The sequence below is a fragment of the Amaricoccus sp. genome (assembly GCF_017993425.1).
Taxonomy (GTDB): Bacteria; Pseudomonadota; Alphaproteobacteria; order Rhodobacterales; family Rhodobacteraceae; genus Amaricoccus.
This window is the reverse complement of record NZ_JAGOMQ010000014.1, coordinates 1-54,041: the sequence shown is the minus strand read 5'-3', so window position 1 is coordinate 54,041 and position 54,041 is coordinate 1. Positions and strand designations below refer to the sequence as shown.

Genomic DNA, 54,041 nt, shown 5'->3' with positions numbered 1-54,041 from the left:
AACGCCGTCGCCGACAACCTCGGCAAGATCGGCGTGCTGGTGGCGCTGAAGGGCGCGGACAACGGCATCGGCAAGCAGATCGCCATGCACATCGCCGCGACCTCGCCGGCCTCGCTGTCCGAGGGCGACCTCGACCCGGCGCTGGTCGAGCGCGAGCGCAACGTGCTGACCGAGCAGGCCCGCGAGAGCGGCAAGCCCGAGGCGGTGATCGAGAAGATGATCGTCGGCCGGATGCAGAAATTCTACGAGGAGGTCACGCTCCTCAACCAGAAGTTCGTCATCAATCCCGACGTCACCGTCGGCCAGGCCGCGAAGGAGGCCGGCGTCGAGGTGGTCGCCTTCGCCCGGCTCGCGGTCGGCGAGGGCGTCGAGAAGGAGGTCGAGGACTTCGCGGCCGAGGTCGCGAAGACCGCCGGCCGCTGACGCCTCCCGCGGGCGGCCCTGCAACCCCCGGTTGCTCGGCCGCCCGCGCCTTCCCCCCGGATTCGGCGTTGAAACTCCCGGGCGCTTGCGCCATTTTGCGCGCGATCGCAGCAGGACGAGGCAGGACATGACGGACGGCGTGGCGAGCATGACGGCCCCGCGCGCGCTGCCAGCCTACCGCAGGATCCTCCTCAAGATCTCCGGCGAGGCCCTGATGGGGCCGCAGCAGTTCGGCCTGCATCCCCCGACGGTCGAGCGCATCGCGACCGAGGTGCGCGGCCTGCACGGGCTCGGGGTCGAGGTCTGCATGGTGATCGGCGGCGGCAACATCTTCCGCGGGTTGCAGGGCAGCGCGCAGGGGATGGAGCGCACGACCGCGGACTACATGGGGATGCTCGCGACGGTGATGAACGCGCTCGCCATGCAGTCGGCGCTGGAGGCGCAGGGCGTCTACACCCGCGTCGTCTCGGCGATCCCGATGGACCAGGTCTGCGAGCCCTACATCCGCCGCCGCGCCGTGCGGCACCTGGAGAAGGGCAGGGTGGTGATCTTCGCCGCCGGCACCGGCAACCCCTATTTCACCACCGACACCGCCGCGACGCTGCGCGCCTCCGAGATGGCCTGCGAGGCGATCTTCAAGGGCACCCAGGTCGACGGCGTCTACGACAGCGATCCGAAGAAGAACCCGGACGCCCGACGCTTCGACCGGGTGAGCTACGACACCGTCCTGCAGAAGCACCTGAAGGTGATGGACGCCTCGGCGATCGCGCTGGCGCGCGACAACCGGCTGCCGATCATCGTCTTCTCGCTCGACGAGCCGAACGGCCTCGCGGGGGTGGTCGAGGGACGGGGACGGTTCACCGTCGTCGAGCCCGGCTGAGCGGGGAGGAAAGCCGATGAGCGACGCCGACATCGATCTCGACGGGATCGAGAAACGCATGGAAGGGGCGCTGGGGGCGCTGCGCACCGAGTTCGCCTCGCTGCGCACCGGCCGGGCCTCGGCCTCGATGCTCGACCCGGTGACGGTCGAGGCCTACGGCTCGCCGACGCCGGTTAACCAGCTCGGCACGATCACCGTCCCCGAGCCCCGCATGGTGCTGATAAACGTCTGGGACAAGAGCCTCGTGAACGCCGTCGACAAGGCGATCCGCAACTCCGGCCTCGGGATCAACCCGCAGATGGACGGCACGATCCTGCGCCTGCCGATCCCGGAGCTCAACGAGGAGCGCCGCCGCGAGCTGACCAAGGTCGCCGGCCAGTACGCCGAGCATGCCCGCGTCGCGGTGCGGAACGTCCGCCGCGACGGGATGGACCAGCTCAAGAAGGCCAAGGCGGCCGGCATGGCCGAGGACGACCAAAAGATGTGGCACGACGAGATTCAGGAGCTGACCGACGCGGCGATCAGGAAGGTCGATGCGGCGCTGTCGGCCAAGCAAGACGAGATCATGCAGATCTGAGCGGACGGGCGCCCCCCGAGGTTGGAGTTCGAGATGTACGAGTTGAAGGCCTCGCCCGAGCCGGCGGGGGAGGGTCCGCGCCCGGCCCATGTGGCGATCATCATGGACGGCAACGGCCGCTGGGCCGAGAGCCGCGGCCTGCCGCGGCTGGCCGGCCACAAGCGCGGCGCCGACCGGGTGCGCGAGATCGTCGAGAGCTGTCCCGAGCTCGGGATCACCCACCTGACGCTGTTCGCCTTCTCGACGGAGAACTGGAAGCGCCCGGCCGCCGAGGTGCAGGGGCTGTTCCGGCTGTTCCGGCGCTACATCAAGAAGGAGGGCGCGCGGCTGGTCGCCGAGGGGGCCAAGGTGCGCTTCATCGGCGGGCGCGAGCGGCTGGAGGCGGATCTGCAGGCGCTGATGGGGGGCCTCGAGGCGCAGACGGTGGGGAACGACCGGCTGCACCTGACGGTGGCGATCAACTACGGCGGCCGGGACGAGATCCTGCGCGCCACGAGGCGCATCGCCGAGGCGGTGCGCGCCGGGCGGATGGCGGCCGAGGACGTGACGCCGGAGACGATCGAGGCGCATCTCGACACCGCGGGGCTGCCCGATCCGGACCTGATCCTGCGCACCTCGGGCGAGTTCCGGGTCTCGGGGTTCCTGCCGTGGCAGTCGGCCTATTCGGAGTTCGCCTTCGTCGACGCGCGTTGGCCCGACTTCACCGCCGAGATGTTCGCCGCGCAGGTCCGCGGCTTCGGCCGGCGCGAGCGCCGGTTCGGCGCCGTGGCCGGATGAGCGAGGCCCCGAGGGCGGCGCGTTTCGGCGACCTCGGGGTGCGCGTCGCCTCGGGCGTCGCGCTGGCGGCGGCGGGACTGGCGGCGATCTGGCTGGGGGGCCTGTGGCTCACCGGGCCGGTGGCGCTCGCCGCGGCGCTGATGCTGTGGGAGCTCCATCGCGTCGTCACCGGCGACGGCGGCATCGACGCCGCGCCGATGTTCGTCGCCGCGGTCGCCGCCGCGGGCGCGGTCGTCGCGACCGACCTTCGCGGCCTCGCCGAGGGGGCGGCGGTCGTCGCCATCGGGCTTTTCGTGGTCGCGCTGATGGCGCCGAAGGGCGTGCGCGGGTGGCTCGCCGCGGGGCTGATCTATGTCGCGCTCGCCATGTGCTTCGCCGTCGTGCTGCGCGGGACGCCGGGGATCGGGCGGGCCTTGGCGATCTGGCTGGCGCTGGTGGTGGTCGCGGCGGACGTGGGGGCCTATTTCGTCGGCCGCGCCGTGGGCGGGCCGAAGCTCTGGCCGGCGGTCAGTCCGGGCAAGACCTGGTCGGGGGCGGTCGGCGGGCTCGCGGCGGCGGTGCTGGTCGGGGTCGCCGTGGCGATGGCGCATGGCTGGGCGCCGGCGCGGCTCGGCCTCGTCAGCGCGGCGACGGCGGTGGCGAGCCAGGCGGGCGACCTGCTGGAGAGCGCGCTGAAGCGGCGCTTCGGCGTCAAGGATTCGAGCCGGCTGATCCCCGGGCATGGCGGGGTGATGGACCGGCTCGACGCGATCATGGGCGCGCTCTGGTTCGTGGCGCTGTGGCGGCTGTTCGGCGGGGCGGTCGGGCCATGACGTCGCCGGCGACGCGGCGGCGGGTCTCCGTCCTCGGGGCCACCGGCTCGATCGGCCGCAACACCGTCGCGCTCCTCGAGGCGCAGGGCGGGGCGGAGGCCTACGACGTGGTCGCCGTCACCGGCGCCTCGGACGTCGCGGGCCTCGCCGGGATCGCCCGCCGGCTGCGCGCCCGGCTCGCCGTCACCGCCGAGCCCGCGCGCTACGCCGAGCTGAAGGCCGCGCTCGCCGGCTCCGGCGTCGCCGCGGCCGCGGGTCCCGAGGCGCTGGCCGCCGCCGCCGCCGAGCCCGCCGACTGGACCATGTCGGCGATCGTCGGCGCCGCCGGGCTCGCGCCCGGCCTTGCCGCCGCGCGGCGGGGGGGCGTGCTGGCGCTCGCCAACAAGGAGAGCCTCGTCTGCGCCGGCGACCTCCTGAAGCGCGCCTGCGCCGCGGGGGGCGCGACGCTGATCCCGGTCGACAGCGAGCACAGCGCCATCTTCCAGTGCCTGCGCGGCGAGCGCGCCTCCGAGCTCGAGCGCGTGGTGCTGACCGCCTCCGGCGGCCCGTTCCGCGACTGGCCGATCGAGCGCATGGCGCGGGCCACCCTCGCCGAGGCGATGGCGCACCCGAACTGGAGCATGGGCCAGCGCATCTCGATCGACAGCGCGACGATGTTCAATAAGGCGCTGGAAGTCATCGAGACGACGCATCTTTTCGCCGTCGGCCCGGACGAGGTGGAGGTCGTCGTCCATCCGCAGTCGGTCGTGCATTCCATGGTCGGCTTCGCCGACGGCGCGGTGATGGCGCAGCTCGGCCCCTCCGACATGAAGGGCGCGATCGGCTTCGCGCTCAACTGGCCGGCGCGCGCGCCGCTGCCGGTCCGCCGGCTCGACCTCGCCGCCATCGGCCGGCTCGACTTCGCCCCGGCCGATCCGGTGCGCTTCCCCGCCCTGCGCCTCGCCCGCGAGGCGCTGGCGCTCGGCGGCCTCGCCGGCGCGGCGCTGAACGCGGCCAAGGAGGCGGCTCTCGACGGCTTTATCCAAGGTCGGATCGGCTTTCTTGACATGGCCGGGGTGGTCGAACATGTGATGGACCGGCTGGGGTCCGAGGCCGCCCGCGTGGGCGAAGGCTACGGGCTCGACGAGGTGACGGCGCTCGACGCCGCGGCGCGGCGCGAGGCTCGTGCGCTGATCGCAACCGGGGCGAGGATGGGCGCATGGAGCTGATCGCAGGCATTCCGTTCTTCGGCGGCTTCCTCGCCAGCGTCCTGCCCTTCGTCGTCGTCCTCGGCATCGTCGTCTTCGTCCACGAATACGGCCACTACATCGTGGCGCGCTGGTGCGGCATCCGCTCGGACGTGTTCTCGATCGGCTTCGGCCCGGTGCTCTGGGCGCGGCGCGACCGGCGCGGCACCGTCTGGCAGGTGGCGGCGCTGCCGCTCGGCGGCTACGTGCGCTTCCACGGCGACAGCGACGGGTCGAGCCGCGCCGATCCGGCGGCTTTGCGCGGCATGTCCGCGGCCGAGCGGGCGCAGACCTTCCACGGCGCGAGCGTCGGCCGGCGGATGCTGACCGTGCTCGCCGGACCCTTCGCCAACTTCGTCCTCTCCGTCGCCGTCTTCGCCGGCCTCGCGCTGACCCAGGGCGTGCCGACCGGGCGTCCGATCCTCGGCGAGATCGACCCGCTGCCGCATGTCGAGCAGCCGCTGCGCGCCGGCGACGTCGTCGTCGCGGTCAACGGCAAGCCCGTCTCGGAGATCCGCGACATCTACGTCATCGCCGACGAGATGCCGGCGCCCGGCCCGATGACCTTCACCATCGAGCGCGCCGGCGAGCGCCTGGACGTCGAGGCGCCCTACGCCATGCCGCCCCTCGTCACCGGGATCGAGCCGCTGTCGCCGGCGAGCCGTGCGGGGCTCCGGCCCGGAGACGTCGTGCTAAGCATCGACGGCAAGCCCTTGGCGGCGTTCGAGGAGCTGCGCCAGGCGGTGCTCGCCTCGGGCGGCGCGACGGTCGCGCTGGAGGTCTGGCGCGACGGCGCGACGATCCCGATGACCATCACGCCGACGGAGCGCGACGCCGACGACGGCCAGGGCGGCTTCGAGCGGCGGGTGATGATCGGCGTCGCCGGCGCCTCGCTCTACCTGCCGATGACCGAGACCCCGGCGCCCTGGACGGCGGCCTGGCTCGGCGTCGAGCGGGTGGGGGCCGTCATCTCGCAGTCGCTGAACGGCCTCGCCCACATCATCGCCGGCACGCTGGGCGCCGAGAACCTGCAGGGCCCGCTCGGCATCGCCCAGATCTCCGGCGAGACCGCGAGCCAGGGCCTCGTCAGCTTCATCGCGCTGATCGGAGTGATCTCGACGGCGATCGGGCTCCTCAACCTCTTCCCGATCCCGGTGCTCGACGGCGGCCACTTCGTGGCCTTCCTGATCGAGGCCGTCCGCGGCCGTCCGCCCAGCGAGCGGGCGATGCAGGTGGCCATGTCGATTGGTCTTGGCTTGATCCTGCTACTAATGGTATTCGCTACCTACAACGACATCATGCGAATGGTGAGTTGAAGAGCAGGGCGGTCGAACCGCCCGCCGGGGCAGAAGGGCGACAGGCGATGGGGCAGCACGGGGGCGTGCGACGTGTCGGCCATGCGGCGATCCGCGCGGCGGCGCTGCTGGCGCTGATGATCCTTCTGGTCCTGCCGCCGCCCGCGTCCGCGCAGGGCGTCGCAACCTTCAGCCGCGTCGACGTCGCCGGCAACCAGCGCATCGAGGCCGACACCATCCGGGTCTTCGCCGGCATCCAGCCCGGCCAGGCGGTCACCCCCGAGGACATGAACCTCGCGGTGCGCCGGCTCTTCGACACCGGCCTCTTCGAGGACGTCACCGTGATGCCGGAGGCGGGCCGCCTCGTCATCACCGTGGTCGAGAACCCGTCGATCAACCAGATCGCCTTCGAGGGCAACCGCTCGCTCGAGGACGAGAAGCTCGCCGAGGTGATCGAGCTGCGCTCGCGCCGGGCCTTCTCCGCCGCCGCCGCCGAGGCCGACGCCCAGCGCATCATCGACGCCTACCGCGCCGCCGGCCGCTACGGCGCCGAGGTGACGCCGGTGATCATCCGCCTGCCGGAGAACCGGGTGAACCTGGTCTTCCAGGTCGTCGAGGGCCGCCCGACCCGGGTGCAGCGGGTGAACTTCATCGGCAACGAGGTGTTCTCCGACAACCGCCTGCGCCGCGTGGTCAGCACCAGCCAGGCCAACATCCTCAGCTCGGTCTTCGGCTCCGGCCAGTACGACCAGGACAAGCTCGAGGTCGACCGCGAGCAGCTGCGCCAGTTCTACCTCGAGCGCGGCTTCATCGACTTCACCGTCCGCTCGGCCACCGCCGAGCTGCTGCCGGAGCGGAACGGCTTCTTCGTCACCTTCGTGGTCTCCGAGGGCCCGCGCTACGACTTCGGCGAGATGAGCGTCGCCTCCTCGGTGCCGGGGCTCGACCCGGCGGCCTTCGAGCCGCTGCTGGCGCCGCTGCTGGGTGGCGGGACCTACAACGCCAAGCTCGTCGACCGCGTCGTCGAGCGCATGGCCTTCCAGGCCGGGCAGGCGGGCTACGCCTTCCTCGACGTCCGCCCGCGGGTCACCCGCAACGAGGGCGACCGCACGGTCGACATCGCGTTCGAGCTGGTCGAGGGCCAGCGCGTCTTCATCGAGCGCATCGACATCACCGGCAACACCCGCACGCTCGACCGGGTGATCCGGCGGCAGTTCGACGTCGTCGAGGGCGACGCCTTCAACGCCCGCAAGATCCGCGACGCCGAGAACCGCATCAAGGCGCTGCAGTTCTTCAAGACCGTCACCGTCGGCGTCCACGAGGGCACCTCGCCCAGCCGCGCGCTCGTCTCGGTCGAGGTCGAGGAGCAGCCGACCGGCAGCCTCAACCTCGGCGGGTCGTTCTCGTCCTCGGAGGGCGTCGCGGCGCAGATCTCGATCACCGAGAGCAACTTCCTCGGGCGCGGCCAGACCGTGTCGGCGGCGGTCACCGCCAGCTCGCAGTTCACCAACGTCGACCTGACCTTCGTCGAGCCGGCGCTCTTCGACCGCGACCTCCTCGGCGGGTTCAACGTCTTCTACCGCGACCGCAACTACAACGAGACCGCCTACAAGACCCGCGACATCGGCTTCGTGCCGCGCGTCGGCTTCCCGCTCAGCGAGAACGGCCGGCTGCAGCTGCGCTACTTCATCCAGCAGAACGACATCTTCGACGTGAAGAACGACACGTCGCGGATCATCCAGGAGGAAGAGGGCAAGCAGATCGCCTCCGGCGTCGGGCTCACCTACACCTACGACCGGCGCAACTCGCCGATCGATCCGACCGCGGGCTTCATCCTGACCGTGAACCAGGAATTCGCCGGGCTCGGCGGCGACGCGACCTATTCCAAGACCAGCGGCACGGCGCGCGCCTATACGAGCTTCTTCGACGAGGACCTCGTGCTCTCGGCCACGCTCGAGGCGGGCGCGCTCTTCGCGCAGGACGGCTCGCGGGTGACCGAGCGGTTCATCACCGGCGGCGACAGCTTCCGCGGCTTCGCCCGGAACGGCGTCGGCCCGCGCGACGTCTGCGGCTTCAACCGGCACCCGGACTGCACCTCGCCGCAGGAGACCCGCGAGGTCGACGATCCGCTCGGCGGCAACTATCTCTCGGTGCTGCGGCTCGACGCCAGCTTCCCGCTCGGGCCGCTCTCGCAGTACGGCATCTACGGCGGCCTCTTCTCCGACGTCGGCTCGCTCTGGGGCCTCGACGAGGACGCGGGCTCCATGGGCCATGTCGACAGCGACTTCTACCTGCGCGCCACCGCCGGCGTCAGCGTCTTCGTCGAGACGCCGTTCGCGCCGCTCCGCTTCGACGTCTCGCAACCGCTGCGCGACAAGAGCTATGACGAGACCGAGAGCTTCCGGTTCACCGTCGCCACGCGCTTCTGAGGCGATGGCGCGGACCCGGCGCGCCGTCGCGGCCTCCATCGTCGCCCTCGCCGCGGCGGCCGGCGCGGCGGGCGCGCAGGAGGCGGGGACGGCGCCAGCGCCCGGCCCCGCGCCGATCCCGCTGCTGCCCGCGCAGTCGCGGCCGGCGGGGCCATCCGGCGGCCCGACCTTCCTCTACATCAACCAGGACCGCATCCTGACCGGCTCGAAGCGCGGGCAGGCGCTCCTCGCCGAGGAGGAGGCGGCCCGCGACGCGCTGCGCGCCGAGGCGCGGCGCATCGAGGCGGCCTTCGAGGAGGAGGAGCGCGGCCTGAACGACAAGCGCCGCGAGATGAGCCCGCCGGACTTCCGCAAGCTCGCCGACGACTTCGACGCCCGCGTCGTCGAGGCGCGCCGCCAGCAGGACGAGCGCGCCAACGCCCTGGCCACGGAGTTTGACCAGAAGCGCCGCCAGTTCTACGCTGGCGTCGGCCCGGTGCTGGTCGGGCTGATGGAGCGGCGGGGGGGCCTCGCGATCTTCGACGAGTCGAGCGTGCTCCTCGCCGATCCGTCGATCAACGTCACCGACGAGGTGATCGCCGAAATGGACCGGCTGCCGCCGCAGCAGCCCGCGCCGTCGCCGCAGCAGCCTGCGCCGCAGGCCGAGCCGGCGCCGGCGGGGACGCCGCCGGCGCGGTCGGAATGAAGGGGGAAAGGGCATGAGCCTGTCCATCGACGCCGCGCTCGGCCAGGCCGACATCCTCGCCATCAAGCGGATGATCCCGCACCGCTATCCTTTCCTGCTGATCGACCGCGTCGTGAACATCGACAAGGGCAAGTCCGCGGTCGGGCTGAAGATGGTCACCGTCAACGAGCCGCATTTCGAGGGCCACTTCCCGGTGCGCCCCGTCATGCCCGGCGTGATGATCGTCGAGGCGATGGCGCAGACCGCCGCGGTCCTCGTCGTCGAGACGCTCGACCTCGTCGGCAGCGACGCGCTCGTCTACTTCATGTCGATCGAGGGCGCGAAGTTCCGCCAGACCGTCACCCCCGGCGACCGGCTGGAGCTGCACATCGCCATCCTGCGCGGCCGCGGCAAGGTGTGGAAGTTCACCGGCGAGGCGCGGGTCGACGAGGCCCTCGTCGCCGAGGCCGAGTTCACCGCGATGATCATCCCGCCCGACGACAAGAGGCTCAAGGACTGACCATGCCGATCGACCCGAGCGCCGAGATCCACCCGACCGCGGTCGTCGAGGAGGGCGCGCGCATCGGCGCGGGCTGCCGCATCGGTCCCTATTGCGTGATCGGCCCCGAGGCGACGCTCGGCGCGGGCCTGCGCCTGCACAGCCACGTCGTGATCTCCGGCGTGACCACCATCGGCGACGGCACCGAGATCTGGCCCTTCGCCAGCATCGGCTCGGCCCCGCAGGACCTGAAGTTCCGCGGCGAGCGCACCGAGCTCGTCATCGGCGCCCGCAACCGCATCCGCGAGTACGCGACCCTCAACCCCGGCACCGAGGGCGGCGGGGGGATCACCCGCGTCGGCGACGACAACCTGCTGATGATGTCGATCCATGTCGGCCACGACTGCCAGATCGGCAACCACGTCATCCTGGTGAACAACGCCACCCTCTCGGGCCACGTGATCCTCGAGGACAACGTCATCCTCGGCGGCCTCTCGGCCGTCCACCAGTTCTGCCGCATCGGCCGCGGCGCGATGATCGGCGGCATGTCCGGCGTCACCGCCGACGTGATCCCCTACGGCATGGTCATCGGCAACCGCGGGCGCCTCGCCGGCCTCAACCTCGTCGGCCTGAAGCGCCGCGGCGCCGAGCGCGCCGCCATCCATGGCCTGCGCGCCGCCTACGCCGAGATCTTCGAGGCGAAGGACGGCGGAACCCTGCAGGAGCGCGCCGCCGCGGTGGCGGCCGCCCGGGCCGACAACGACCTCGTCCGCGAGGTCGCCGATTTCATCGCCGCCGACTCGTCGCGCTCCTTCACGATCCCCGAAGGCTGACGCGGGGCGCGCGCGACCATGCCGGACGGGACGCGCGCCGCGACGAGGAGCGTCAACCTTTGGGACCAAAGGATTGACGATCTGAGATTATTCTTTGATTTCAAGGATTTGACCCCGCTAACACACGTGTTAGCGCGCCCCCGTGCCCCGGGAGCGCCGCCGCGACGGCCGGACGCGCGCGGTCCGGCCATGAGGGACGGGCTCTGAGCGCCGGGGCCGAGGGCGGGCTCGCGATCGTCGCGGGCCGCGGGGTTCTGCCCCGGCTGATCGCCGAGGACTGCGCCCGCCGCGGCCGGTCCTACCGCGTCGTCGCCTTCGAGGGCGTGCCGCTCGACTGGACCGCGGGCCACCCCGTGGTGACGGCCGCCTTCGAGAAGCCCGGCCGGCTCTTCGCCGAGCTCCGCGCCGCCGGCTGCCGCGCCGTGACCTTCGCCGGCGGCATCGCCCGCCCCACGCTCAACCCGCTGCGCTTCGACCTGACCATGCTGCGCCTCGCGCCCAAGGTGCTGGCCGCGGTGCGGGGCGGCGACGACCGGACGCTGCGCGCCGTCGCCGAGGCGATCGAGGGCGAGGGCTTCCTGCTCGTTCCCGCCCAGGCGATCGTCGACGGGCTCGTCGCCCTGCCGGGCGCGCCCACCCGGGCCCAGCCGGGCGAGGACGACCGCGCCGACGCCGCCCGCGCCGCCGCCATCGTCGCGGCCATCGGCGCGGCGGATGTCGGGCAGGCGGCCGTCGTGGCGCAGGGCGTCTGCCTCGGGGTCGAATCGGTGCAGGGCACCGACGCGCTCCTCGCCTTCGTCGCCCGCACCGCCGGCCCGTTCCGCCACGACCCCAAGGGGGCCCGCGGCGTGCTCCTCAAGGCCCCGAAGCCCGGGCAGGACTGGCGGATGGACCTGCCGGCGATCGGCCCCGACACCATCGCCGCCGCCGCCGCCGCCGGCCTCGCCGGCGTCGTCGTGCAGGCGGGCGGCGTCCTCGTCCTCGGCCGCGAGGAGACGATCGCCGCCGCCGACCGCGCCGGCCTGTTCCTCTGGGGCCGCGCGCCCTGATCCTTCCCCTGCCGTTGCCCACCCCGCCGGGCGCGTGCTAGCTCGGCGGAAAGCCTCGGGAGGGACACATGCACATCCTCGTCACCGGCGCCGCCGGCATGATCGGCGTCAAGCTCGCCCGCTCGCTGGTCAGCGACCCGCCCCCCGGGCTGACCCGCCTCACCCTCGTCGACGTCGTCGAGCCGAAGGTCCCCGCCGGCGCCTCGGTCGCAACCGTCTCCACCACCCTCGACATCGCCGACCCGGCCGCCGTCGCCGCCCGCATCGCCAAGCGGCCCGACGTGATCTTCCACCTCGCCGCCGTGGTCTCCGGCGAGGCCGAGGCCGACCTCGAGAAGGGCTACGCCGTCAACTTCGACGGCACGCGCGCCCTGCTCGACGCCATCCGCACCCTGCCGGACTACTGCCCGAAGGTGATCTTCGCCTCCTCGATCGCCGTCTTCGGCGCGCCCTTCCCGGACACCATCCCCGACGACTTCCACCTGACGCCGCTGACCAGCTACGGCGCGCAGAAGGCCATGGGCGAGCTGATGCTCGCCGACTACACCCGCAAGGGCTTCCTCGACGGCGTCGGCATCCGCCTCCCCACCATCTGCGTGCGCCCGGGCAAGCCCAACAAGGCCGCCTCCGGCTTCTTCTCCAACATCCTGCGCGAGCCGCTCGCCGGCCAGGAGGCGGTGCTGCCGGTCGAGGAGGACGTCCGCCACTGGTTCGCGAGCCCCCGCGCCGCGGTCGGCTTCTTCCGCCATGCCCTCGCCATGGACCTCTCCGCCATCGGCCCGCGCCGCAACCTCACCATGCCCGGCCTCTCCGCCACCGTCGGCGAGGAGATCGAGGCGCTGCGCCGCGCCGCCGGCGACGACGCGGTCGCCCTGATCCGCCGCGAGCCCGACGAGACCATCCGCCGCATCGTCGCCGGCTGGCCGACGCAGTTCGACGCGAGCCGCGCCGCGGGCCTCGGCTTCCGCGCCGACGCCTCCTTCGACGCCATCGTCGCCGCCCATGTCGAGGACGAGCTCGGCGGCCGCGTCGGCTGAGGACGCGACTCGCTGGCGGATGGCGCCGGGCGTGCTATCATCGCGCGAGCGAGGCGGAGATCTCGGGTGCAGGGAGGAAATGTCGATGCGGAAAGCCATCGCCCTCGCGGCGGCGACCCTGGCCGCGGCGGCCGGGGCAGGGGCGCAGGAGCCGGCCCCCGAGCCGCGTCCCGCCGCCCTCGCGCAGCCGGAGGCGCCTCCCGCTCCGCCTGACGCCGCGGCGCCGGCGGAGGCGCTGCTGACCGACGACGAGCTCGACCTGCTGCTCGCGCCCTACGCGCTCTACCCCGACGCGCTCTTCAACCAGATTCTCGTCGCCGCCACCTTCCCGCTCGACGTCGCCAAGGCCGATCGCTGGGTCGACGCGAACCGCGAGATGCCGGCCGCCGACCGCGACGCTGCCGCCGGGGCCGAGGGCTGGGACCCGAGCGTCGCCGTGCTGGCGAGCGGCTTCCCCGTGGTGATCGAGCGCATGGCCGACGATCTCGACGGCACCGAGACGCTCGGGAACGCCGTCCTCGCCCAGACCGACGACGTGCTCGATTCGGCGCAGCGGCTGCGCGCCCAGGCCCAGGCGGTCGGCCAGCTCACCTCCAACGAGGCGCAGACCGTCTCCGTGGACGACGGGGGCGCCATAAGCATCGCCCCGACCGACCCCGAGACGGTCTACGTGCCGAGCTACGACCCGAGCGTCGTCTACGCCGCCGCGCCCACCGGCTCGACCTATGTCACCACCGACCCGGTCGGCTACGGCCCGAACTACTGGCTGACGACCGGCGCGATCGCCTTCGGCAGCGCGCTCCTCGTCGACGAGATCTTCGACGACGACGACGACTGGAACGACTACTGGCACGACCACGACCACCACGTCGACTGGGACGACGGCGAGTTCTACCCGCGCCCCGACCGCGACATCGACATCGACGGCGACGTCAACATCGACCGCGACCGCAACCGGGTGATCGTCGACGGCGACGGCCAGCTCGATCCCGACCGCGCCGCGGCGGCGCGCGAGCGCATCGACGCCGGCGACACGCCGCGGCTCGACGAGGCGCGCGGCCGGCTCGGAGGCGTCGACCCCGAGCATCCCCGCCGCGAGGGCGCCTTCACGCCCGACGCCGCCCGCCGCGACGAGGCGCGCGCCAAGCTGGAGGCGCGCCACGAGGAGGGCGGGGGCGGCGCGGCCGCCGCGGCGCTGGCCGGCGCCGGGGCAGGGGCCGGCCTTGCGGCCGCGCGCGCCGGCGACGGCGCGGCGCGCAGCCGGCTCGAGGCCGCGCAGGGATCGGGCGGCGCCGCCGCGGCGCGCAGCAAGATCCAGGCGGCGCATCCCGAGGCCGGCGGCGGCGAGGCGCGCGCGAAGCTCGAGGCCGCGCAGGCGAAGCGCGGCGACGTCCCCGCGCGCAAGCCCGGGGCCGATCGCGCCTTCACCCCGCGTGCCGAGGGCGCCCCCAAGGTCGACGCCGCCCGCGCCCGGGCGCAGTCGAGCGCGTCGCCCGCCGCGAAGGCCGCCGCCGCCAAGCGCAAGCCGGTGGCCAAGCCGTCCGCGTCGCGCCCGCCGGTCAAGAAGCCGGCGGCGAAGTCCTCCGCCTTCAAGAAGCCCGCCCATGCCGGCCGCGCCGGCCATGCCGGGGCGCGGGGACGGGGCAGCGCCGGCGGGCGGCGCAGGTGAGAACAGCCGTGGAGATCAGGCCATGACCGCATTCCGTCTCGCGCTCGGGCTCGCCGCGCTCGCCGCAGCGCCCGCGGCGCTCGCCGCCCCGCAGACCTTCCCGAGCCCCGAGGCCGCCGCCGAGGCGGTGATCGCGGCGCTGGAGGCGAAGGACCGCGACGCCCTCGTCGCGGTGTTCGGGCCGGAGAACGAGGACGTGATCCTCTCCGGCGACGACGTCGCCGACCGCAACGCCTGGGCCGAGTTCCTCGCCGACTGGCGCGCCATGCACCGGATCGAGACGGTGGGCGACAAGGCGACGCTCTATGTCGGCCGCGACCAGTGGCCCTTCCCCGGCCCGATCGTCGAGGGCGCCGACGGCTGGAGCTTCGACGCCGCCGAGGCGCGCGACGAGGTGCTGATGCGCCGCATCGGCCAGAACGAGCTCGACGTGATCGAGGTGATGCGGCTCTACGTCGCCGCCCAGCGCGCCTACCGCGCCGCCGATCCCGACGGCGACGGCGCGCCCTCCTTCGCCGCCAGCCTGATCAGCGACCCGGGCACGCATGACGGCCTCTACTGGCCGCCCGAGCCCGGCCAGCCGGAGAGCCCGGTCGGCGACTTCATGGCCCGCGCCGCCGCCGAGGGCTACGCCATCGACGGCCAGGACCAGGACCCCGAGCCGTTCCACGGTTACTACTTCCGCATCCTGACCAGCCAAGGCCCCGCCGCGCCGGGGGGCGCCGCCGACTACGTGATCGGCGGCCGGCTCCTCGGCGGTCATGCGCTGCTCGCCTTCCCCTCGGCCTATCGCGACACCGGGGTGATGAGCTTCATGGTCAGCGAGGCCGGCGTCGTCTACGAGGCCGACCTCGACGAGGACACCCTCGCCGCCGCCTCCGCCATCACCGCCTTCGACCCCGGCCCGGAGTGGTCTCCGGTCACCGACGATTGAGGCCGTCGCCGCAAGGCAGGAGAATTCTCCCGACCGGAGAACGCCTTGATCGCAGTCGGAAGCCCCTGCCGGACCGTCGGCGCGGGCCGGGGGCCGCTCCCTGCGCCCGCGGACCCATGATCCGCGGGCGCAGCAGGCGAGGCCTTTGATTTCCGTGACGCTGCCTTTGACGGACTATTCCACCCAGTCCGAGCCGATCAAGGCGCGCTCCTCGTCCGGCGTCAGCGACATGCCGATGCCGAGCCGGTCGAGCGCCGCGTCGAGCGTGTCGGAGGCCGCGCCCTGCGCCGGGACGAACCCCTCGCCGCCGCCCGCCGCGGGGGAGGGCAGCCGGCTCGCCACCGCGACCTCGGTCTCCCAGTCCTCGCCGGAGTTGCGGCAGGCGAGCCCGCGGGTCAGCGCCCGCTCGGCGTCGTGCAGGATCTCGTATTCCCGGCACGGCCGCCCGGCGGCGTCGCGATAGGTCGCGATCAGGGTGATCCGCTCCTCGCCCTCCGACGGCGCCTCGCCGCTCGGCGCCGCCTCGAGCGCCGCCCGCAGCGCGCCGTCCGCGCCCGGGGCCCCGGCGATCTGCACGGTGTCGCCGCCGGTCCTGAGGTCGATCCCCACGCCGACGACCAGCGCCGCCGCCGCGGCGACCGCCGCCCAGGCCGCGATCCGCCGTCCGCCCGGCCGCGCCATTCGCCAGCCGCTCCGCCCCGAGGCCCGCGCCCGACCGACGCTGGCGGGAGCGGGGAAGATCGCCGCCCGGATCCGCTCCGGGATCGCCTGGTTGACCGGCGCGGCAAAGGCGGCGCCGAGCAGCGCGTTCAGCTCCATCAGCGCGTCGACATAGGCCGCGTCGTCGGCGCAATCGGCGAGATGCAGCACCACGCGGGCCGATTCCTCGGGCGACAGCGCACCGTCGACGAAGGCCGCGAGCGTCTCCTGCTCCATCACTGTGTCCATGACCGGCTCCTCTGGTCGGGCGCCTGGACGAGCGGCAGCAGCAACGCTCGGGCGCGGGACAATCGGCTCATCACGGTGCCGATGGGAATCTCGAGGGCCTCGGCCGCCTCGCGGTAGCTCCGGCCCTCGATGGCGACGAGGGCGACGACGAGCCGGAGCTCGTCGGGCAGTCTGTCGACCGAGGCGCGCACCTTCTCGAGCGTCACCCGGTCCTCGGCCTGGCGCGCGCCGAAGCCGTCGTCGGAGATCGCCAGCGTGTCCGGATCGACCTGGGCCCCGCGCACCTTCCGCTTGCGGCGGTCGTCGAGCCACAGGTTCTGGATGATCCGGAACATCCAGCTGTCCATCCGCGTGCCCGGCTGGAAGGCCGCGGCGTTCTTGAGCGCCCGCTCGCAGGCCGCCTGGACCAGATCGTCGCCGACGTCCGCCGAGCCGGCCAGCGCATAGGCGAACCGGCGCAGGCGGGGCACGAGGGCGACGAGGTCGCGCTGAAAGCTGCTGTCCAAGGCAGGCACCCGAAAGAGGACGTTCTGGGAGCTACAACGCGCGGCTCGCGAAAATATTCGCCCGGCATCTTGATCGGAGGCAAGCCGGGCCGTATTCAGGCAGTGTCGGACAGGGGTGCGGCATGGGGTGGATTCGTCGCCTTACGATCGGTGTTGCCGCTTTCGCGCTGGCCCTCTCGCCAGGCGCGGTCGCACGGCTTGCGCCCGGCACAGCGGTCTACGCGCAGGACGGCGACTATTACGGCGCCTCGCTCGAGCTCGCCGCCGACCGCGGCGGCAAGTCGAGCCGCGCCGAGAAGTCCAGCCGCGCCGAGAAATCCAGCCGGTCGGAGAAGTCGTCCAGCCGGTCGGAGAAGTCCTCCAAATCCTCCAGCCGCTCCGAGAAATCGTCGAAATCGTCGAGCCGCGGGGAGAAGTCGTCGAAATCCGGCAAGTCGTCCAGCCGCGACAAGTCCGGCAAGGCGCAGCGGGGCGAGACCGCGCGCAGCCGCACGGAGCGCGCCCCGAAATCCGAGCGCGCCTCCCGCCGCGCCGCCGAGGCAACCGCGGGCGCGGGCGCCGCGACCGCCTTCTCGGAGGACGTGACGACCACCGACGAGACCGCCGCCACGACGGACGAGGTCGCGACCACCGTCGACGACGTCCCCGCGACGGTCGACGACACGCCGGGAACCTCCGCCGGCGACGGCACGGGCGGGACCGCCGTCGACGACACGCCGACCGTGGTCGACGGCCCGGTGCCGACGCCCCGCGACGAGGGGACGGTCGACGACGACACGACCACGACCGACGGCGGCACGACGACGGCGGATGGCGGCACGACGGGGGATGGCGGCTCCGGCGCGGTCGACGAGACGCCGACCGTGGTCGACGGTCCGGTGCCCACGCCGCGCGACGACAACGGCAACGGCAACGGCAACGGCAACGGCTCGACAGCGGTCGATACGCCGGGCGCCGAGACGCCGACCCCCGGCGGCGGCGAGGTCGCGGAGACGCCGGACCCCGGGACCGGTTCGGGCACGGACGTCGCGGGCGGCTCCGACACCGGGACCGGCGGCACGGACACCCAGACGGGCGGCTCCGGCACGAACGTGGCGGGGGGGTCTGGCGCCCAGACCGGCGGCTCCGGCACAGACGTGGCGGGGGGGACGGGCGCCCAGACCGGCGGCTCCGGCACGCAGACCCAGACGGGCGGCGGCTCGGGGACCGACGTTGCCGGCGGTACGGGCACGCAGACGGGCGGCGGCTCCGGCACGGACGTCGCCGGCGGCTCGGGGACCCATACGGGCGGCGGCACGGGCGCCGGCGTGGCCAGCGGCTCGGGGACCCAGGGAGGCGGCTCGGGGACGCAAGGCGGCACGGACGGCGGCGCCGGCGCCGTCGACCCCGGCGCGCCGGCGGTCGTCGATGGATCGACGCCGGGCACGGAAGTGGCGAGCGGGCACGAGTCGAACGGGGGCACGGCCTCCACGGGCAACGGTTCCGCAACCGGGTCCGGCTCGGGCACGACCGACACCGGCGGCGCGGGCAAGCCGAGCATCGTGGACATCGTGAAGGCGATCTTCGGCGGCGGCTCGCGCTCCGACAGCGACAAGACGACGACCACCAAGACCGCAACGACCACCACGACCACCACGACCGCCCCCGCGACCACCACGACGGTGAAGGTCGTCGCGCCGGCGGCCGTCCAGGCGCCGGTCGTCGAGGAGGTGATCGAGGAGGCGGTCGCCACCAAGGCCGCCAAGACGGTGGTCGAGGTGGAGCCGAAGGCGGCCGCGACGGCGCCGCGCATCCGCTACTCCTCGGGCGGCAGCCGCGAGACGTATCGCCGCTACGAGCTGACGGCCCTCGGCCTGACGCCGCACGCCCGCCAGGTGCTCGGCGCGCTCGGCTTCCGCACCCTCTCCGAGCACCGCAGCCCGCTCCTCGGCAACCGAATCGTGGCGCGGCTGCGCACCCCGGCGAACCAGACCGCCGAGGCGGCGCTGGCGCGGGCGCGCTCGGTGCTGCCCGAGGTGACCTTCGACCTCGCCCATCTCTACCGGCCGAGCGGCGAGCAGGCGCCGGTGCGCTACGCCGCGCACATGATCGGCGCCCCGCTCGGCGCGACCTGCGCCGTCCCGGCGCGCGTCGGCCTGATCGACTCCGGCGTCGGCGCCCATGCGACGCTGGCGGGGGCGAGCATCACGCGGAAGAACTTCGTCGAGAAGGGCGCCTCGACCAACGTCGCCCACGGCACCGCCATCGCCAGCATCCTGGTCGGCGACCTGCCGGGCACCGGGCCGCTGATGCCGGGCGCGCAGCTCTACAGCGCCAACGTCTTCGCCCAGGACCCGAGCGGCCTGCGCGCCGACGCCACCGCGATCATCGCGGCGCTCGACTGGATGGCCACCCAGCACGTGCCGGTGGTGAACCTGTCGCTGATGGGCCCGCCGAACGCGCTGCTCGAGGAGGCGGTGCGCGCCGCCGCGTCGCGCGGGCTGGTGATGGTCGCCGCCGCCGGCAACGACGGTCCCGACGCCGAGCCGGCCTATCCGGCGGCCTATCCCGCCGTGATCGCCGTCTCCGCGGTCGATTCGCGCGGCCGTCCCTACGGCAACAACAACCGCGGCTCGTACATCTACGTCGCGGCGCCGGGCGTCGACATCTGGGGCGCGGACGCCCGCGGCGGCCTCGCGTTCTGGACGGGCACGTCCTTCGCGGCGCCCTTCGTGACGGCGAGCCTCGCGCGGGACGTGGCGCTCGGTCGGGTCCACGACACCAACGACGGCCGCACCAGAATCGCCTCGCGGGCCCGCGACATGGGCGCGCCCGGCCGCGATCCGATCTACGGCTTCGGCCTCTTGCAGGCCGGCAGCTGCGGCGGCGGCTCCGGCGCCGGGGCCGTGCTCTCCTCGAAGAACTGAGCCCGGGCGGGTTCAGGTCCGCCCGCGACGATTGACCACCGGTTCCGGCCGCGGCCGGGCGACCGGGTCAAGGCGGGTTCAGGCCGTCCCCGGGCGAGCGTCCGGATATTGCCCGACAACGCCGCGCTTGTGCTGGCGCCCGGAGGGGCGCTGCCCGACGGGCGTCGCGGGGAATGGGGCCGCTGCCGCCCGGGTTCTACCGTCGCAGGACCGGGGGACGGTCCGGGTCGCTGCCGGGGGCGCGCGGCGCTTCGGGAACCTGCGGCGGCGGCGGGTCGAAGCGCAGGCCGTTGCGCTCGAAGGCCTGCCGGACCCCGGGGTCGTCGCGGAGGAAGGCGACGTCGATCTCTGCGCCGCCGCCGGAGAAGCGGGCGGCCTCGGCGACGGCGGCGGCGATCGCGGGCTCGGCGGACGGCACGGCGCCGCCGACGGCGAGGACGAGGCGGGCGGCGCCGTCGGCCATGTCGAGGGCGGCGAGCCAGGCGGCGTCGATCTGGCCGGTCATCGTGGCGATCTTGGCGTCGAGCGCGGCGATCAGGGCCGGGGAGGCGTCCGTGGGCGGGCGGACGGCGCGGGGGCGGGCGGAGGTGCGCTCGGGGCGTGCGTCGCCCATGGCGGCCAGCCAGTCGATCGCGGCCGCCGGCAGCAGCGTCGCCGAGGGGGCGACGCCGAGGTTCAGGCCGAGGCCGACGCCGCGGCCGGCGAGGGCGGCGGCGAGGCGGCGGCCGGCGAGGGCGGCGTAGGGGGCGGGCGCGTCGAGGAAGGCGGCGAGGCGGGCGTCCCGGTCGAAGGCGAGCGCGAAGCGGCCCTCGTCGAGATCGAAGATCGCCGGGCGGAGCGCGTCGCCCTCGGGCTCGGTCTCGAGCAGGACGAAGAGCTCGGCGTCCATCAGCCGCTCGTGGAAGCGCAGGCGCGCCGCCTCGTCCTCGGGGGAGGCCTCCATCGCCAGGAAGGCGGCGTCGAGCGGGGTCGCTTCGTTCATGCCAGCAGGGCGGCGACGCGGCGGCGGAGCTCGGGGACGAGCTCGGCCTCGAACCACGGATGCCGCCTCAGCCAGGCGGTGTTGCGCCAGGATGGATGGGGCAGGGGCAGGACGCCGGCGGGCGCCTCGCGCCAGCGGGCGACGGCGGCGCCGACCGGGCCGGGGCCGAGGACCCAGCGCTGCGCGTGGCCGCCGATGAGGAGCGTCAGGCGCACCTGCGGCATGGCGGCGAGGGCGCGGACCCGCCAGGTGGCGGCGCAGAGCGGCGGCGGCGGCAGGTCGGAGCCGTGGGCGTCGTAGCCGGGAAAGCAGAAGGCCATCGGCAGCACCGCGAAGCGGCTGCGGTCGTAGAAGGCGTCGCGGTCGACGCCGAGCCAGTCGCGCAGGCGGTCGCCGGAGGGGTCGTCGAAGGGCCGGCCCTTGGCGTGGACCTGCGCGCCGGGGGCCTGGCCGCAGAGCAGGATCGGCGCGCGGTCGGAGAGCCAGGGGACGGGGCGCGGCGCATGGGCGGTGGCGGTGGCGGCGAAGCGGTCGGCGCAGAGGCGGCAGGCGGAGACCTCCGCCGCCAGGCCCGCCACGTCCTCGATGCGCCCGCCGTCCATGGCTCCGGGCCTAGGCCGGCGCGGGCCCGGGGTCAACTCGGGTCGACGGGCGGCCTTTCCCTCGGGCGGCGCCCGGTCTAGGGTCCGCCGCGAATCCACCGGAGGAGGAACCGATGGCCGAGATCAAGGATCCGGAGAACACGCTGGTGATCCAGCTCAAGGACGGCGACGTGGTGGTGGAGATGCTGCCCGCGGTCGCCCCGAAGCATGTCGAGCAGATCAAGGCGCTCGCGCGGGGCGGGGAGTACGACAACGTCGCCTTCCACCGGGTGATCGACGGCTTCATGGCGCAGACCGGCGACGTCGCCAACGGCGACATGGAGGATGGCTTCAACATCCGCCGCGCCGGCACCGGCGGGTCGAGCCGGCCGGACCTGCCGGCGGAGTTCTCGAAGCTGCCCTTCGACCGCGGCGCGGTCGGCATGGCGCGCAGCCAGAACCCGAACTCGGGCAACAGCCAGTTCTTCATTATGTTCAAGGACGGGCACTTCCTGAACGGGCAATACACCGTCTGGGGCCGGGTGGTGTCCGGGATGGAGCACGTCGACCGGATCGTGCGGGGCGGGCCGCCGGCGCAGCCGGACCGGATGATCTCGGTCCGCGTGGCGGCGGACGCGTGATGCGGCGCCTGCTGGCCGCGGCCGGGCTGGCGCTCGGGCTGGCGGGGGCGGCTTTCGCCGCCGCGCCGGAGGATACGCTGGTGATCGAGGTGGCGGGGAAGGGAAACGTGGAGATCGCGCTGCGGCCCGACCTCGCGCCCGGGAACGTCGCGCGGATCAAGGAGCTGGCGCGGGAGGGGGCCTATGACGGGATCGCCTTCCACCGGGTGATCGACGGCTTCATGGCGCAGACCGGCGACGTGGAGTTCGGGACCCGGGAGGCGTTCGGCCAGGGCCGGGCCGGGATCGGCGGCTCGGCGCTGCCGGACCTGCCGGCGGAGTTCACCGACAAGGCCTCGTTCCAGCGCGGCGTGGTGGGCATGGCGCGGAGCCAGAACCCGAACTCCGCCAACAGCCAGTTCTTCATCATGTTCGCCCCGGCGAGCCATCTCGACGGCCAGTACACGATCGTCGGCGAGGTGACGTCGGGGATGGAGGTGGTGGACGCCATCGAGAAGGGCGACGTCGGCGCCGGCGGGGCGGTGGCGAAGCCCGACTTCATGGAGAACGTCTACATCCAGGCCGACGGGCCGTAGGCCCGGGCGGGGCCGCCGCCCCGGAGGCGGCGGCCCGAAATGTCGCATAGTGCGACACGGATCATCCCCCGAGGCAATAGCCGCGGGGCTGGCGTCACTTGGTGGCGGGGAGCTCGATCGCGGAGACCTGCTCGCCGATGGCGACGCGGTCGCCGCCGCCGCGGCCGATGCGGGTGAGGTCGGCCACGCCGAGCTCGGTCCAGCGGCCGTCGACGAAGATCTCGAGCGGCCGGTAGCGCTGCTTGTAGTCCATCTTGGGGCTGCCGGGCACCCAGTAGCCGAGATAGACGTAAGGCAGGCCCGCCTCGCGGGCGATGGCGATGTGGTCGAGGATGATGAAGGCGCCGAGGCTGTCGGCGGCGCGGTCGGGGTCGAAGAAGGAATAGACCATCGACACGCCGTCGGAGAGCACGTCGGTCAGGCACACGGCGACCAGATCGCGGCCGCGGGCGCCCCGCGCGTGATACTCGACCACCCGGCTGCGCACGGGCGTCTCCTCGATCATGGCGCTGAACTCGTGGCTGTCCATGTCGGCCATGCCGCCGGTGGCGTGGCGGGCGTCGAGGTAGCGGCGGAAGAGCGCGAACTGCGCCTCGGTCGCCCAAGGGCTGGAGCTCGACCGCTCCAGCGGGGCGTTGCGGGCGATGATGCGCCGCTGGTTGCGGCTCGGGCGGAAGTCGCCCACCACGATGCGGGCGGAGAGGCAGGAGGAGCACCCGGCGCAGGAGGGGCGGTAGAGCACGTTCTGCGACCGGCGGAAGCCCTGGTGCGACAGCACGTCGTTCAGCCGCGCCGCGCCGTCGCCCTGCAGCGCCGTGAACAGCTTCCGCTCGATCTTGCCGGCAAGATACGGGCAGGGCTGCGGCGCCGTGACGTAGAACTGATGCGACTGCGGCAGGCTGTGGCGCATGGCGGCCCCGGTTACGCTCCCCCTTCGGCCGAAGGGTAACAACAGGTCTTCGGGGCGGGCAACAGGATTCTCCCGGGCCGCTCCGGTGGCCGGCTCAGTCGGCCGGGCGGTTGATCATCGCGGTGCGCAGCAGCAGGTCCGGCAGGCCCTGGCCGTAGCGGGTGAGGGCCATCATCAGGGCGCTGACGAGCATCAGCGGCGCGACGGCGACGCAGAACGCATAGACGAGCGTCTGCATCAGCGCGACGCCCCCGTCGAGGCGCGCGCCGTCGTGGCGGCGGAACTCGACGCCCATCAGCCGCATCCCCCAGGTCGCCGAGGCCGAGGCGAGGGTGGCGGCGCGGTAGAGGATGCCGACGCCGAAGAGGATCATCGGGAAGAGCGCGAGGCCGAAGCCGAGGGTGAGGAGGCCGAAGGCCAGCGCCAGCGGCACGCCGATCGCGAGAATCACCACGACGTCGACGATCCAGGCGACGAAGCGCCGTCCGAGGACGCCGTCGTAGAACTGCCGGTCGCGGTCCGGGTCCGGCAGGCCGTGCATCACCGCGTCGTGGTAGGCGTCGAAGACCTGGCTCATGGTTAGGCTATCCCCCTGTCCCCGCAGAAGATGGGGGCCGCCGCGGCGACCGCAAGGGCCGACGGCGCTCCCCCGCCGCGGTCAGGCCCCGCGCCGTCACGACAGCCGCGCGGTGATCGCGGCCAGCGCGACCGGGTCGATGGCGATCTTCGGGTCGGGCTCGCCGTCCTTCTTGCCGGCGTAGTCGAAGGCGGCGAGGACGGTGCGCATCACCGCGAGGCGGGCGCGGCGCTTGTCCTCGGCGAGGATGATCGTCCAGGGCGAGCCGGGACTGTGGCTGCGCTCGAACATCTCGGTGATCGCCGCCGTGTATTCGTCCCATTTCGCCAGGCCCTTCACGTCGATGTCGGAGAGCTTCCACTGCTTCAGCGGGTCGCGCTCGCGCTCGAGGAACCGGCGGAGCTGCTCGGCGCGCCCGACGGCGAGCCAGAACTTGATCAGGACGATGCCGTCGTGGCGGAGCATGGCCTCGAAATAGGGGAGCTGCTCGAAGAAGGCGGCGCGCTCGGCGTCGGTGCAGAAGCCGAACACCTTCTCGACGACGGCGCGGTTGTACCAGGAGCGGTCGAAGATGACGATCTCGCCGGCGGAGGGCAGGTTGGCGACGTAGCGCTGGAAGTACCACTCGGTGCGCTCGGTGTCGGAGGGCGCGGGCAGCGCGACGACCGGGGCCTGACGCGGGTTGAGGTTCTCGGTCAGGCGGCGGATCGCGCCGCCCTTGCCGGCGGCGTCGCGGCCCTCGAAGACCAGCGCGACGCGCCGCCCGGTGTCGCGCACCCAGCGCTGGAGCTTGGCGAGCTCGAGCTGGCAGGCGTCGAACTCGGTCCAGTAATCGGCCTTGGACATCGTGTCGGGGTAGGGATAGCCCTTGGTGAGGATCTCGTTGCCGCCGGATCCCTCGATCGCCTGGCGCACCGCCTTGGGGGCGCCCTTCTTGAGGTAGCGGGTCACCGCGCCGTCGAAGGGCTTGGCGAAGCCCTTTCCGGCGTCCTTCTTTCCGTCCTTGGCCATGATGTCCCTCCCGCGGCGCGCGGCCACGACTATGTGGCGCCGGCCGCGCCCCCGCAACGGGGGTCGCCCGGCCCGGAGTCCGACGACGCTGCCGGTTGGCTAGCTACGGGACACGAGGGGCGCGCACCCCATCGCCACTCGCCCGCGATGCTGTCGGACGAGCCCGAGCAGATGCGGACGGGCAGCATCTCGACCATGCTTGTTTGCGCGCAAATATAATTCGAAATATATTTCGAAATATTTTGAATATAGATAGTGAAAATCATTGCATCGTTATCAGCGCCGCATTTCGCGGCGCCGTGTGACTCACTTCGATGTTCCGCCGTCCCCGCCGCTGCCGCTCCGCGTCAAGCCGGGTGACATGCGCATGTCACCCGGCGGGCGCCGTCGCGGGACGGACCTCGCCGCCCGGGAGGGGCGGCGACGCGGGAGGGAAGGCCAGGAACTGAACAGCCGAAGCTAATATGAGTCGAACGGCCGAGAAACGCGGCGCTGATGACGGCGCAATGATTTTCACCATCTATATTCAAAATATTTCAAAGTATATTTGCGCGCAAGTTCCGGGCACAGGCAGGCACGCCCGCAATTTTCTTTACTCCGTCATTCTCCACCCGATGGACGTCGACATGCCCGGACCTGTCGATCCCGCCGGCCAAACGGAACAGATCAAGCGAGTCCGGTATCACTTCGAGCTTGCGCCCTCCCTGTCCGAACCGCTCCGCGTCGAGCAGGCTGACATGCGCATGTCAACCTGCGGGAGCCGTCGCGAGGCGGGAGGGCGCCGCTGGTCGATGGCGCGGCCGTCATGTGGCGAGCTGGCGCGGCGCTGACTCGCGCTCACGTGAAATCAATGGCTTAGCTAATTTTCACGCGTGAACACGCGGCCGGGCCGGGCTCCAGCCTAGCCGATGCGGGCGAGGTCGTAGGGCGTGGTCTGGTAGATCTCGTTGATCCAGTTGCCGTAGAGGAGCGCGCCGTGGCTGCGCCAGCGGTTCTCCGGGGGGCGGCCCGGGTCGTCGTCGGGGAAGTAGTCGACGGGCAGCTCGATCGGCCCGGCCGCGAGGTCGCGCTCGTACTCCTCCTTGAGCGTGGTCGAGTCGTATTCGAGGTGGTTGAACATGTAGAGGGCGCGATGTCCCGGGTCGGCGACGAGGCAGGGGCCGAGCTCGTCGCTGTCGATCAGCACGCGCAGGTCGGGGTGGAGGCCGAGGTCCTCGCGGCGGATCTCGGTCCAGCGGCTGACCGGGACGGTCAGGCTGTCGGAGAAGCCCTGGAGCCAGGGCGAGCCCGGCTCGACGGCGCGGTGGCGGAAGCAGCCGAAGGCCTTGGCGGGCAGCGGGTGCTTCGGCACGCCGTGGAAGTGGTTGAGCATCGCCATGCCGCCCCAGCAGACGCCGAGGGTGCGGTGGACGTTGGTCTGGGTCCAGTCGAAGAGCGCGCGCAGCTCGTCCCAGTAGCGGACCGCCTCGTAGTCGAGGTGCTCGACGGGGGCGCCGGTGACGATGAGGCCGTCGAACTTGCGGGCGCGGGCCTCGGCGAAGGTGGTGTAGAAGGCCTCGAGATGGGCGAGCGCGGTGTTGCGGGAGACGTGCTCGGTCATGCGGATGAGCGTGAGCTCGATCTGCAGGGGCGTCGCGGCGATCATGCGGGCGAACTGCGTCTCGGTCTGCACCTTCTTCGGCATCAGGTTGACGAGGCCGATCTGCAGGGGGCGGATGTCCTGGCGGAGCGCGGTCTCCTCGGACATCACCATCACGCCCTCGCGGCTCAGCACGTCGTAGGCGGGAAGGCTGGCGGGGATCTTGATCGGCATCGTCGGCGGGCTCCTGCGGAAGCCGCTAGATAGGCCGCGGGCGCGGCGGGCGCAATCGGGGGGATCGGGCGGGCGTCAGCCGACGGTCCAGAGGGCGAGGTAGAGGGCGGCCATGCCGCCGAGGATCGCGCCGAGGACGCTGCGGGTCCAGGCGCCGAGGGCCAGCGCGACGGCGGCGGCGATCAGCCGGGCGGGGTCGGGCTCGCCGCCGGTGGCGGCCGGCCAGGCGACGAGGGGCGCGACGAGGCCGGGCATGACCGCGACGGGGACGTAGCGCAGCAGCCGCAGCGCCCAGGGCGGCAGCTCGCGGTCGCCGATCAGGCCGAGGAAGGAGAAGCGCAGGAGGAAGGTGGTCGCCCCGAGGCCGAGGATGACGGTCCAGATGCGGATCATGCCGCGCCCCCCGGGCGGCCGCGGCCGCAGGAGGGGCGGGCGAGGACGAGCACGGTGGAGACGGGGGCGGCCGCGCGTTGGAGCGCGCGAAGGGCCGGGGCAAAGAGGCGGATCACGGGGCGCCTCCGAGGCGGAGCTCGACGAGGGCGCCGGCGAGCATGGCCAGCGTGGCGGCGACGAGGAGGCCGATTCCGTAGGGGAGGCCGGCGAGGAGAAGGGCGACGACGACGGAGACAAGCGCGGCGGCGAGGTGGGGGAGCGAGCGCAGCGCCGGGGCGAAGAGGGCGATGAAGGCGATCGGCACGGCGAAGTCGAGGGCGAGCGCCGCGGGCAGGCCCGAGCCGATCAGCGCGCCGGCGACGGTGGCGGCGTACCAGACGAGGCAGGTCTGCGCCGCGCAGCCGGCGAAGACGGCGGCCTTCTCGGAGGGGGCGAGGCCGGGCTCGCGGATGTAGCGGTTCATCGCCGTGCCGTAGGTCTGGTCGACGAGGGCGTAGGCGACGAGGGCGCGCTTCCAGAGCGGCAGGGGTCCGAGATGCGGGGCGAGGCTCGCGGAATACATGGCGTGGCGCAGGTTCACCGCCGTCGCGGTCAGGATGACGACGAGGACGGGGGCGTTCTCCTGGAGGAGCTGCAGCGCGGTGAACTGCGAGGCGCCGGCGATGACGAGGATGCTCATGCCGAGGATCTGCGCCATGTCCCAGCCGGCCTCGCGGGCGACGACGCCGAAGAGCAGGCCGAAGGGCAGGATGACGATCAGGAAGGGCGCCCCGTCGCGCATCCCCTGCAAGAACGCCCGGCGTTCGGCGGCGCGCGGCATCGGCTGGTCCTGTCCTCTGTTGCGGGGCTCGTCTATCGTGCGGGCGCCATGGCCCGCAACCCCGCTTCCCCTGCGCCGCCTGTCCCCGGAGCGATCGTGGCGGCGATCCTAGCGGGCGGGCTGTCGCGGCGGATGGGCGGGGGGGACAAGACGCTGCTGCCGCTCGGCGGGCGCCCGGTGATCGCGCACGTGATCGCGCGGCTCGCGCCGCAGGCGGCGGCGCTGGCGATCAACGCCAACGGCGATCCGGCGCGGTTCGCGGGCTTCGGGCTGCCGGTCGTGGCGGACGGGTTCCCGGGCTTCGCCGGGCCGCTGGCCGGGGTGCTCGCGGCGATGGACTGGGCGGAAGGGCAGGGGGCGGCGTGGGTCGCCACAGGGGCGGGGGACACGCCGTTCCTGCCGCGCGACCTGGTGGCGCGGCTGGCGGCCGGCGTCGGCGACGCGCCGGCGGCGCTCGCCGCGACGGAGGCGGGGACGCATCCGACCTGCGCGCTGTGGCGCGTGGCGCTGCGCGACGAGCTGCGGGCGGCGCTGGCGGCGGGGACGCGGCGGGTGAGCGAGTGGGCGGCGCGGCAGGGCGCCGTGCGGGTCGGCTTCGACGGCGAGGAGGCGGCGTTCTTCAACGTCAATGCGCCGGCCGACCTCGCCGAGGCGGAGGCGCGGCTCGCGGGGGGCGGCTGAGGCGCTGGCCGCGGGGAGGCGGCAAGGCGCGGCCCGGCCCGGTCCGGGTCGGCTTCGATGGCGACGGGCAGCCGGCGTGCTTCAACGTGCCGGCGTCGCCGGGGCGGAGGCTTGGCTGGCGGGGGCGGCCGAGACCGGAGAGCGCCGGGAGATCGCGGCTCCCGTGTCTGCGGGGCTTGCCTGTAGCCGGGCGGGATGGCAGTGGTTCCGGCGCGCGCCCGCGACGTTCGGTCCGGCGATCAGGGACGCGCTCCGCCCTCGCCGGGCCCGGACCTGACCCCGTGATCCCCGCCGTCCTGTCCCGCCCGGGGCTGCATACGACCGCGTTCTACATCGCCTTCTTCATGGCGATGGGGGTCCATGCGCCGTTCTGGCCGCTCTGGCTCGCGCATTGGGGGCTGACGCCGGCCGAGGTCGGGGTCTATGTCGCGATCGGCACCGGGGTGCGGGTGGTGGCCGGGCTGGCGCTGCCGGCCTGGGCGGACCGGCTCGACGGGCGGCGGGCGGTGGTGGCGGGCTGCGCGGCGGTCGCCGGGGTGACGACGCTCCTGCATCTCTGGATCAGTGACAGGGCGGAGCTGCTCGCGGCGACCGTGGTGCTCGGCGCCGCCTTCGCGGCGATCGGGCCGATCGCCGAGGCGCTCGGCGTCGCCGCCTCGCGCGCCTTCGGGTTTCCCTATGCGCAGACCCGCGGGCTCGGCTCGCTGGGGTTTCTCGCGGCGAACCTCGCCGTCGGGGCGCTGATCGCGCCCTATGGCGTCAATCTCGCGCTCTGGTGGATCGTCGTCTGCATGGTGCTGGTGGTGGCGCTGGTCGCCGGGCATCCGGGGGGGCGGCGGGCGCCGGGGGCGACGCCGCCGCGTTTTGCGGACATCGGGCGGCTGCTGGTCGACCGGACGTTCTTCCTCTTCGTCGCGACGGTCGCCTTCACCCAGGCGAGCCATTCGGTGTTCTTCGCGCTCGCCTCGGTGCATTGGGCGCGGATCGGGATCAGCCCGGCGACGATCGGCGGGCTGTGGGCCGCGTCGGTCGCCGGCGAGATCGTGTTCATGGTGGCGATCGGCGGCTGGACGGTGGCGCGGCTGGGCGCGATCGGGGCGATCGCCGTCTCGGGGCTGGCCGGGGTGGCGCGCTGGGGGATCATGGCGCTCGATCCGCCGGTCTGGGCGCTGTGGCCGTTGCAATTGTGCCATACGCTGACCTTCGCGCTCGGCCATCTCGGGGCGATCGCTTTCATCGCCCGGGCGGTGCCGCCGCGGCTCGGGGCCTCGGCGCAGGGGGCGATGACCTCGCTCGCCACCGGCTCCTTGATGCTCGCGGGGATGCTGGCGGCGGCGGCGGCCTATCCGGCCTTCGGCGGCGGGGTCTTCGCCATCGCGGCGGCGTTCTCGGCGGTCGGGGTGGGGTTGGCGGCGCTGCTGGCGCGGCGCTGGCGGGGGGAGACGCTGCCGGTGTGAGGCCGGCGGGCGTGGGGGCCGCTTTTGCGGCCACAAGGAGCGCGCAGGTGCGCGCAGAGTCTTCTTTGCTTGTTTTCCGCCTGTGGGCGGAAAACCGACTGCTCTCCAGGTTAGCAAACCTGAATGAAAGCCTTGGGTGCGCGAGCCGGTCCGGCGTAGCGCGGCGGCGGGCGGAGAGGGTCGGGGCCGCGGGCCGGCGCGCCGGTCAGTCGAAGGCGCCGGTGGCGCGGGCCATCAGCTGGAAGGCGCGGCCGGAGCGGGTGTCGGCGAGCTGGGCGATGGCGTCGTCGTCGGCGTCGGCGACGATCTCGCCGAGCACGGCGTCGAAGCGGCGCAGGAAGAACAGGGCGGCGTCGCGGAACACCGCGTCCTGCTTCATCAGGCCGCGCGCCGCCTCGAGCGCGCTCTCGTCGCGGATGCCGCCGAGCGGATCGAGCGGCGCGCCGCGGCCGCCGGCGGCGAAGCGGCGCCAGGCGGCGGGGTCGGCGGGGTCCATGGCGAGGTCGTCCATGTAGACGCCCTCCTGGGAGAGGTAGGTGAGCAGGTCCTCGGCGGCCTGGAGCATCTGCGCGAGGCTGCGGCGCTGCAGGGCGCGGCGGAGCGCCCGGAAGCCCTCCTCGTCGCTCGGGTCGCGCGGGAAGTCGAAGGCCTGCATCATCTCGCCCCAGCCGAGCGCCTCCTCCGGCTCGGCCGGCGCGGCGAGCGGCAGGGCGGGCTGGCGCGTGGCGGCGGGGGGCGTCTCGCGCGGTGCGGCGGCCTTGCCGCGCCGGCCGGGCGGCGGCGCGGCGGCGGGGGCGGCCGGCTCCGGCCCGGCGGCGGGCTCGGGGGCAGGGGAGGCGGCGGCGGCGGGGGGCGCGGCGCGCAGCGTGGCGAGGCCGGCGTCGAGGCGGGCGAGGCCGGTTTCGACGCGGGTCTCGACGCGGGCGAGGCCGGCCTCCAGCCGCTCGATGGCGGGGCCGGGGTCGGGGCGGCCGGCGGCGCGGAGCGCGGCGTCGACGGCGGCGCGCAGCTCGGAGGGCGAGGCGGGGGCGTGGCGGTCGAGGCCGGCGCGGGTCGCCTCCAGCGCGCCGAAGAGGGGCGTGGCCAGCTCGGCGAGGCCGGCGATCATCTCGCGCTGGCGGGCGAGCTCCTCCGCGAGGTAGGCGGCGAGCCAGATCAGGATGAGGGGCAGCGCCAGCGTGACGAGGAAGAAGGCGCCGTCGAGGAAGGAGGTGCCGCGGGCCTGCGAGGCGCCGAAGAAGCCGATGGCGTAGGCGACGACGAGGACGGCCCAGGCGAGGCTGGCGATCGCGGCGCGGCGGCGGACCGGGCCGAGCGCCTCGAGGCGCGAGAGCCCGCGGCCGAGGGCGTCGCGGCCGGCGCGCGGGACGTCTCGGGCCATCGCGCCGGCCTCCCGGTCAGACGAAGGAGACGGTGCGGATCTCGTAGGAGCGCACCCCCCCGGGCGTGCGCACCTCGACGCTGTCGCCGGGCTCCTTGCCGATGAGCGCGCGGGCGAGCGGCGACTTCATGTTGAGGAGCCCGTCCTCGACGCTGGCCTCGGCCTCGCCGACGATCTGGTAGGTCTTCTCCTCGTCGTTGTCCTCGTCGAGGAGCACGACGGTCGCGCCGAACTTGACCGGGCCGGAGAGGCGGCTGACGTCGATGATCTCGGAGCGGCCGATCATCGCCTCGAGCTCCTTGATGCGGCCCTCGATGAAGCTCTGGCGCTCGCGGGCGGCGTGGTACTCGGCGTTCTCGGAGAGATCGCCGTGCTCGCGCGCCTCGGCGATGGCGCGGATGATCTGCGGCCGGTCGGTCGACTTCAGCCGCTTCAGCTCCGCGTCGAGCTTGGCGAATCCCTTTGCGGTGAGGGGGAACTTCTCCATCCTGTGCCTCCCTGCGCCGGCGCCTCCGCGCCTGTCGCACAACATATCGACGAGGCCGCCGCCGGGCGCCGACCTCTGCTGGCTGGCGCCCGCCGTCGCGGTCACCTTATGTGGCGCCTCGCGGCGCTGCAAGCGGGCGCGCGTGCGGTTTCGCGGGGATTGAAGGGGGCTGCCGCAGGGGCGAAGTTGACCGGAGGGGCGGCCGTCGGTAGGGCTCGTCCCGGGCGGCAGGGGCCGCCGACGAGGAGGGGAGCGCGCCAGTGTCCGAGCCAGCCGCCGCGATCGAGCGCGAGTTCATGGACTACGACGTGGTGATCGTCGGCGCGGGGCCGGCGGGCCTCTCCGCGGCGATCCGGCTGAAGCAGCTCGACCCGGACCTGTCGGTGGTGGTGCTGGAGAAGGGCTCGGAGGTCGGGGCGCATATCCTCTCCGGCGCGGTGCTCGACCCGGTGGGGCTCGACGCGCTGATCCCGGACTGGAAGGCGAAGGGCGCGCCGCTCGACACGCCGGTGACGGACGACCGGTTCTACCTGCTCGGGCGGAGCGGCGAGATCCGCATCCCGAACTGGCCCATGCCGAAGCTGATGTCGAACCATGGCAACTACGTCGTCTCGATGGGCAACGTCTGCCGGTGGCTGGCCGGGCAGGCGGAGGAGCTGGGCGTCGAGGTGTTCCCCGGCATGGCGGCCTCGGCGCTCGTCTATGACGGCGACCGGGTGGCCGGGGTGGTGGCGGGCGAGTTCGGGCTGGAGCCCGACCGCACGCCGGGGCCGTCCTACGAGCCGGGGATGGAGCTCCGCGGCAAGTACGTGATGATCGCCGAGGGCGTGCGCGGCTCGCTGGCGCGGCAGCTGATCACGAAATACGAGCTTTCGAAGGGGCATGAGCCGCAGAAGTTCGGGCTCGGGATGAAGGAGCTGTGGGAGGTCCGGCCCGAGGTCCACAAGGCCGGGCTCGTCATGCACACGATGGGCTGGCCGCTCGGCAAGAACGCGGGCGGCGGGTCGTTCATTTATCACCTGGAGGGGAACCAGGTCTATGTGGGCTTCGTGGTTCACCTGAACTACGAGAACCCGCACCTGTTCCCTTATATGGAGTTCCAGCGGTTCAAGCATCATCCGCTGATCGCGCCGCTGCTCGAGGGCGGGCGGCGGGTGGCCTACGGGGCGCGGGCGATCACCGAGGGCGGCTGGCAGTCGCTGCCGAGGCTGACCTTCCCGGGGGGCATGCTGCTCGGCTGCTCGGCCGGGATGGTCAACGTGCCGCGGATCAAGGGCAACCACAACGCCATGCTGTCGGGTATCGCCGCTGCGGAGGCGGCCCATGCGGCGATCGCGGCGGGGCGGAGCGGGGACGAGCTGACGGATTACGAGGCCGCGGTGCGCGAGGGGCCGATCGGGCGCGACCTGAAGCCGGTCAGGAACGTCAAGCCGCTCTGGTCGCGGTTCGGGCTGTCCGCGTCGCTGGCGCTCGGCGGGCTCGACATGTGGATCGGCTCGCTGACCGGGGGCTGGTCGCCGTTCGGCTCGATCGGCCATGGCAAGACCGACGCGGAGGCGACGGGGCGGGCGGCGCGCTTCGAGCCGATCGACTACCCGAGGCCCGACGGCAAGCTCTCGTTCGACCGGCTGACCAACGTGGCGTTCAGCTTCACCAACCACGCCGAGGAGCAGCCCTGCCACCTGACGCTGAAGGACCCGGACGTTCCGATCGCCATCAACCTGCCGCGCTGGGACGAGCCGGCGCAGCGGTATTGCCCAGCGGGGGTCTACGAGGTGGTGCGGGACGAGGACGGCGGAAATCCGCGCTTCGTCATCAACTTCCAGAACTGCGTTCACTGCAAGACCTGCGACATCAAGGACCCGCTGCAGAACATCGTCTGGACGACGCCGCAGGGCGGGGACGGGCCGAACTATCCCAACATGTGAGGCGGGCGGCGTCGGCGGATCGGCGACATTACGCGAACATGTGACTTGCTGCGGCGCCGCGCGGATTGTATGCCGCGCCGCGGCGTCCTAGGGTTCGCCGCCGAAGGGCCCCGGTCCCCCAGTCGTTGTGGAGTCTTCGTGGAGCGCCTCCCCTTGCCCCTCCGTCGCGCCAGGATCCTCGCCGCCGTCGCGACCGTGACCGCGCTTCTCGCAGCGCCGCCGCAGGCCTTCGCCGCCGCGGGGCTGTCGGGCTCGTACCTGGCCGCGACGCAGGCGGACATGAGCAACGACTACGTCAGCGCGGCCGACTACTACGGCAGGGCGCTGGCGCTCGACCCGGGCAATCTCGGGCTCATGCAGAACGCCGCCGTGGCGCGGGTCGCCGAGAACGACGTCGCGGGCGCGACGCCGCTGGCGAAGGAGCTGCTGGAGAAGGCGCCGGGGAGCCCGATCGCGCTCCTCGTCGTGCTGGCGGACGACCTCGCCAACGGCGATTTCGACGCGGCGGAGGCGGCGCTCGGCAAGACCGGGCCGGACGCCAACCCGCTGTTCGTGGGGCTGCTGTCCGGCTGGCTCGCCGTCGGCAAGGACGACTTCACCGAGGCGCAGGCGCGCTTCGACGCGATGAACCAGAACGAGGCGCTGGCGGCCTACGGGCAGTACCACAAGGCCCTGGCGCTGGCGCTGGCCGGGGACTTCGTCTCGGCCGAGGCGATCTTCGCGGGGGGCGCGAACGGGCCCCTGCATCTCGGCCGGGCGGCGATCGCCGCCCATGCGCAGACGCTCGCCCAGATCGACCGGGTCGACGACGCCGTGGCGGTGATCGACGAGGCGCTGGCGGAGGGCTATCCCTCGACGGCGCTGATCGAGCTGCGCGACCAGCTCGCCGCGGGCGAGGAGGTGCCGTTCACCCAGATCACCCGGGCGCAGGACGGGGCGGCCGAGGTGTTCCTGACCATGGCCGAGGGGCTCGGCTCGGCGGACAGCGACCGGCTGGCCATTGTCTATGCCCGGCTCGCCAAGCATATCCGGCCCGACCTGATCGAGGCCTCGCTCGTGGCGGCGGAGGCGCTGGCGCGGCAGGGGCGCTTCGACCTCGCCACCGCGGCGCTGGCGGAGGTGCCCGCCGACAGTCCCTGGCACGTCACCGCGGAGATCCGCCGCGCCGAGACGCAGCGGGCGGCCGGCGACGCCGCGGCGGGGATCGCCACGCTGCAGGCATTGGCGGCCTCGCACGGGGATTCGCTCGAGGTGCAGGCGGCGCTGGCCGACCAGCTGCGCATGGCCGAGCGCTACGCCGACGCCGCGGCCGCCTACAGCGCCGCCATCGGCATCGTCGGCACGCCGCAGCCGCCGCACTGGGGGCTCTACTACAGCCGCGCGATCTCCTACGAGCGCGCCGGCGACTGGACGAAGGCGGAGACGGACTTCCGCGAGGCGCTGGCGTTGCAGCCGGGCCAGCCGAGCGTGCAGAACTATCTCGGCTACAGCCTGGTCGAGCAGGGCCGCAACCTCGACGAGGCGCTGGCGCTGATCGAGCAGGCGGTCGCGGGCCAGCCGGACGACGGCTACATCACCGACAGCCTCGGCTGGGTGCTCTACCGGCTCGGCCGCTACGAGGAGGCGCTGCCGCACATGCTGCGCGCGGTCGAGCTGGAGCCGGTCGATCCGATCATCAACGACCACCTGGGCGACGTGCTCTGGAAGGTGGGCCGCAAGCGCGAGGCCGAGTTCCAGTGGCGCCGCGCGCTGTCGTTCGGCCCGGCGCCGGACCTCGACATGGACCGGCTGCGCACCAAGCTCGCCGTGGGGCTGGAGGCCGCGGGGCCGGACAAGCAGGCCGCGCCGCCGCCGCCCCCGCCGGCGAACGACGACCCGCAGGACGGCTGAGCCCCGTGCCGGCCGCCGGCGCGCCGGCGGCGGAGCTCGCGCCGGCCAAGGTCAATCTCGCGCTCCATGTCACCGGCCGCCGCGCCGACGGCTTTCACGAGCTCGACAGCCTCGTGGCGTTCGCCGGCATGGGCGACCTCGTCGAGGCCGCGCCGGCGGAGCGGCTGGGCTTGCGCGTCGCGGGGCCGTTCGCGGCGGGGCTCGACGCCGGGCCGGGGAATCTCGTCCTGCGCGCCGCGGCGGCGGTGCGGCCGGAGGGCCGGGGCGCGGCGCTGCGGCTGACCAAGCGGCTGCCGGTGGCGGCGGGGCTCGGCGGCGGCTCGGCCGACGCTGCGGCGGCGCTGCGGCTGCTGGGGCGGCTCTGGGGCGTGCCGATGCCGGGCGCGCCGGCGCTGGTGGCGCTCGGGGCGGACGTGCCGGTCTGCGTGGAGGGGCGGGCGGCGCGGATGCGCGGCGTCGGCGAGGCGCTGGCGCCGGCGCCGTTGCCGGCGTTCTGGCTGGCGCTGGCCAACCCGGGGGTCGCGGTGTCGACCGCGGCGGTGTTCGCCGGGCTCGAGCGGCGCGACAACCCGGGGATGGAGGCCGTGCCGCGCTTCGCGGGGGCGGCGGATCTGGCGGCGTGGCTGGCGCGCCAGCGCAACGACCTGGAGGCGCCGGCGCTGCGGCTCGCGCCGGCGATCGCCGCGGCGCGGGCGGCGCTGGCGGCGCAGCCGGGGTGCCTGCTGGCGCGGATGTCGGGGTCGGGGGCGACCTGCTTCGGGATCTTCGCCGGGGCAGGCGCGGCGCGGGCGGCGGCGGCGGCCATCGCCCGCGCCGAGCCGGGGTGGTGGGTCGCGGCGGCGCCGGCTCAGGAGAGCCGCGCGACCACGTAGTCGGCGAGGTCGTCGAGGTCGCGCTTCATCGGGCCGTCGGGCAGCGGCGCGAGGGCGGCGCGGGCGCGCTCGGAGAAGGACATGGCGGTCTTGCGGGCGTCTTCGAGGGCGCCGTGGCGGTCCATCAGCGCCAGCGCCTGCTCGAGGTCGCCCGGGCCCTGGTCGCCCTTCTCGATCGCGCGGGTCCAGAAGGCGCGCTCCTCGGCGTCGGCCGCGGCGACGGCGCGGATCACCGGCAGCGACATCTTCCGCTCGCGGAAGTCGTCGCCGACGTTCTTGCCGATCCGGGCGCCGACCCCGCCGTAGTCGAGGAGGTCGTCGGCGATCTGGAAGCTGATCCCGAGCGCGTCGCCGTAGTCGCGGAGCGCGGTGACCTGCGCCTCCGGCGCGCCGGCGATCAGCGCGCCGACCTCGGTCGCGGCGGCGAAGAGGGCGGCGGTCTTGCCGCGGACGACCTGGAGGTAGACGTCCTCGCTGGTCGAGAGGCGGGCCGCGGCGGTGAGCTGCAGGACCTCGCCCTCGGCGATGGTGGCGGCGGCGTCGGCGAGGACGCCGAGGATGCGCATCGAGCCGGGCTCGACCATCAGCTGGAAGGCGCGGGCGAAGAGGTAGTCGCCGACCAGCACGCTCGACTTGTTGTCCCAGAGGAGGTTCGCCGTCGGGCGGCCGCGGCGGCGCGCGCTCTCGTCGACGACGTCGTCGTGGAGGAGGGTGGCGGTGTGGATGAACTCGACCGTGGCGGCGAGGCGAACGTGGTCCTCGCCCTCGTAGCCGAAGAGCCGGGCGGCGGCGAGGGTCAGCATCGGCCGCAGCCGCTTGCCGCCGGCCTCGACGAGATGGGCGGTGACCTCGGGGATGCGGGGCGCGTGGCGCGAGGCCATGCGCTCGCGGATCGTGGCGTCGACGCGGGCCATGTCGCCCGCGAGCGCGGCGCGCAGGCGGTCGTAGGGGCTCTCGCCGCTCTCGACCTCGACCGGGGCGCTCGGTAGGCTGCGGGGCATGAAGGAAATCCTGCGCTCGACGGATCCGACGGCCATCGCCTTCTCGACGGCGCTGCTGCGGGCCGAGGATATAGACTGCTTCGTTCTGGACGTCCACATGAGCGTGCTCGAAGGCGGGATCGGCCTGTTTCCGCGGCGCCTGATGGTGGCGGACCGCGACGCCTTCCGGGCGCGGGCGATCCTCGCCGACAACGACGTGGACGGCCTCGTGCGGTGAGCTTCCCCGAGGCGGAGCTCACCCGGGACGGGTTCCTTGGCGGGCGGATCCGGCTGTGGCAGCCGCGCGCCGGCTATCGGGCGGCGATCGATCCGGTGCTGCTCGCCGCCTTCGCGCCGGCGGCGGCGGGGATGCGGGCGCTCGATCTCGGCTGCGGGGCGGGGGCGGCGGGGCTCTGCCTTGCGGCCCGCGTGGGGGGGCTTGACCTGCACGGGCTGGAGCGGCGCCCCGAGTATCTGGAGCTGGCCCGGCGCAACGCGGCGGAGAACGGGCTCGGCTTTGTCGGGCACGAAGGCGACGTGCTGCGGCCGCCGGCGGCGCTGACGGGGACGCCGTTCGATCTGGTGGTGACCAATCCGCCGTTCCATCCGCCGGCCTCCGCCGCCGCGCCGGACGCCGGGCGGGACGCGGCCAACCGCGAGGCGGTGGACGTGGGGGCGTGGATCGCCGCCGGGCTGCGCCGGCTGCGGCCGGGGGGCGTGCTGGCGTTGGTGCATCTGCCGGCGCGGCTGCCGGCGATCCTCGCGGCGCTCGACGGGCCCGCGGGGGCGATCGAGGTGCTGCCGCTGCTGCCGCGGGCGGGGCGGGACGCGAGCCGCGTGCTGGTGCGGGCGGTGAAGGGGCGGCGGACGGCGCTGGCGCTGCTGGCGCCGCTGGCGCTGCACGCGGGCGACGCCCATGACGGCGACCGGGACAGCTACACGCCCGAGGCCGCCGCGGCGCTGCGGGGCGAATCGGGGTTGGCGCAGCATACACGCTGAGGTCGTGCCCGAACATTCGGCAGCAAGCATCGGGAGCCGCGGGCTCGCGGGTTCTTGTGGAGGATTGTCGGCGCCGGCGGCGTGACAGAGGGGGTGTTTCGTGCTTTCCTGACCGGGTTGGTCAGTGAAGGAGGCACGAATGACCCTGAGCTCCCACCTCGTCGAACTGCGCAAGAAGCATCAGGCCTTGTCCGAGATGATCGAGTCCGAGCAGCTGAAGCCGAGCTCGGACGACCTGAGCATCAAGCAGCTCAAGGTGAAGAAGCTCCATCTCAAGGAAGAGATTGAACGCCTTTCCTCGCAGGCCGTGCAGTAGAGCGGCTCCGCCGGGGCGTTGCGCGCGCCGCGAGCAGCGCCCCGCCGGCGACGAGGACAGCCGCGAGCGCGAGGCCCGGCGTGGGGCGCGCGACGCCGGCCACTACCAGCAGCAGCGTCGAGACGAGGGGGGCGGCGTAGGCGCCGACCCCGAGCAGCTGGATGTCGCCGCGCTTGCAGCCGAAATCCCAGAGATAGAAGGCGAGCCCGACCGGGCCGGCGCCGAGCGCCGCGGTCGCGGCCCAGGCGGCGGCCCCTTCGGGCCAGCGCGTGGTCTCGAAGGCGAGGTGCGCCAGTGCCGAGAGGGCGGCGGTGGCGAGGCAGAAGACGGCGACGCTCTCGGTGGGGGCGGTCCCGAGGCGGCGGCTGAGGACGGAATAGCCGGCCCAGATCACCGCGCAGGCCGCCGCGGCGGCGAGGCCGGGGAGGCTCTCGGGCGAGAAGCTGGCGCCGGGGCCGAGGACGACGAGGCCGGCGCCGGCGAAGGCGACCAGGGCGCCGATTATGTGCCGGGCGGTGAGGCGCTCGCCGGGCAGGAGCCCCGAGAAGAGCACGATCAGCAGCGGCCAGAGATAGGCGACGAGGCTCGCCTGCGCCGGAGGCGCGAGGCGCAAGGCTGTGAAATAGCAGGCATGATAGCCGAAGAGGCCGCCGATCCCGACCAGCCACACCGCGGGCGGCAGGCCGCGCAGGCGGGCGAGGCCGGCGCCGGAGGCGGCGATCCAGACGAGGCCGAGCGCGCCGCCGATGGTGAAGCAGATGGCGGTGAGCTGGAAGGGGGGCACGGCGCCGACGGAGACGGTGAGGAGGGCGAGGAGGGCCCACATGGCGATGGCGCCGAAGCCGAGGGCAGTGGCGCGGCCGCGGGTCATCGGGTCGGGGCCGGCGGCGCGAGGCCGCGCCCGAGCGCCCGGAGACGGGCGGACGCGCTCGCGACTTGACGCGGTTGCGCACGCGCAATCCAAACCAAGCCGCTGAAATTCCGAGCAATTCCGCGCGCCATAAACGGGTTGGTCATCAAGGTTGACGGCTCCTGCGCGGCGGTTCAGGCGGCGCGGTGGAGGAAGTCGACGATCATCCGCGCCCAGGCGTCGGCGTGGACCTCGCGGCCGAGGCCGGCGCGGGCGGCGTCGGCGTCGGCCTTGGGGAAGGCCGTGCCGCCGCGGAGCTCGAGGAGCTCGTCCATGAAGGCGGGGCCGAACTCGGGGTGCGGCTGGAGCGAGATCGCGCCGGGCGACTCCGGGTCGCCGTAGGCGAGGGCGGCGTAGTCGCAATGGGCGGAGCGGGCGAGGACGGTGGCGTCGGGGGGGAGCGCCACGACCTGATCCTGGTGGAGCGCGTTCACCGCGAAGTGGTCGGGGAGGCTCGCCATCCAGCCGGGGCGGGCGGTCACCTCGTAGTCCTGCACGCCGAGGCCCCAGCCACGGTCGGACTTCACCACTTTGCCGCCAAGGGCTTCCGCGAGGATCTGGTGGCCGAAGCAGATGCCGACGACCGGCACGCCGCCGGCGACGCAGTCGCGCAGGAAGGCCTCCAGCGGCGCGATCCACGGCAGGTCGTCGTAGACGCCGTGGCGGGAGCCGGTGACGAGCCAGGCGTCGGCCTGGGCGGGGGCGGCGGGGAACTCGCCGGCGACGACGCGGACGGTGGCGAATTCGAGGCTGGGGTCGACGGCGCCGAGCAGGGCGGCGAACATGGCGGGATAGTCGCCGTGGCGCGCCTTCAGGTCGGGATGGACCTCGCCGGTCTCGAGAATGCCGATCTTCATCTGCCGTCGCTCCCCGGGGACGCGCTCCTCTTATCCCGGGGCGGGCGGGTGGCGCAATCGGGTCGCCGGGAGGCCCGGATTCCCGGGTTTCCGGGAGGAGGGGCGACATCTCCTTGGAAGGGCTGGAAAAAGCCGGGCTGAGATGGGACTAGACACAGCCTGCCCTGCCGGATCCACGGGGCGCGCGAGCCTCGAGCGACCGAAGCGGGCTTGCCCGGAAGGCCCGGCGCGACAAGCGAAAGCACTGCTTTCGCCGCGCCGACGGCTGGAGCGCGTTGGCGCGGAAGCCGTGGGGGATGCACATGCCGCGGGCCTTGACCCCGGTGAGCAGCGCGTCGAAGTCGGCCATCGTGCCGAACTCCGGCATGACCTTGCGGTAGTCGCGGATGTCGTAGCCGTTGTCGACGTTGGGCGAGTCGAAATGTGGGCTCAGCCAGAGGACGTCGACGCCGAGCCCGGCGATGTGGTCGAGGCGCGACAGCACGCCCCGCAGGTCGCCGACGCCGTCGCCGTCGGAATCCATGAAGGAGCGCGGCCAGACCTGGTAGATCACGGCCTCCTTCCACCACTGGCGGGCATGGCCGTTGACGTTCTGCATGGGCGCGGCCTCCGGGTTGTCGGCGTGCGGAGGGTGCGCCTCGCGCTCCGGCCGGCGCAAGCGGTTTGGGGGCGGAGGGCGTGAACGCAAGGCGAACGCGGCTTTCCTTCCGGGCGGGGGCGGTTTACCTTGGCCGCATGAGCTCCTTTCAGGATGAGGCCGCGGCGTTTGAGGCCGCCGTTCCCCTGTCGGTCCGGGCCGCGGCGGCGCGGCCGGCGCCCTATCTCGACGCGCTGAACCCGGCGCAGCGGGCGGCGGTCGAGGCGCTGGATGGGCCGGTGCTGATGCTCGCGGGCGCGGGGACCGGCAAGACGCGGGCGCTGACGGCGCGGGTGGCGCATCTGCTGGCCACCGGGCGGGCGCGGCCGAACGAGATCCTCGCGGTGACCTTCACCAACAAGGCGGCGCGGGGGATGCGGGCGCGGGTGGGGCAGCTCGTCGGCGGGGTGGTGGAGGGGATGCCGTGGCTCGGCACCTTCCATGCGCTGTCGACGCGGATGCTGCGGCGGCATGCGGAGCTCGTGGGGCTGAAGGGGAGCTTCACCATCCTCGACGTCGACGACCAGCTGCGGCTGATCGGGCAGGTGGTCTCGGCCGCCGGGATCGACGAGAAGCGCTGGCCGGCGCGGCAGCTCGCCTCGCTGATCGACGGGTGGAAGAACCGGGCGCTGACGCCGGAGCGGCTGCCGGCGGGGGAGGCGCATGCCTACAACCATCGCGGGGCGGAGCTCTATGCGGCGTACCAGGAGCGGCTGCGGGCGCTCAACGCCTGCGACTTCGGCGACCTGCTGCTGCATGTGCTGGTGATCCTGCAGAAGCACGAGGACGTGCTGGCGCAGTACCAGCGATGGTTCCGCTACATCCTGGTCGACGAGTACCAGGACACCAACGTCGCGCAGTACCTGTGGCTGCGGCTGCTGGCCGCCGGGCATCGCAACATCTGCTGCGTGGGCGATGACGACCAGTCGATCTATGGCTGGCGGGGCGCGGAGGTGGGGAACATCCTGCGCTTCGAGAAGGACTTCCCGGGCGCGAAGGTGATCCGGCTGGAGCAGAACTATCGCTCGACGCCGCATATCCTCGCCGCGGCCTCGGGGCTGATCGCGGCGAACGCGGCGCGGCTCGGCAAGACGTTGTGGACCGACCTGTCGGACGGCGAGAAGGTGCGGCTGATCGGGCACTGGGACGGCGAGGAGGAGGCGCGCTGGATCGGCGAGGAGATCGAGGCGCTGGGGCGGGGGACGCGGGGGCTGAAGCCGGTCTCGCCGGACGGGATCGCGATCCTGGTGCGGGCCAGCCACCAGATGCGGGCGTTCGAGGACCGCTTCCTGACCATCGGGCTGCCGTACCGGGTGATCGGGGGGCCGCGGTTCTACGAGCGGCGCGAGATCCGGGACGCGATGGCGTATTTCCGGGTGGCGGCGAGCCCGGAGGACGACCTCGCCTTCGAGCGGATCGTCAACGTGCCGAAGCGGGGGATCGGCGACAAGGCGTTGCAGGAGATCAACCGGGCGGCGCGGGCGGCGGGGGTTCCGCTGCTGGAGGGGGCGCGGCGGGTCGTGGCGGCGGGCGGGCTCGGGCCGCGGCCGCGGGCGGCGCTGGGCGAGCTGATCGGGCTGTTCGACCTGTGGGGCGCCGAGCTGCGGGCCGAGGCGGGGCCGGGGGCGCATGTGGCGCTGGCGGAGCGGATGCTCGACGAGAGCGGCTACACCGCGATGTGGCAGGCGGAGAAGTCGCCGGACGCGGTGGGGCGGCTGGAGAACCTCAAGGAGCTCGTGAAGGCGCTGGAGGGGTTCGAGAACCTGCAGGGGTTCCTCGACCACGTGGCGCTCGTCATGGACAACGAGACCGAGGAGGACGCGGCGAAGGTGTCGATCATGACGCTGCACGCGGCGAAGGGGCTGGAGTTCCCGGTGGTGTTCCTGCCGGGCTGGGAGGACGGGCTGTTCCCCTCGCAGCGGTCGATGGACGAGAGCGGGCTCGCCGGTCTCGAGGAGGAGCGGCGGCTCGGCTATGTCGGGATCACCCGGGCGGAGCGGCTGGCGACGATCAGCTTCGCGGCGAACCGGCGGGTCTACAACCAGTGGCAGAGCCAGATGCCGTCGCGGTTCATCGACGAGCTGCCGGGGGAGCATGTCGAGGTGCTGACGCCGCCGGGGCTCTATGGCGGCGGGTTCGGGGCGGCGGCCGGGGGCAGGGGGGGCGGCTACGCCGCGGCCTCGCCGCTGGCGGATGCGGCGGCGCGGGCGGACGTCTACAACTCGCCGGGGTGGCGGCGGATGGCGGCGCGGGCGGCGGAGCGGCCGATGGGCCAGCCGCGCGAGGCCCGCGACGTGGTGATCGACGCGACCGCGTCGCCGGCGCATCCGGTGGGGACGCGGGTGTTCCACCAGAAATTCGGCTACGGGGTGGTGACGGCGGTCGAGGGCGACAAGCTGACCATCGCCTTCGAGAAGGCGGGCGAGAAGAACGTGGTCGCCCGCTATGTGACGGCGGCGGGGGACGTGCCGTTCTGAGGGCGTGGACGGGGGTGTTCACGCGTGAAAATTCGGCAAGCGGTTGATTTTGCTGAATCGGGCCTGTGGGGGCGTCGGGGTGGTTCCCGCTATGCGTCGGCGGGGGGCGGCGTGCGTTCGGAGGCGTGGACAGGCGGGTGTTCACGCGTGAAAATTCGCTAAGTCATTGATTTTACGTGGGGCGACTTTGGCGATATCTCTTCACGCACACTGCACGACAGTGGAGAGGAAGGCCGGCCCGAGGCTGGCCGCGACGGTGACGCCAGACGGATTTGACCCGTGGCAAATCCGTCCGCGATCGCCCCTGCGGGGGGCGAGCGCGATTCCGCGCTCGCCGGGGCGCTCACGGACGGATGGCGCGCTTCCGCAGAAATCTGCGCCCCTCACGGCTTCCGCGCGCAACCGCGCTCCAGCCGTCGGCGCGGCGAAAGCCGGGCTTTCGCTTGTCGCGCCGGGCCTCGCGGGCAAGCCCGCTTCGGTCGGTCGGTCGGTCGGCGCGCGCGCCCCGTGGATCCAGCAGAGCAGACAGGTGTCGTGCAGTGTGCTCTTCACGACCGTGGAGGGAAGCCCGGCCGGAAGCAGGTCGCGACGCCGATGCCAGACGGATTTGACCCGTGGCAAATCCGTCCGCGATCGCCCCTCGGGGGGCGAGCGCGTTGCCGCGCTCGCCGGGGCGACCACGGACGGATGGCGCGCTCCCGGAGAAATCTGCGCCCCTGACGGCTTCCGCGCGCAACCGCGCTCCAGCCGTCGGCGCGGCGAAAGCCGTGCTTTCGCCTGTCGCGCCGGGCCTCGCGGGCAAGCCCGCTTCGGTCGCTCGGGGCCCCGTGGAGCCAGCAGGGCAGGCAGGCGTCGCGTAGTGTGCTGACGCGCCATGCTACACGACAGCGGCGGGATCCCCGCCCCGGGCGACCTTGCCGCCCGGGGAGCCCGAATGGCCGGGCGGCGGGTCAGAGCGTGGTTCCCGAGGCGTCGAAGACGTGGCAGCGGTCGGGGTCGATGCGGGCGGGGACGACGTCGCCGGGGCCGATGCGCTGCTGGCCGTCGAGCGACATGGTGAGGCGCTGGCCGTCGGGGGCGCGGGCGTAGAGGACGGTCTCGCCGCCGAGGTTCTCGATCAGGTCGACCTTGACGTCGGCGAGCCTCACCCCGACCGCCGGGTCGGGGGTGAGGTGCTCGGGGCGGACGCCGAGGGTGACCTTGTCGCCGGGGCTGACCGCCAGCGCGCGGGGGAGCGCGACGCGCTCGGCGCCGACGCGGAGCGTGGTCGCGGCGGCGGCGCGGTCCTCGACGGCGGCCTCGAGGAAGTTCATCTTCGGGCTGCCGATGAAGCCGGCGACGAAGAGGTTCCTCGGGTGGTTGTAGAGCTCGAGCGGCGCGCCGACCTGCTCGATGCGGCCGCCGTTCAGCACCACGATCTTGTCGGCCATGGTCATCGCCTCGACCTGATCGTGGGTGACGTAGATCATCGTGTTGCCGAGGTCGCGGTGCAGCGTGGAGATCTCGACGCGCATCTGCACGCGCAGCTCGGCGTCGAGGTTGGAGAGCGGCTCGTCGAAGAGGAAGATCTTCGGCTCGCGGACGATGGCGCGGCCGATGGCGACGCGCTGGCGCTGGCCGCCGGAGAGCGCCTTGGGCTTGCGCTCGAGGAGGGGGACGATGCGCAGGATCTCGGCGGCGCGGCGAACGCGCGGCTCGATCTCGGAGCGCTTGAGGCCGGCGGTCTCCAGGCCGAAGGCCAGGTTCTTCCAGACGCTCATGTGCGGGTAGAGCGCGTAGGACTGGAACACCATGGCGATGCCGCGATGCGCCGCGGGCACCTCGTTCATGCGCTGGCCGTCGAGGAGGAGGGCGCCGCCGGAGATCTCCTCGAGCCCGGCGATCATGCGCAGGAGCGTCGACTTGCCGCAGCCGGAGGGGCCGACGAAGACGGCGAACTCGCCGGGCTCGATCCGGAGGTCGACGCCGTGGATCACCGCCGCGTTGCCGTAGCGCTTCTCGACCTTCGCGAGCTCGACGCTGGTCGCCATGCTTTCCTCCCTCAGCGGGTCCGCGCCCGCCAGTCGGCATATTTCGGACTGTCCGGCCCGATCGGCAGCGCCACGTCGGCGCCGGTGTCGGAGGACTGGTAGATCGCGGTGACGAGCTCGAGCGCGCGGCGGGCGTCGGCGGTGGTCACCGGCAGAGGGCGCCTGCCGTCGAGGGCCTCGGCGAACTGCGCCATCTGGGTGGTGAAGCGCGGGCCGACCGGGGTCCAGTCGCCGATCAGGTCGTCGATGCGGCGCTGGACGGCGTCGGAGGCGGCGAGGATCCGCCACGGGTCGTTGCCCGGGGCATAGGCCTCGTGGGTGGATTCGAAGGTGACGTTCTCGAAGTGCAGGCGCAGGCGGCTGATCTCGTCCTGCGAGCCGAGGGTGCAGGTCAGCGACAGCGGCGCGCCGTTCGCGAGCAGGATCGAGGCGGAGACGCAGTCCTCGACCTCGATGTCGTTCACGCGGGTGGAGATGCGGCCGAAGACGCGGGCGGCGGGGCCGGCGAGGAGGAGGGCCATGTCGTGGAGGTGGAGGGCGTGGGTGACGAGGACGCCGCCGAGCTCGGTCGCCCATTTGCCGCGCCAGGGGACGGCGTAGTAGTCGGGGCCGCGCTTCCAGAAGGTCTCGGCGGCGCCGGCGTAGAGCTTGCCGGCGACGCCCGCCTCGATGATGCGGCGGGCCTTCTCGACGCCGTCGCCGTAGCGGTACTGGAAGATCGGCATGAGCTTGCCGGGGGCCTTCGCCTCGGCGGCGATGATGGCGTCGCAGTCCTTGAGCGAGCCGGTCAGCGGCTTCTCGCAGATGACGTGCTTGCCGGCGGCGAGCGCGGCCTCGACCATGGGGCGGTGCAGCATCGGCGGCGTGCAGATGTCGATGACGTCGAGGCTCGGGTCGGCGAGCATCGAGTCGAAGGAGGTGGTGCGGGTCTCGACGCCGAACTCGTCGCCGACGGAATTGAGGCGTTCCTCGTCGAGGTCGCAGATCGTGGCGAGGCGGAGGGCCGGGTTGGGGACGTAGCCCTCGACGATATGGGCGCGGCCGATGTTGAGGCCGACGAGGCCGACGTTGCGGGTCGCCGGGTTGGTCACCGGGCGCTCCATGCGCCGGTCTCCTCGGCGAGCTTCTGCGCGGTGAGCGCCACCTCCATCGCCATGAAGGCGCGGGACTGCGGCATGGCGGTCTCGGTGCGGTCGCGGACGTCGGCGAGGAACTGGCGGCCGAAGGGCAGGTCGGTTCCCTCGCAGGCGATGTGGCGGACGCCGTCGCGGTCGGCGAGGAAGAGGTGGTTCGTGCCCGGCCGGCCGTCGAGGTCGAGATACTTGCGCAGCTCGATCGTGCCGGTGGTGCCGACGATGATCAGGCGGCCGTCGCCCCAGGTGGGCAGGCCGTCGGGGGTGAACCAGTCGACGCGGATCATGCCGGTGGCGCGGTCGGTGGCGAGGTGCATGTCGCCGACGTCCTGGAGGCCCGGGGTCGAGGGGTTGGCGCGGTTGGCGACGGTGGCGGAGAGGACGCGGGTGGGGCGGTCGCCGGTGAAGAACAGGAACTGCTCGACCTGGTGCGAGGCGATGTCGGCGAGGATGCCGCCGTAGCGGGCGCGGTCGAAGAAGTAGGGGGCGCGGGTGGCCTTGCGCAGGCGGTGGGGCCCGAGGCCGGTGACGTGGACGACCTCGCCGATGGCGCCGGCGTGGACCAGCTCGCCGGCGCGGACGGTGGCGGGGACCTCGAAATGCTCGGAGTAGAGGATCGAGACGATGCGGCCGGTCTCGGCCTGCACGCGGCGGACCTCGGCGAGCTGCTCGAGCGAGGTCATGCCGGGCTTGTCGAGGAGCAGGTCCTTGCCGTGGCGCATCGCCTCGACGGCGAGGGGGGCGCGGTCGGCGGGGACGATCGAGGAGGCGACGACGGCGATGGTGCGGTCCTCGAGGATCGCCGCCTTGTCGGCGACGCGGCGGGCCTGGGGGAAGGCCTTGGCGTAGGCGGCGGCCAGCGCCTCGTCGGCCTCGTGGAAGGCGACGAGCTCGGCGCCGGCCCGGATCAGGCAGGTGGTCTGCCCGTAGATGTGGTCGTGGGTGAGGCCGATGGCCGCGAAGCGCAGGCTCATGGTGGGGTGGTCCTTTCGGGCGGTCAGCGCTTCATGCCGGTGGTGGCGATGCCTTCGATCAGGAGGCGCTGGAAGAACAGGAAGAAGAAGAACACCGGGACGAGGGAGAGCGTCGACATGGCGAAGAGGCCGCTCCAGTCGCTCTCGGACGAGCTGTCGACGAAGGAGCGCAGGCCGAGCTGGGCGGTGAAGTTGCGCATGTCGTTGAGGTAGATCAGCGGGCCGAAGAAGTCGTCCCAGGTCCAGATGAAGGAGAAGATCGCCGCCGTGGCGAGGACGGGGGTGGAGAGCGGCAGCATGATCTTCCAGTAGATGCGCCAGGGCGAGCAGCCGTCCATCATGGCGGCCTCGTCGAGCTCGCGGGGGATGCCGCGGAAGAACTGCACCATCAGGAAGATGAAGAAGGCGTCGAGGGCGAGGAACTTCGGCACGACGAGGGGGAGGAAGGTGTCGACCCAGCCGAGGTTGAGGAAGAGCACGTACTGCGGGATCAGGGTGACGTGGTAGGGGATCATCAGCGTGCCGAGCATGATCGCGAACCAGAGGTTGCGGCCGCGGAACTGGAGCCGGGCGAAGGCGTAGGCGGCGAGCGAGCAGGCGACGACGTTGCCGGCGACGCTGAGCGCCGCGATGACGAAGGAGTTCCAGAAGAACCGGCCGAAGCTGACCTGGAGGCCGTTCCAGCCGCGGACGTAGGCGTCGAGGCTGAAGGCGGAGGGCCAGAGCGAGGTGGAGGAGAAGATCTCCGCCTCGGGGCGCACGGAGGCGGAGAGCATCCAGAGCAGCGGATAGAGCATCAGGATCGACGCGGCGACCAGCACGACGTGGACGATCGCGGTGACGACGCGGCGGCGGCGGGCCGCGGCGGCGGGGTCGATGGCGGCGGGGGGGAGCGCGTCAGTCATCGTGGTGGACACTCCACGACAGCGGAGAGTAGGCGCGGCCCGAGGCTGGCCGCGACGTCGAAGCCAGACGGATTTGACCCGCGGCAAATCCGTCCGTGATCGCCCCGGCGAGCGCGATTCCGCGCTCGCCGGGGCGATCACGGACGGATGGCGCGCTTCCGCAGAAATCGGCGCCCCTGACGGCTTCCGCGCGCAACCGCGCTCCAGCCGTCGGCGCGGCGAAAGCCGGGCTTTCGCTTGTCGCGCCGTAGCCTCGCGGGCAAGCCCGCATCGGTCGCTCGAGGCTCCGTGGATGGAACGGGGCAGGCAGGGGTCGTGCCGTGTGATTCTGCACCCGGCAGGCGGAGGGGCGGGGGCGCGCCGGGGCGGTGAGGTCTTTCGTCGCGGGGAGGAGGGCGCGATCAGTCATTGTAGTGGACCCAGTAGCGCGAGCTGACGAAGGAGAGGGTGGTGAAGGCGGCGATGATGACGACGAGGATCCAGGCGAGCGCCGAGGCGTAGCCCATGCGGAAGAAGCCGAAGGCCTCCTGGTAGAGGTAGAGGGTGTAGAAGAGCGTCGAGTTGACCGGGCCGCCGGTGCCGCCGGAGATGATGAAGGCGGGGGTGAAGGCCTTGAAGGCCTCGATGGTCTGGACGACGGCGTTGAAGAAGATCACCGGCGTGAGGAGCGGCAGGGTGATCTTCCAGAACTGCCGGGCCTTGGAGGCGCCGTCGAGGGAGGCGGCCTCGTACATGTCGGTCGGGATCTGGCGCAGGCCGGCGAGGAAGATGATCATCGGCGAGCCGAACTGCCAGACCGAGAGGATGATCAGCGTCCAGAGCGAGTAGGACGGGTGGGAGATCCAGCTCGGGCCGTCGATGCCGAAGTTGGCGAGGACGGCGTTGACGAGGCCGTCGCGGGCGAAGAGCTGGCGCCAGAGCACGGCGATGGCGACCGAGGCGCCGAGGAGCGAGGGCAGGTAGAAGATCGCCCGGTAGAGCGGCAGCCCGGCGATGCCGCGGTTGAGCGCCACGGCGACGGCGAGCGCGAAGGCGAGCTTCAGCGGCACGGAGAACACGACGAAGAACAGGGTGACGCGCATCGAGGCCATGAACTTGGCGTCGGCGGTGAAGATGCGCGCGTAGTTGTCGGCGCCGACCCAGGTCGGCGGCCGCAAGAGGTCGAAGTTGGTGAAGGAGAGATAGAGCGAGATCAGCGCCGGCCCGAGCGTCAGCACCAGGAAGCCGACGAGCCAGGGCGCGAGGAAGAGGTAGCCCGGGCCGTTGGCGGCCCAGGCCCTGGCGAGCCAGCCGGGGCGTGCGGCCCCGGCTGCGCCCGCGGGAGCGGGCGCAGTCCCCTCGCGCGGCGCCATCGCCCCTAGCCCCGGGCGAGGATCGCCGTCGCCTCGGCGACGAAGGATTCGCCGGCGGCCTCGGGCGGCGTGCCGAAGCCGACCTCCTCGTTGACGCGCTTGAGCGCGAAGGCGATCTCGCCGGCGCCGGAGGGCGGCGGCGGCGGCAGCGGCCCGGCGAGGTCGCCGAGATTGGCCACATACTCGATCTGGGCCTTGCCGAGATCGTCGAGGGTCTGGGCGAGGCGCTCGCGGACGGAAGCCGATTCCGGCACGCCGCGCTCGACGCCGAGCGCATCGGTCGCCGCCTCGTCGTTGATGAAGTAGCTGACGAACTTCGCGGCCTCTCCCGGGACCTTGGTGTTGGCGTAGGCGGAGAAGAACATCGAGGGCTTGCGGTACTGGCCGGGCTTCGAGCCCTCGCCGCCCGTGGGATAGGGCGCCATGGTCAGCGGCGCCTGGCTCAGGCCCTGGTAGCCGACGATCTGGTTGGAATGCGCGAAGGCGACCGCGGCATGGCCGAGCGAGACCATGCTCGTCTCGATGTTGAGCTGGTCGAGCGCCTGGAGGTCGGCCGGCACGCAGGCTCCGCTGTCGCGCATCGCCTGCCACATCGCGAACCATTCGCCGGCGTCGCCGGCGTCGAAGGCGAGCTTGCCATCGGCGTCGTAGAGCGCCTTGCCGCGCTGGCGCAGCCAGCCCTCGAAGGTGGGCTCCACGCCGCCGCCGTCGGCCGAGCCGTGGAAGCCCTTCTTGCCGGCCTTCTCGGTGAGCTCCGCGGCGCGGACCGCGAACGCGTCCCAGGTCATGCCCCGCTCGGGCGGCGCGACGCCGGCCTCCTCGAAGGCCTGGGCGTTGACGATCATGGCGCTCGAGTTCGCGCCGAGGCTGACGCCGTAGATCTTGCCGTCCACCTTGCCGCCGGCGATCGCCTCCTCGGAGAAGCCGGAGAGGTCGAGCGCGCCGCTCGCCACCGCCTCGTCGAGCGGCGCCAGCACGCCGCGGCGGGCGTATTCGAAGATGTAGCGGTAATCCATCTGCATGACGTCGGGCGCGTTGCCGCCGGCGGTCTGGGTGGCGAGGCGGGTCCAGTAGTCGTCCCAGCCGGCGCTCTCGCCCTCGACGGCGATCCCGGGATTGGCGCCGGTGAAGAGGCCGATCACCGTGTTGGTGCGCTCGTTGCGGTTCTGCGAGCCCCACCACATCAGCCGGAGGCGGGCGTCCTGCGCCCGGGCGGCGCGGGGGCCGAGCGCGCCGAGCGCCGCGATTCCGGCCGCGCCGGCGAGCAGGCTGCGCCTGTCGATGCGAACGGTCATGTCGAGCTATCCTCCCTTGCGACCGCCGCTTGCGGGCGGTGTTGGCCAGACCGCTTGCGCGGCGTATAACCATTTGGTTACTTCGTAAGTCGAGGAGCTGATTCTTGTCAAGCGCGTTGCGCGTTGCGTAGCAAGCGATTGAAAGGAATGCTATCGCGGCCTTGCGTCGGCGCAGGGTCGCCGCGTTTCGGGGGAGCGGAGGGTCCGGGATGGCCGCCGACGATTCGACCGGGAGGGAGAGCGACGCCGCCGAGGCGCGTCTCGTCGTGCAGCGCGACCCCGGGCGGACGCGCGCCTCGATCCTCGCCGCGGCGACGCGGGAATTCGCCGAGAACGGCTTCGGCGGGGCGCGCGTCGACGCGATCGCGGCGCGGGCCGGCAGCAACAAGCGGATGCTCTACCACTATTTCGGCGACAAGGAGGCGCTCTACCTCGTCGTGCTGGAGGAGGCCTATGCCGGCATCCGCGGCGCGGAGGCGACGCTCGACCTCGGGCACCGGGCGCCGGAGGAGGGGGTGCGCGAGCTGACGGTGTTCACCTGGCGCTACTTCGTCGAGCATCCCGAGTTCATCAGCCTGCTCAACACCGAGAACCTGATGCGGGCGCGGTTCCTCAGGGGCTCGACGCGCATCCGGGCGATGCAGACGACGCTGGTCTCGGAGCTGACCTCGATCCTCGGGCGCGGGGTGGCGGCGGGGCTGTTCCGTCCCGGGCTCGATCCGCTGCATGTCTACCTGACGATGGCGTCGCTCTCGGTGTTCTACCTGTCGAACCGCCACACGCTGGGCCTGATCTTCGACCGGACGCTCGACGCCCCCGACCAGCTCGCGGCCTGGGAGGCGCATGTGGTGCAAACGGTGCTGGCGAGCGTCCGGCGCTGACGGGGGGCGGCGGCTACGCGGGCAGGGCGAGGGCGGCCGGCGAGCGGTCCGCGGCCGCGGCGCGCAGGGCGCGGATGTTGCGGCCGTAGGGGGCGGGGTCGGCGACCGAGCCGCCGGCGAAGACCGCGGATCCGGCGACGAGGACGTCCGCCCCGGCGGCGACGGCGAGCGGCGCGGTCTCGGGGGCGACGCCGCCGTCGACCTCGATGTGGATCGGGCGGTCGCCGATCCAGTCGCGGAGGGTGCGGATCTTGTCGAGGGTGGAGGCGATGAACCTCTGGCCGCCGAAGCCCGGGTTGACCGTCATCACGCAGACGAGGTCGAGGAGGGGGCGCGCCGCCTCGGGGGGCGTGCCGGGGTTGAGCGCGAGGCCGGGGCGGGCGCCGGCGGCGCGGATCGCCTGCAGGCTGCGGTGGGTGTGGGGGCCGGCCTCGGCGTGGATGGTGAGGATGTCGGCGCCGGCCGCGGCGAAGGCGTCGATGTAGGGGTCGGCCGGGGCGATCATCAGGTGGACGTCCATCAGGGTCGTGACGTGGCGGCGGATCGCCTTCACCAGCGGCGGGCCGAAGGTGAGGTTGGGGACGAAGTGGCCGTCCATGACGTCGACGTGGATCCAGTCGGCGCCTTGCGTCTCGACGGCGCGGATCTCGGCGCCGAAGTCGGCGAAGTCGGCGGAGAGGATCGACGGCGCGATCTTCGGGCTGCGGTCGAAGGGGTGGTCGAAGGGGGCGTCCAAGGTCATGGCTGGCTCCTGTCGGCGTCGAGGCCGCCGCGGAAGACGCGGCTGGCGCGGATGTCGGGCTCGTCGAGGGCGCTGAGCGCGGCGGCGTCGAGGGGGCCGTCGGCGGTCAGGAACAGGCGGTTGGCCTGGCGGAGGCGGGCGCGGTCCAGCGCGTTGCGGATCGAGCGGGCGTTGGCGAAGTGCGGCTGGGCGCGGCGGAGGGGGACGTAGTCGGCGAAGGCGGCGCGGGCGGTCGGCGTAAGGGTGTAGTTCTGGGCGGCGAGCATGACCTCGGCGATCGCGAGGAGCTCGGCGTCGTCGTAGTCGGGGAAGTCGACGTGGTGGGCGATGCGCGAGCGGAAGCCCGGGTTCGCCTCGAAGAAGCGCGCCATGCGGTCGCCGTAGCCGGCGAGGATGACGACGAGGTCGTCGCGGTTGTTCTCCATGACCTGGAGCAGGATCTCGATCGCCTCCTGGCCGTAGTCGCGCTCGTTCTCGGGGCGCCAGAGGTAGTAGGCCTCGTCGATGAAGAGGACGCCGCCCATCGCCTTCTTGAGCACCTCCCTGGTCTTCGGGGCGGTGTGGCCGATGTACTGGCCGACGAGGTCGTCGCGGGTGACGGTGACGAGGTGGCCCTTGCGGACGTAGCCGAGGCGGTGGAGGAGGTCGGCCATGCGCAGCGCGACGGTGGTCTTGCCGGTGCCGGGGTTGCCGGAGAAGGACATGTGCAGCGTCGGCGTCTCGTGGGCGAGGCCGAGCTTGCGGCGGGCGCGTTCCACCAGCAGCAGGGCGGCGGTCTCGCGGATGCGGGTCTTGACCGGCGCGAGGCCGATGAGCGTCCGGTCGAGCTCGTCGAGGACGGCGCGGACGCCGGAGGTCTCGTACTCGGCGCGGAGGTCGACGGTTTCCGGCGCGGCGGTGTCGGGGTCGATCTCGGCGGTCGTCATCTGTTCGGGCTCCCGGGGGAAAAGGCGCGGGCGGAGGCCGCCCGCGAGTGGGAGGTTTGCGATGCGGCCGGCGCGCCGTTGCGCGCCGGCTGTCGTTCTCCCCGCGCCGACGCGCGGGGCCCCTGGCGCGCCGTTGCGCGCGGTCTCCCCCACCCCCCTTCCCC

The 54,041-nt window shown here is 73.0% G+C and carries 53 protein-coding genes and 1 pseudogene (1 of these 54 running past the window's edge); 29 read left to right on the top strand and 25 right to left on the bottom strand.

Annotated features, from left to right (window positions below; all coding sequences use genetic code 11):
- The 15 genes from tsf to KBB57_RS08615 form a co-directional block, all read left to right on the top strand.
- Window positions 1-423: the 3' end of a translation elongation factor Ts gene (gene tsf, locus KBB57_RS08685; RefSeq protein ID WP_290748754.1), read on the top strand. It extends 453 nt beyond the left edge of the window; only the last 423 of its 876 coding nucleotides appear in the window; its start codon lies beyond the left edge, outside the window; the stop codon is at window positions 421-423.
- A gap of 148 nt (window positions 424-571) precedes the next feature.
- Window positions 572-1,303, top strand: a complete 732-nt coding sequence (gene pyrH, locus KBB57_RS08680; protein WP_290748842.1) for a UMP kinase — start codon at window positions 572-574, stop codon at window positions 1,301-1,303.
- 16 nt (window positions 1,304-1,319) lie between these two features.
- Window positions 1,320-1,880: a ribosome recycling factor gene (gene frr / locus KBB57_RS08675; RefSeq protein WP_290748752.1), complete on the top strand. Its 561-nt coding sequence runs from the start codon at window positions 1,320-1,322 to the stop codon at window positions 1,878-1,880.
- A 33-nt stretch (window positions 1,881-1,913) separates the two neighbouring features.
- Window positions 1,914-2,657 (top strand): polyprenyl diphosphate synthase, encoded by a 744-nt coding sequence (uppS, locus tag KBB57_RS08670; protein WP_290748750.1) that lies wholly within the window; start codon window positions 1,914-1,916, stop codon window positions 2,655-2,657.
- Window positions 2,654-3,469: a phosphatidate cytidylyltransferase gene (locus KBB57_RS08665; protein WP_290748747.1), complete on the top strand. Its 816-nt coding sequence runs from the start codon at window positions 2,654-2,656 to the stop codon at window positions 3,467-3,469. Before uppS ends, KBB57_RS08665 begins: the two co-directional genes overlap by 4 nt.
- Window positions 3,466-4,677, top strand: coding sequence for a 1-deoxy-D-xylulose-5-phosphate reductoisomerase (gene dxr / locus KBB57_RS08660; protein WP_290748744.1), 1,212 nt, complete (start codon window positions 3,466-3,468; stop codon window positions 4,675-4,677). Before KBB57_RS08665 ends, dxr begins: the two co-directional genes overlap by 4 nt.
- On the top strand, window positions 4,668-6,011 hold the full coding sequence (rseP, locus tag KBB57_RS08655) for an RIP metalloprotease RseP (RefSeq protein WP_290748742.1): 1,344 nt from the start codon (window positions 4,668-4,670) through the stop codon (window positions 6,009-6,011). Before dxr ends, rseP begins: the two co-directional genes overlap by 10 nt.
- Window positions 6,012-6,058: 47 nt before the next feature.
- The gene (bamA, locus tag KBB57_RS08650; RefSeq protein ID WP_290748739.1) at window positions 6,059-8,419 is read left to right on the top strand and encodes an outer membrane protein assembly factor BamA; all 2,361 of its coding nucleotides are present in this window, start codon (window positions 6,059-6,061) and stop codon (window positions 8,417-8,419) included.
- A 4-nt stretch (window positions 8,420-8,423) separates the two neighbouring features.
- Window positions 8,424-9,104, top strand: coding sequence for an OmpH family outer membrane protein (locus KBB57_RS08645; RefSeq protein ID WP_290748738.1), 681 nt, complete (start codon window positions 8,424-8,426; stop codon window positions 9,102-9,104).
- Window positions 9,105-9,117: 13 nt separating this feature from the next.
- Window positions 9,118-9,603 (top strand): 3-hydroxyacyl-ACP dehydratase FabZ, encoded by a 486-nt coding sequence (gene fabZ / locus KBB57_RS08640; RefSeq protein WP_290748736.1) that lies wholly within the window; start codon window positions 9,118-9,120, stop codon window positions 9,601-9,603.
- Between the two features lie 2 nt (window positions 9,604-9,605).
- On the top strand, window positions 9,606-10,415 hold the full coding sequence (gene lpxA / locus KBB57_RS08635; RefSeq protein WP_290748733.1) for an acyl-ACP--UDP-N-acetylglucosamine O-acyltransferase: 810 nt from the start codon (window positions 9,606-9,608) through the stop codon (window positions 10,413-10,415).
- 203 nt (window positions 10,416-10,618) lie between these two features.
- The gene (locus KBB57_RS08630; RefSeq protein WP_290748840.1) at window positions 10,619-11,464 is read left to right on the top strand and encodes an LpxI family protein; all 846 of its coding nucleotides are present in this window, start codon (window positions 10,619-10,621) and stop codon (window positions 11,462-11,464) included.
- Between the two features lie 68 nt (window positions 11,465-11,532).
- Window positions 11,533-12,501: a D-erythronate dehydrogenase gene (gene denD / locus KBB57_RS08625; protein WP_290748730.1), complete on the top strand. Its 969-nt coding sequence runs from the start codon at window positions 11,533-11,535 to the stop codon at window positions 12,499-12,501.
- An 85-nt stretch (window positions 12,502-12,586) separates the two neighbouring features.
- A complete protein-coding gene (locus tag KBB57_RS08620) occupies window positions 12,587-14,170 on the top strand; it encodes a DUF3300 domain-containing protein (protein WP_290748728.1) in 1,584 nt (527 codons plus the stop codon).
- 22 nt (window positions 14,171-14,192) lie between these two features.
- Entirely contained in the window at window positions 14,193-15,104 is a 912-nt protein-coding gene (locus tag KBB57_RS08615) for a DUF2950 domain-containing protein (RefSeq protein WP_290748726.1), read from the top strand.
- A gap of 174 nt (window positions 15,105-15,278) precedes the next feature.
- On the opposite strand, the gene KBB57_RS08610 is transcribed toward KBB57_RS08615, so the two are convergent.
- The 3 genes from KBB57_RS08610 to KBB57_RS08600 form a co-directional block, all read right to left on the bottom strand.
- A complete protein-coding gene (locus KBB57_RS08610; RefSeq protein WP_290748724.1) occupies window positions 15,279-16,052 on the bottom strand; it encodes a zf-HC2 domain-containing protein in 774 nt (257 codons plus the stop codon).
- Window positions 16,040-16,558, bottom strand: coding sequence for an RNA polymerase sigma factor (locus tag KBB57_RS08605; RefSeq protein ID WP_290748722.1), 519 nt, complete (start codon window positions 16,556-16,558; stop codon window positions 16,040-16,042). The genes KBB57_RS08610 and KBB57_RS08605 overlap by 13 nt, the downstream gene beginning before the upstream one ends.
- Before the next feature lie 238 nt (window positions 16,559-16,796).
- A complete protein-coding gene (locus KBB57_RS08600) occupies window positions 16,797-17,189 on the bottom strand; it encodes a hypothetical protein (RefSeq protein ID WP_290748720.1) in 393 nt (130 codons plus the stop codon).
- Here KBB57_RS08600 and KBB57_RS08595 point away from each other — a divergent pair.
- Window positions 17,140-19,464 (top strand): S8 family serine peptidase, encoded by a 2,325-nt coding sequence (locus KBB57_RS08595; RefSeq protein WP_290748717.1) that lies wholly within the window; start codon window positions 17,140-17,142, stop codon window positions 19,462-19,464. The genes KBB57_RS08600 and KBB57_RS08595 overlap by 50 nt on opposite strands.
- 196 nt (window positions 19,465-19,660) lie before the next feature.
- Here KBB57_RS08595 and KBB57_RS08590 read toward each other — a convergent pair whose 3' ends face one another.
- Both KBB57_RS08590 and KBB57_RS08585 read right to left on the bottom strand, forming a co-directional pair.
- On the bottom strand, window positions 19,661-20,446 hold the full coding sequence (locus tag KBB57_RS08590; protein WP_290748715.1) for an SseB family protein: 786 nt from the start codon (window positions 20,444-20,446) through the stop codon (window positions 19,661-19,663).
- The gene (locus KBB57_RS08585; RefSeq protein ID WP_290748712.1) at window positions 20,443-21,048 is read right to left on the bottom strand and encodes a uracil-DNA glycosylase family protein; all 606 of its coding nucleotides are present in this window, start codon (window positions 21,046-21,048) and stop codon (window positions 20,443-20,445) included. Before KBB57_RS08585 ends, KBB57_RS08590 begins: the two co-directional genes overlap by 4 nt.
- A 113-nt stretch (window positions 21,049-21,161) precedes the next feature.
- On the opposite strand from KBB57_RS08585, the gene KBB57_RS08580 reads away from it, so the two are divergent.
- A complete protein-coding gene (locus KBB57_RS08580) occupies window positions 21,162-21,668 on the top strand; it encodes a peptidylprolyl isomerase (RefSeq protein WP_290748710.1) in 507 nt (168 codons plus the stop codon).
- Entirely contained in the window at window positions 21,668-22,243 is a 576-nt protein-coding gene (locus tag KBB57_RS08575; RefSeq protein ID WP_290748708.1) for a peptidylprolyl isomerase, read from the top strand. Before KBB57_RS08580 ends, KBB57_RS08575 begins: the two co-directional genes overlap by 1 nt.
- A gap of 94 nt (window positions 22,244-22,337) precedes the next feature.
- Here KBB57_RS08575 and KBB57_RS08570 read toward each other — a convergent pair whose 3' ends face one another.
- The 3 genes from KBB57_RS08570 to ppk2 form a co-directional block, all read right to left on the bottom strand.
- Entirely contained in the window at window positions 22,338-23,153 is an 816-nt protein-coding gene (locus tag KBB57_RS08570) for an arginyltransferase (protein ID WP_290748706.1), read from the bottom strand.
- A gap of 94 nt (window positions 23,154-23,247) precedes the next feature.
- Window positions 23,248-23,730, bottom strand: coding sequence for an RDD family protein (locus KBB57_RS08565; RefSeq protein WP_290748705.1), 483 nt, complete (start codon window positions 23,728-23,730; stop codon window positions 23,248-23,250).
- 96 nt (window positions 23,731-23,826) lie between these two features.
- A complete protein-coding gene (gene ppk2, locus KBB57_RS08560) occupies window positions 23,827-24,741 on the bottom strand; it encodes a polyphosphate kinase 2 (protein WP_290748702.1) in 915 nt (304 codons plus the stop codon).
- A 506-nt stretch (window positions 24,742-25,247) separates the two neighbouring features.
- Between ppk2 and KBB57_RS08555 the strand changes: the two genes are divergently transcribed.
- Window positions 25,248-25,571, top strand: a complete 324-nt coding sequence (locus tag KBB57_RS08555; protein WP_290748700.1) for a hypothetical protein — start codon at window positions 25,248-25,250, stop codon at window positions 25,569-25,571.
- 71 nt (window positions 25,572-25,642) lie between these two features.
- Here the strand turns inward: KBB57_RS08555 and metA are convergent, their stop codons facing one another.
- From metA to KBB57_RS08540, 3 genes are all read right to left on the bottom strand, one after another.
- The gene (gene metA / locus KBB57_RS08550) at window positions 25,643-26,554 is read right to left on the bottom strand and encodes a homoserine O-succinyltransferase (RefSeq protein ID WP_290748698.1); all 912 of its coding nucleotides are present in this window, start codon (window positions 26,552-26,554) and stop codon (window positions 25,643-25,645) included.
- 75 nt (window positions 26,555-26,629) lie between these two features.
- A complete protein-coding gene (locus tag KBB57_RS08545; protein WP_290748696.1) occupies window positions 26,630-26,947 on the bottom strand; it encodes an AzlD domain-containing protein in 318 nt (105 codons plus the stop codon).
- 112 nt (window positions 26,948-27,059) lie between these two features.
- The gene (locus KBB57_RS08540; protein ID WP_290748693.1) at window positions 27,060-27,767 is read right to left on the bottom strand and encodes an AzlC family ABC transporter permease; all 708 of its coding nucleotides are present in this window, start codon (window positions 27,765-27,767) and stop codon (window positions 27,060-27,062) included.
- Window positions 27,768-27,863: 96 nt separating this feature from the next.
- On the opposite strand from KBB57_RS08540, the gene mobA reads away from it, so the two are divergent.
- Together mobA and KBB57_RS08530 are read left to right on the top strand one after the other, a co-directional pair.
- A complete protein-coding gene (gene mobA, locus KBB57_RS08535) occupies window positions 27,864-28,448 on the top strand; it encodes a molybdenum cofactor guanylyltransferase MobA (protein WP_290748690.1) in 585 nt (194 codons plus the stop codon).
- Window positions 28,449-28,729: 281 nt separating this feature from the next.
- On the top strand, window positions 28,730-29,905 hold the full coding sequence (locus KBB57_RS08530; RefSeq protein WP_290748688.1) for an MFS transporter: 1,176 nt from the start codon (window positions 28,730-28,732) through the stop codon (window positions 29,903-29,905).
- Window positions 29,906-30,110: 205 nt separating this feature from the next.
- Here KBB57_RS08530 and KBB57_RS08525 read toward each other — a convergent pair whose 3' ends face one another.
- Entirely contained in the window at window positions 30,111-31,286 is a 1,176-nt protein-coding gene (locus KBB57_RS08525) for a hypothetical protein (RefSeq protein ID WP_290748685.1), read from the bottom strand.
- Window positions 31,287-31,302: 16 nt separating this feature from the next.
- Window positions 31,303-31,773: a transcription elongation factor GreA gene (greA, locus tag KBB57_RS08520; protein ID WP_290748683.1), complete on the bottom strand. Its 471-nt coding sequence runs from the start codon at window positions 31,771-31,773 to the stop codon at window positions 31,303-31,305.
- Between the two features lie 296 nt (window positions 31,774-32,069).
- On the opposite strand from greA, the gene KBB57_RS08515 reads away from it, so the two are divergent.
- The 3 genes from KBB57_RS08515 to KBB57_RS08505 all read left to right on the top strand — a co-directional run bounded on the left by KBB57_RS08515 (window position 32,070) and on the right by KBB57_RS08505 (window position 36,463).
- Window positions 32,070-33,701, top strand: a complete 1,632-nt coding sequence (locus KBB57_RS08515) for an electron transfer flavoprotein-ubiquinone oxidoreductase (RefSeq protein ID WP_290748837.1) — start codon at window positions 32,070-32,072, stop codon at window positions 33,699-33,701.
- A gap of 153 nt (window positions 33,702-33,854) precedes the next feature.
- On the top strand, window positions 33,855-35,591 hold the full coding sequence (locus KBB57_RS08510) for a tetratricopeptide repeat protein (protein ID WP_290748680.1): 1,737 nt from the start codon (window positions 33,855-33,857) through the stop codon (window positions 35,589-35,591).
- Window positions 35,592-35,596: 5 nt separating this feature from the next.
- Window positions 35,597-36,463, top strand: coding sequence for a 4-(cytidine 5'-diphospho)-2-C-methyl-D-erythritol kinase (locus tag KBB57_RS08505; protein WP_290748679.1), 867 nt, complete (start codon window positions 35,597-35,599; stop codon window positions 36,461-36,463).
- Here the strand turns inward: KBB57_RS08505 and KBB57_RS08500 are convergent.
- A complete protein-coding gene (locus KBB57_RS08500) occupies window positions 36,439-37,464 on the bottom strand; it encodes a polyprenyl synthetase family protein (RefSeq protein WP_290748677.1) in 1,026 nt (341 codons plus the stop codon). The two genes, KBB57_RS08505 and KBB57_RS08500, sit on opposite strands and share 25 nt — an antisense overlap.
- Here KBB57_RS08500 and KBB57_RS08495 point away from each other — a divergent pair.
- From KBB57_RS08495 to KBB57_RS08485, 3 genes are all read left to right on the top strand, one after another.
- A complete protein-coding gene (locus KBB57_RS08495) occupies window positions 37,463-37,681 on the top strand; it encodes a DUF2007 domain-containing protein (protein ID WP_290748676.1) in 219 nt (72 codons plus the stop codon). The genes KBB57_RS08500 and KBB57_RS08495 overlap by 2 nt on opposite strands.
- Window positions 37,678-38,442, top strand: a complete 765-nt coding sequence (locus tag KBB57_RS08490; RefSeq protein WP_290748675.1) for a methyltransferase — start codon at window positions 37,678-37,680, stop codon at window positions 38,440-38,442. Before KBB57_RS08495 ends, KBB57_RS08490 begins: the two co-directional genes overlap by 4 nt.
- A gap of 139 nt (window positions 38,443-38,581) precedes the next feature.
- On the top strand, window positions 38,582-38,758 hold the full coding sequence (locus tag KBB57_RS08485) for a DUF465 domain-containing protein (protein WP_290748673.1): 177 nt from the start codon (window positions 38,582-38,584) through the stop codon (window positions 38,756-38,758).
- On the opposite strand, the gene KBB57_RS08480 is transcribed toward KBB57_RS08485, so the two are convergent.
- The 3 genes and pseudogenes from KBB57_RS08480 to KBB57_RS08470 form a co-directional block, all read right to left on the bottom strand.
- A complete protein-coding gene (locus tag KBB57_RS08480; RefSeq protein ID WP_290748671.1) occupies window positions 38,715-39,629 on the bottom strand; it encodes a DMT family transporter in 915 nt (304 codons plus the stop codon). The two genes, KBB57_RS08485 and KBB57_RS08480, sit on opposite strands and share 44 nt — an antisense overlap.
- Before the next feature lie 173 nt (window positions 39,630-39,802).
- The gene (locus tag KBB57_RS08475; RefSeq protein ID WP_290748668.1) at window positions 39,803-40,525 is read right to left on the bottom strand and encodes a type 1 glutamine amidotransferase; all 723 of its coding nucleotides are present in this window, start codon (window positions 40,523-40,525) and stop codon (window positions 39,803-39,805) included.
- A 301-nt stretch (window positions 40,526-40,826) separates the two neighbouring features.
- A pseudogene (locus KBB57_RS08470) lies at window positions 40,827-41,123 on the bottom strand (alpha-amylase family glycosyl hydrolase); the annotation flags it as partial.
- Between the two features lie 137 nt (window positions 41,124-41,260).
- On the opposite strand from KBB57_RS08470, the gene KBB57_RS08465 reads away from it, so the two are divergent.
- Complete coding sequence (locus KBB57_RS08465; protein ID WP_290748666.1) at window positions 41,261-43,639, top strand: ATP-dependent helicase; 2,379 nt, start codon at window positions 41,261-41,263, stop codon at window positions 43,637-43,639.
- Window positions 43,640-44,589: 950 nt separating this feature from the next.
- Here the strand turns inward: KBB57_RS08465 and KBB57_RS08460 are convergent.
- The 6 genes from KBB57_RS08460 to KBB57_RS08435 all read right to left on the bottom strand — a co-directional run bounded on the left by KBB57_RS08460 (window position 44,590) and on the right by KBB57_RS08435 (window position 51,328).
- Window positions 44,590-45,669 carry an ABC transporter ATP-binding protein gene (locus KBB57_RS08460; RefSeq protein ID WP_290748665.1) on the bottom strand — a complete coding sequence of 360 codons (1,080 nt, stop codon included), beginning with the start codon at window positions 45,667-45,669 and terminating at the stop codon, window positions 44,590-44,592.
- An 11-nt stretch (window positions 45,670-45,680) separates the two neighbouring features.
- Complete coding sequence (locus KBB57_RS08455; RefSeq protein WP_290748663.1) at window positions 45,681-46,772, bottom strand: Gfo/Idh/MocA family oxidoreductase; 1,092 nt, start codon at window positions 46,770-46,772, stop codon at window positions 45,681-45,683.
- Window positions 46,757-47,776 (bottom strand): Gfo/Idh/MocA family oxidoreductase, encoded by a 1,020-nt coding sequence (locus tag KBB57_RS08450; protein ID WP_290748661.1) that lies wholly within the window; start codon window positions 47,774-47,776, stop codon window positions 46,757-46,759. The genes KBB57_RS08455 and KBB57_RS08450 overlap by 16 nt, the downstream gene beginning before the upstream one ends.
- A gap of 23 nt (window positions 47,777-47,799) precedes the next feature.
- Entirely contained in the window at window positions 47,800-48,681 is an 882-nt protein-coding gene (locus KBB57_RS08445) for a carbohydrate ABC transporter permease (RefSeq protein WP_290748658.1), read from the bottom strand.
- A gap of 401 nt (window positions 48,682-49,082) precedes the next feature.
- Entirely contained in the window at window positions 49,083-50,033 is a 951-nt protein-coding gene (locus KBB57_RS08440) for a carbohydrate ABC transporter permease (RefSeq protein WP_290748656.1), read from the bottom strand.
- A gap of 5 nt (window positions 50,034-50,038) precedes the next feature.
- A complete protein-coding gene (locus KBB57_RS08435) occupies window positions 50,039-51,328 on the bottom strand; it encodes an extracellular solute-binding protein (RefSeq protein WP_290748652.1) in 1,290 nt (429 codons plus the stop codon).
- Window positions 51,329-51,537: 209 nt separating this feature from the next.
- Here KBB57_RS08435 and KBB57_RS08430 point away from each other — a divergent pair, with 209 nt between their 5' ends.
- The gene (locus KBB57_RS08430; protein ID WP_290748651.1) at window positions 51,538-52,209 is read left to right on the top strand and encodes a TetR/AcrR family transcriptional regulator; all 672 of its coding nucleotides are present in this window, start codon (window positions 51,538-51,540) and stop codon (window positions 52,207-52,209) included.
- Between the two features lie 13 nt (window positions 52,210-52,222).
- Here KBB57_RS08430 and rpe read toward each other — a convergent pair whose 3' ends face one another.
- Together rpe and cbbX are read right to left on the bottom strand one after the other, a co-directional pair.
- A complete protein-coding gene (gene rpe / locus KBB57_RS08425; RefSeq protein WP_290748649.1) occupies window positions 52,223-52,951 on the bottom strand; it encodes a ribulose-phosphate 3-epimerase in 729 nt (242 codons plus the stop codon).
- Complete coding sequence (gene cbbX, locus KBB57_RS08420) at window positions 52,948-53,877, bottom strand: CbbX protein (RefSeq protein ID WP_290748646.1); 930 nt, start codon at window positions 53,875-53,877, stop codon at window positions 52,948-52,950. The genes rpe and cbbX overlap by 4 nt, the downstream gene beginning before the upstream one ends.
- Between the last annotated feature and the right edge of the window lie 164 nt (window positions 53,878-54,041).

What these genes read in the sequence shown, in the direction of transcription:
- pyrH (WP_290748842.1), top strand. Translation starts at nt 572, where the DNA reads ATGACGGCCCCGCGCGCGCTGCCAGCCTACCGCAGGATCCTCCTCAAG.
- frr (WP_290748752.1), top strand. Translation starts at nt 1,320, where the DNA reads ATGAGCGACGCCGACATCGATCTCGACGGGATCGAGAAACGCATGGAA.
- uppS (WP_290748750.1), top strand. Translation starts at nt 1,914, where the DNA reads ATGTACGAGTTGAAGGCCTCGCCCGAGCCGGCGGGGGAGGGTCCGCGC.
- KBB57_RS08665 (WP_290748747.1), top strand. Translation starts at nt 2,654, where the DNA reads ATGAGCGAGGCCCCGAGGGCGGCGCGTTTCGGCGACCTCGGGGTGCGC.
- dxr (WP_290748744.1), top strand. Translation starts at nt 3,466, where the DNA reads ATGACGTCGCCGGCGACGCGGCGGCGGGTCTCCGTCCTCGGGGCCACC.
- rseP (WP_290748742.1), top strand. Translation starts at nt 4,668, where the DNA reads ATGGAGCTGATCGCAGGCATTCCGTTCTTCGGCGGCTTCCTCGCCAGC.
- bamA (WP_290748739.1), top strand. Translation starts at nt 6,059, where the DNA reads ATGGGGCAGCACGGGGGCGTGCGACGTGTCGGCCATGCGGCGATCCGC.
- KBB57_RS08645 (WP_290748738.1), top strand. Translation starts at nt 8,424, where the DNA reads ATGGCGCGGACCCGGCGCGCCGTCGCGGCCTCCATCGTCGCCCTCGCC.
- fabZ (WP_290748736.1), top strand. Translation starts at nt 9,118, where the DNA reads ATGAGCCTGTCCATCGACGCCGCGCTCGGCCAGGCCGACATCCTCGCC.
- lpxA (WP_290748733.1), top strand. Translation starts at nt 9,606, where the DNA reads ATGCCGATCGACCCGAGCGCCGAGATCCACCCGACCGCGGTCGTCGAG.
- denD (WP_290748730.1), top strand. Translation starts at nt 11,533, where the DNA reads ATGCACATCCTCGTCACCGGCGCCGCCGGCATGATCGGCGTCAAGCTC.
- KBB57_RS08620 (WP_290748728.1), top strand. Translation starts at nt 12,587, where the DNA reads ATGCGGAAAGCCATCGCCCTCGCGGCGGCGACCCTGGCCGCGGCGGCC.
- KBB57_RS08615 (WP_290748726.1), top strand. Translation starts at nt 14,193, where the DNA reads ATGACCGCATTCCGTCTCGCGCTCGGGCTCGCCGCGCTCGCCGCAGCG.
- KBB57_RS08610 (WP_290748724.1), bottom strand. Translation starts at nt 16,052, where the DNA reads ATGGACACAGTGATGGAGCAGGAGACGCTCGCGGCCTTCGTCGACGGT.
- KBB57_RS08590 (WP_290748715.1), bottom strand. Translation starts at nt 20,446, where the DNA reads ATGAACGAAGCGACCCCGCTCGACGCCGCCTTCCTGGCGATGGAGGCC.
- KBB57_RS08585 (WP_290748712.1), bottom strand. Translation starts at nt 21,048, where the DNA reads ATGGACGGCGGGCGCATCGAGGACGTGGCGGGCCTGGCGGCGGAGGTC.
- KBB57_RS08580 (WP_290748710.1), top strand. Translation starts at nt 21,162, where the DNA reads ATGGCCGAGATCAAGGATCCGGAGAACACGCTGGTGATCCAGCTCAAG.
- KBB57_RS08575 (WP_290748708.1), top strand. Translation starts at nt 21,668, where the DNA reads ATGCGGCGCCTGCTGGCCGCGGCCGGGCTGGCGCTCGGGCTGGCGGGG.
- KBB57_RS08570 (WP_290748706.1), bottom strand. Translation starts at nt 23,153, where the DNA reads ATGCGCCACAGCCTGCCGCAGTCGCATCAGTTCTACGTCACGGCGCCG.
- KBB57_RS08565 (WP_290748705.1), bottom strand. Translation starts at nt 23,730, where the DNA reads ATGAGCCAGGTCTTCGACGCCTACCACGACGCGGTGATGCACGGCCTG.
- ppk2 (WP_290748702.1), bottom strand. Translation starts at nt 24,741, where the DNA reads ATGGCCAAGGACGGAAAGAAGGACGCCGGAAAGGGCTTCGCCAAGCCC.
- KBB57_RS08555 (WP_290748700.1), top strand. Translation starts at nt 25,248, where the DNA reads ATGATTTTCACCATCTATATTCAAAATATTTCAAAGTATATTTGCGCG.
- metA (WP_290748698.1), bottom strand. Translation starts at nt 26,554, where the DNA reads ATGCCGATCAAGATCCCCGCCAGCCTTCCCGCCTACGACGTGCTGAGC.
- KBB57_RS08545 (WP_290748696.1), bottom strand. Translation starts at nt 26,947, where the DNA reads ATGATCCGCATCTGGACCGTCATCCTCGGCCTCGGGGCGACCACCTTC.
- KBB57_RS08540 (WP_290748693.1), bottom strand. Translation starts at nt 27,767, where the DNA reads ATGCCGCGCGCCGCCGAACGCCGGGCGTTCTTGCAGGGGATGCGCGAC.
- KBB57_RS08525 (WP_290748685.1), bottom strand. Translation starts at nt 31,286, where the DNA reads ATGGCCCGAGACGTCCCGCGCGCCGGCCGCGACGCCCTCGGCCGCGGG.
- greA (WP_290748683.1), bottom strand. Translation starts at nt 31,773, where the DNA reads ATGGAGAAGTTCCCCCTCACCGCAAAGGGATTCGCCAAGCTCGACGCG.
- KBB57_RS08515 (WP_290748837.1), top strand. Translation starts at nt 32,070, where the DNA reads ATGGACTACGACGTGGTGATCGTCGGCGCGGGGCCGGCGGGCCTCTCC.
- KBB57_RS08495 (WP_290748676.1), top strand. Translation starts at nt 37,463, where the DNA reads ATGAAGGAAATCCTGCGCTCGACGGATCCGACGGCCATCGCCTTCTCG.
- KBB57_RS08500 (WP_290748677.1), bottom strand. Translation starts at nt 37,464, where the DNA reads ATGCCCCGCAGCCTACCGAGCGCCCCGGTCGAGGTCGAGAGCGGCGAG.
- KBB57_RS08485 (WP_290748673.1), top strand. Translation starts at nt 38,582, where the DNA reads ATGACCCTGAGCTCCCACCTCGTCGAACTGCGCAAGAAGCATCAGGCC.
- KBB57_RS08480 (WP_290748671.1), bottom strand. Translation starts at nt 39,629, where the DNA reads ATGACCCGCGGCCGCGCCACTGCCCTCGGCTTCGGCGCCATCGCCATG.
- KBB57_RS08475 (WP_290748668.1), bottom strand. Translation starts at nt 40,525, where the DNA reads ATGAAGATCGGCATTCTCGAGACCGGCGAGGTCCATCCCGACCTGAAG.
- KBB57_RS08465 (WP_290748666.1), top strand. Translation starts at nt 41,261, where the DNA reads ATGAGCTCCTTTCAGGATGAGGCCGCGGCGTTTGAGGCCGCCGTTCCC.
- KBB57_RS08460 (WP_290748665.1), bottom strand. Translation starts at nt 45,669, where the DNA reads ATGGCGACCAGCGTCGAGCTCGCGAAGGTCGAGAAGCGCTACGGCAAC.
- KBB57_RS08455 (WP_290748663.1), bottom strand. Translation starts at nt 46,772, where the DNA reads ATGGAGCGCCCGGTGACCAACCCGGCGACCCGCAACGTCGGCCTCGTC.
- KBB57_RS08450 (WP_290748661.1), bottom strand. Translation starts at nt 47,776, where the DNA reads ATGAGCCTGCGCTTCGCGGCCATCGGCCTCACCCACGACCACATCTAC.
- KBB57_RS08445 (WP_290748658.1), bottom strand. Translation starts at nt 48,681, where the DNA reads ATGACTGACGCGCTCCCCCCCGCCGCCATCGACCCCGCCGCCGCGGCC.
- KBB57_RS08440 (WP_290748656.1), bottom strand. Translation starts at nt 50,033, where the DNA reads ATGGCGCCGCGCGAGGGGACTGCGCCCGCTCCCGCGGGCGCAGCCGGG.
- KBB57_RS08435 (WP_290748652.1), bottom strand. Translation starts at nt 51,328, where the DNA reads ATGACCGTTCGCATCGACAGGCGCAGCCTGCTCGCCGGCGCGGCCGGA.
- KBB57_RS08430 (WP_290748651.1), top strand. Translation starts at nt 51,538, where the DNA reads ATGGCCGCCGACGATTCGACCGGGAGGGAGAGCGACGCCGCCGAGGCG.
- rpe (WP_290748649.1), bottom strand. Translation starts at nt 52,951, where the DNA reads ATGACCTTGGACGCCCCCTTCGACCACCCCTTCGACCGCAGCCCGAAG.
- cbbX (WP_290748646.1), bottom strand. Translation starts at nt 53,877, where the DNA reads ATGACGACCGCCGAGATCGACCCCGACACCGCCGCGCCGGAAACCGTC.